The sequence below is a fragment of the Nakamurella deserti genome, from assembly GCF_003260015.1.
Taxonomy (GTDB): Bacteria; Actinomycetota; Actinomycetes; order Mycobacteriales; family Nakamurellaceae; genus Nakamurella; species Nakamurella deserti.
In genome coordinates, this window is record NZ_QCXS01000004.1 from 170227 (window position 1) to 227897 (window position 57671).

Below are 57671 nucleotides of genomic sequence, written 5' to 3' on the forward strand. Positions count from 1 at the left end.
TCACCCTCCTGGACGACGACGGCCCTGCGACCGGCGGCACGCGGACCACGGGCGGGAGCACCGGCACCCCCGGCACGTCGGTGGTGTCGTCGACCGACCCGGCTCCGGGGACGACCGGTGCCACACCCACCACCGGCGACACCGCCACCAGCACGTCGTCGTCCCGGACGTCGAACGACCCGGTCGGCCCGGTCGGCCCGGTCACCAGCTCGCCCGGCGGCCCGGCGGGAAGCGGATCGAGCACCGCGGCGCCGACCGCGCCCACCACTCCGACCGCGCCGACCGCGCCGACATCCGACGACCACGGCGGCGACCGCACCACCGAGCCGGCCGACGACCACGGCGGCGACCGCACCACCGAGCCGGCCGACGACCACGGCGGCGACCGCACCACCGAGCCGGCCGACGACCACGGCGGCGACCGCACCACCGCACCGGCCGACGACCACGGCGGCGACCGCGACCGCGGTGGGGACGACGGCGGCGATGACGGCACGGGCTCCCACGGCGGCGACGGCGGCACGGGATCCGGGCACGGCGGAGGGGAGGACGGCTCCGGCCGTCGATGAACGTCACCGACCGCGACGGCCCGGCCTGGGTCGTTCTCGCCTCCGGCGCACCGGTCGCTCCCGAGCGGCCGGTGCGCCGCCGGCGTGTCTTCCTCCAGGTCATCCTGGGTGCCCTGGTGGTGATCGTCGCGGTCGCGATCGCCGGTGTGGTCGCGGCCCGGCGGCTCGCCGAGGCCGAGGCGGTGTCCGACGCGGCCGGGACCGCGGACCTGCTGGCCGAACTGCTGGTGCAACCCGCCCTGCGGGACGGGATCCTCGACGGTGACGCGGCCGCGGTGGACGCGGTGGACGCCGTCGTCCGTGCGCACGTCCTGGCCGGGCCGCCGGTGGTGCGGGTCAAGCTGTGGGATCCGGCGGGCCGGATCCTGTACTCGGACGAACCGCGGCTGATCGGCGCCACCTTCGCCCTGGGCGAGGACGAGCGGGAGGTCTTCGCCGACCCCCGGACCCGGGCCGAGGTGTCCGACCTCGACGCCCCCGAGAACGTCTACGAACGCGGCCGCGGACAACTGCTCGAGACCTACCGCCCGGTGTGGGCGCCGTCCGGGCAGCCGTTGCTGTTCGAGGCGTACTTCCGCTACGACGAGGTCACCGCCCGCAGCGGACAGCTGTTCCGCGGCTTCGCCGGCATCACCCTGAGCAGCCTGCTGCTGTTGGTGGTGCTGTTGCTCCCGGTGCTCTGGCGCCTGCTGGACCGCCTGAGACTGGCGCAGGCCCAACGCGAGTCGTTGCTGCAGCGCGCCGTGGACGCCTCCGCGGACGAACGCCGCCGGATCGCCGGGACCCTGCACGACGGTGTCGTGCAGGACCTGGTGGCCACGTCGTTCGCCGTCGCCGGCGCGGCCGAGCAGGCGGCCACCGACGGCCGCACGGGACCGGCCGCCGAGCTGCGCCGGGCCGCCGCCACGGTCCGGACCAGCATCGGCGGGCTGCGCTCGCTGCTCGTCGACATCTACCCGCCGGGGCTCGCCGACGGAGGGCTGGCCGCGGCGCTGGACGACCTGGCGGCCGGCCTGCGGAGCCGGGACATCCGCGTCGACGTCGAGGTCGACGCCGTCGATCTCGACCCCGACCGGCAGCGGCTCGCCTACCGGGTGGCCCGGGAATGCCTGGGCAATGTCTCCCGGCACTCCGGCGCCACCACGGCCGTCGTCCGACTGACCCGGCAGGACGGCGCCGATGTCCTCGAGATCGCCGACGACGGGGTCGGTTTCGATGTGGAGGCGGCGCTGGCCCGGCCCGCCGAGGGTCATTTCGGGCTGCGGGTGCTCGGCGACGTCGCCGGCGACGCGGGCGCCGGACTGCGGGTGGCGAGCGCCCCGGGGGCCGGTACCCGTTGGCAGCTACGGTTCCCGGTATGACGACGCGCCCGACACCGACCCGGGTGCTGCTGGTGGACGACCACCCGCTGGTCCGGGCCGGGCTGGCCGCGTTGATCTCCGGCGCGCCCGACCTCGAGGTCGTCGCCGAGGCGCCCGGCGGTGAGTCGGCCGCGGACGTCGCCGCCGAGCACCGGCCCGACGTCGTGCTGATGGACCTGTCGATGCCCGGCGTCGACGGCGTCGAGGCCACCCGGCGGGTCCTGGCGGTCCGCCCGGCGACCCGGGTCGTCGTGCTCACCTCGTTCTCCGACACCGCCCGCGTCACCGAGGCCCTGCGGGCGGGCGCGATCGGCTACCTGCTCAAGGACAGCGATCCGGCGCAGCTGCTGTCGGCCATCCGGTCGGCCGCCCGCGGTCACGCGCCCCTGGATCCGCGCATCGCCACGGCGCTGCTGCCGACCGCGGCGGTGCCGCTGAGCGAACAGCTGAGCGCCCGGGAGCGGCAGGTACTGGTCCTGCTCACCCGGGGCCTGTCCAACCGGCAGATCGGGCGCGACCTCGGGATCGCCGAGCGGACGGTGAAGGTCCATGTGGGGAGCCTGTTCCGGCGGCTCGGGGTGGCCGACCGGACGAGCGCGGCGATGTGGGCCCGGGACCACCTGCCGGACGCCCGGCGCTGACGTCGGCGCCGGACCCCGCGGCCGCGTGACCGGAACCGGTACCGGCACCGAGGTTTCATGGCGGGACCGGTACTAGTACCGAGGTCTCATGGCGGGACCGACCTGCGTCGCCCCACAGTCGACGTACCGCCAGATGCGGTCCCCTGCGGCCGCGGCCGCCCGACTCCTCCAGGAGACCCCATGTCCCGATCCCGTTCGTTGCTCCGGGCCGCCCGGGTGACGCTGCTCGTCGGCGCCGTCGCCGCCACCACGCTGGTCACCGGCGGCACCGCCCAGGCCTCCGGAAAGACCTCGGCGGGCGGTGATTTCGCGGTCACGCTGAACGGCACCGTGTACAACCCGGCGGCCGGCCAGTCGGTGTCGGTGAAGTCCGTGACGCCGCGGGGCACCATCGCCGTCCGCGGCCGCAACGTGGGCTTCGACCTCGATCCGGCGACGCTGGGCGCCTACGCCTACACCCTCACCGGTGCACCCGACAGCCAGCGCATGGTCACGGCACCGACCGTGGTCTTCGCGTCCAAGGTGCCGACGCTGACCGCCGCACAGCGGTCGGGAGTGTCGATCAGGGAACTGCAGGTCAGGGACGACACCCTGGTCCTGATCTTCCAGACGGCCGGCGGCAAGCTCAAGATCCAGGCCAAGGACGGTGCGCAGGGCGGCATCTTCCAGATGGAGCCCGAGTTCGCCGCGCCGGTCGAGATCGTGCACACCCTCGGCGCCGGGCTCTTCTACTTCGTCAACCCGTTCACCGGCAAGGTCAACTTCGGCGACGGTGTGGACGCCGTCGCCGGATCCCACCAGATGCTGCTGGGCAAGGACAGCCCGCAGGTGGCGACGAAGACGTTCCAGGACGCCACGGTCACCCGCTGGTCGGTCGCCTCCGGCGGCCGGATGGGCGGGGTGCTCGGCGAGGACGCCGTGGAACTCTCGGCCGGCGCGACGAACTGCACCAGCCAGTGCCAGGCCCGCAACCAGATCCGCGGCTCGCTGCCGGTGCCGCCGAACCCGACCGCGCCGACGCCGATCGGCGGCTGATCGGCGGCCGATCGGCGGCTGATCGGCGGCTGATCGGCATCGCGCCGGACCGGTGGTCCCCACCCGCCGCCGGTGTGCTTGCATCGTCGGGGCTCCGCGACCTCGCGGAGTCCCGTGGTGAGGAGCGCACATGTCGCAGCGGCAGGCAGCGCCGAGGGCGGGCACCGGCGACGGACCGCGCCTGCGGCTGGGCAGCTGGCCCACCCCGCTGGAGGCCGCTCCGCGACTCGCCGCAGCCCTCGGCCTGGGCGCGGACGACCTGTGGATCAAGCGCGACGACCTGATCGGGCTCGGCGGCGGTGGCAACAAGGTCCGCAAACTCGAGTACACCCTCGGGGGCGCGGTGGCCGACGGCGCCCGCACCGTGGTCACCAGCGGCGCACCCCAGAGCAACCACGCCCGGCTGACCGCGGCGGCCGCGGCCCGGCAGGGCCTGACCGCGGTGCTGGTCCTCGAGGGTGACGCCCCGACCGACGTCCGCGGGAACCTGCTGCTCGACGGCCTTCTCGGGGCGGAACTGGTCTGGGCGGGGCACGTCGGGCCCGCTGCCCTCGCCGCCCGCGTCGAGCAGGAGGCGACCGTGCGCACCGCCGCCGGCCGGCCCGCCGCGGTGATCCCCTTCGGCGGCTCGAGCGTCCTGGGCGCCCACGGCTACGTCCGGGCGGGTGAGGAACTCCTGGACCAGGCGCCGGAGCTCACCACGGTGGTGACCGCGGTCGGGTCGGGCGCCACCATGGCCGGTCTGGTGCACGCCCTCGGCGCGGGGCGCGTTCTCGGGGTCGACACCGGCGCGGTGTCCGACGGCCCGGACCGGGTCGCCGGCCTGGTCGCCGGGCTCTCGGGCACCCCGGCCGACCCCGAGGCCCTCCGCTGGGACGGTGACCAGGTGGGGGCCGGCTACGGAACCCTCACCGCGGCCGTGCGTTCCGCCCTCCGCCTGCTGGCCCGCACCGAGGGCGTGGTGCTGGACCCGGTGTACACCGGGCGGGCCGCCGCCGGTCTGGTCGACGCCGTCCGGACCGGCGCCGTCAGCCCCGGCGAGCGCACGGTCCTGCTGCACAGCGGTGGTCTGCCCGGGCTCTTCGGGCATCCGGACGCGGCGACGCTGACCGGCTGACCGCCCTACCGTCCCTACCGTCCCTACCGCGCCTCCTGCGCCTCCTGCGCCTCCTGCGCCTCCTGCGCCCTACTGCGCGGTGTAGCCGCCGTCGACCAGGTGGTAGCTGCCGGTGATGAACGACGCCGCGTCGCTGGCCAGGAAGGCCACCAGGGCGGCCACCTCGTCCGGGCGGCCCATCCGGCCGAGCGCGTGCTTGCCGTCCAGATGGGTGCGGGTCGGTTCGTCGAGGCTGCGCTCGACGAGGGGCGTGGCGATGAAGCCGGGGCCCACGCTGACCACCCGGACGCCGTGCGCCGCGTACTCCAGGGCGGCGTTCCTGGTCAGTCCGATCAGTCCGTGCTTGCTGGTGACGTAGGCCGACGAGTTCGCGAACCCGACGCTGCCCAGGATCGACGCCATGTTCACGATAGCCCCACCTCCGGCGGCGATCATCGCCGGGATCTGCGCCCGCATGCCCAGGAACACGGCGTCGAGGTTGACGTCGAGGACCTTGCGCCAGTCCGCGACCGACAGGTCGGCGACCGGGGCGGCGGCCCCACCGATGCCGGCGTTGTTCACCGCGATCCGCAGTGGGCCCAGACGACCGGCTGCGGCGACCATCGCGGTCACGTCGGCCTCGTCGGTGACGTCGCCGCCGAGGGTCTCGGCGGTCCCGCCGGCTGCGGTGATCCGCTCGGTGACCTGCCGGGCGCCCGCTTCGTCACGGTCCACCACCAGTACCGCCGCGCCGGACGCGGCCAGTACCTCCGCCACCGCGGCGCCGATCCCGGAGCCACCGCCGGTCACGATCGCCGATCGTCCCGCCACGTCGTAGGTCGCCATCTCGTCTCCCGGTGCTCGTCGGGGTCCGCCACCGTCCGGTGGGCCCGTCGCTCCATCCTCACCCCCGGCCCGGCGGGGTGCCCGTCGGCGCCCCCGGTGGCGCCCGGCGACGGCGTCCCTAGACTCCGGGTCGATGACCGATCGTCGCTACCGGGCCGCGTTGGCGCTGCTCGCGCTGGGTTCCGCCGCGGCGGCGGTCGCGGTCCACCACTGGTTGTTCCCGCTGTACTCGCTCAACCGCGACGACTCGGTCTACGTCGCGATGTCGCGCCTGCTGCAGCAGGGGCACGCCACCTATCCGTTGGACTTCGCGCCGTTCCGGCCGTGGGCGTCGGCTCCGGTGGGTGACCGCATCGTGCTGAAGTACAGCCCGCCGTGGCCGGCGGTCCTCGCCGTCGCGGAGACGCTCAGCGGTGCGTCCTGGGTGGCGCTCGGCGTGGTCGCCGCCGCGGTGGTGGTGCTCACCGCGACGGTGACCGCGGAGGTGTTCACCGACCGGGCCGCCGCCCTGGTGGCCGGGGTGCTGGCCGCGTGCTCGCCGGCGATCCTGCTGCAGAGCGGCACCTACCTGCCGTACCTGTTCCAGCTGGCGCTCGGTCTCGCCGCTGTCGTCCTGCTCCTGCGGGGCGTGCGTCGGCCGTCCGCCGCCACCACGGTCGCCGCCGGCACGGTGATGGGTGTCGCGGCCTGGGCCCGGCCCTACGACGCCGTCCTGGACCTGGTCCCGTTCCTGGTGTACGTGGTGATCCACCGGTGGCGGCCGTCGTCGACCGGCCCGCGCTGGTGGGTGGTGCTGCTCCGGGTCGCCGTCGGTGCCGCACCGGTGCTGCTGGTGATGCTCGCCTGGAACGCCGCGGTGCTCGGCGACCCGCTGCGCCTGCCGTACACCGTCACGGGTCCGCAGGACGGCTTCGGGTTCGGGATGCGTGGGGTCTTCCCGCAGTACACCTCCCTGTTCACCGCCGGGGACGGCGTCGCCGGCACGGTGGGCAATCTCGGGGCCCTGCCGGCCTGGACCGCGGGCGGCCTCGTGGTGATCGCACTGGCCGGTGTCGGCGTCGTCCGCCGCGCCCGGGGTCCGGCGATCCCGCTGGCCGCGCTGGCGGTGGTGGTGCCGCTCGGGTACCTGCCGTTCTGGGGGCCGTGGGCGATCAGTGAGGTGTGGGACGGCATCGCGCATTTCGGGCCGTACTACCACCTGGCCGTGCTCGTTCCGCTGGTGGCGTTCGCGGCGGTCACGCTGGTCGAGGCGGCCCGCCGGGTCCGGTCACCGGCGCCCCGGTGGGCGCGGGCCGCGCTGACCGCGGTGGTCGCCGCGATGGTGGCCGTGACGGTGGTGGCGGTGCCCGGCAAGGTCGCGGTCAACCTCGCCGTCCGCGACGACTTCCGTTCCCTGCAGCGGTTCGTCGCCGACGCACCGCTCGGGCGGGCGGTGCTCCTGCTGCCCGGCCGCGGGGATCTCGGCTTCGACAGCACCACCCCGTTCCTGGAGAACCGGCCCGACCTCGACCAGCCGGTGCTCTACGCGGAGACCCGGGGCGGGCCCGACCTCGAGCTGATCGACCGCTTCCCCGACCGCGCCCTGTACCGGCTGAGTCAGCAGCTGCCGCCCGGCCGGCCCACCGGCGGCACTGTCGTGCTGGACCGGCTGTCGGTCGACACCGGCGACGACGTGGACGTGCGCGTGGCCCTGTCGGTCCCGCGCGGGGGCACCGCGACCGCGTACCTCTTCGACGGCACCACCGAGCACCGGATCCCGCTCGACGGGAGCATCGATCTCGACTGGACACTCACCACCCTGTCCCACCCCGGCCCAATGCCGACCGGAACCGTCCGGATCGCCGGCGGCACCGGGGTGGTCGCCGTCGGACTCGAGGTCGCCGGCGGCGGCGGCGTCTCGCGCTGGGAGCGCCGGTTCGCCTACCGGGTCACCGCTGACGGCTCCCGACTGCAACTGCTCCGGCCCGGGCAGGGCTGGTCGCTGAACGGGACGCCCGGCGCCGGTTGGCAGCTCGACGTCGCCGACAGCCCGGTGACCGAACGGGAGTGAGGTTCCGGCGGTCCGCGTCCGGAACCACGGCACCGGCCCGGCGGCCGTCCCCGGCCCGTGTCGATCCGTGGCCCGCGCCCGCCCGGCGTGCCGGAACGGCAACAGGACTCGCCGGGCCGGCACCCCACGGACCACGATGGAGCCATGACCGAACACGCGCCGACCACCGTTCCCGCCGCCGCCGACGCCTACGTCGGCGATCCCGACGTCCGCACCTACTGGGACGGCGTGTACGCCGACCGGGAGCGGCTGTGGAGCGGCAACCCCAACGGCGCCCTGGTGGCCGAGGTCGCCGATCTCACCCCGGGCCGGGTGCTGGACGTGGGTTGCGGTGAGGGCGCCGACGCGGTGTGGCTGGCCCGGCAGGGGTGGGACGTCACCGCCCTCGAGGTGTCGGGCGTGGCCCTGGACCGGGCGCGCGGACACGCCCGCGACGCCGGCGTCGACATCCGCTGGGTGCACGCCGGTCTGGCCGAGGCGGAGCTGGCCGCCGGGTCCTTCGACCTGGTGTCCGCCCAGTACCCCGCGCTCCCCCGCACACCGGACGCCGCCGCGGAACGTGCACTGCTCCGGGCGGTCGCCCCGGGAGGTGTGCTGCTGCTGGTGCACCACGCGGGCATGGAGTCGGCCGAGCCGCGGGAGGGTTTCGACCCGCTGGCCTACGTCTGGCCGTCGATGGTCACCGCCGCACTGGACGACGGCTGGGCGATTGAGGTCGACGAGGTGCGCCCGCGGGTCATCCCCGACGGCGGTGCGGGAGCGCACCACACGGACGATCTCGTGGTGCGGGCCCGCCGGTTGCGGTGACCGTGGGCGGGTGCGGGTGCTCAGAGCGCGGGGAACTCCCGCCGCTCCACGTTCCCGTTCTCGAACAGGCCGGCCGCCGAGCCGACGATCAGCGGGTCGACCTCACCGATCGCCGCCGGGTCCTTGCCGGCGTAGTCGAACCGGCTCAGCACGTGCCGCATGGCGTTGAGCCGTGCCCGCTTCTTGTCGTTGCTCTTCACGACGGTCCACGGCGCGTGCTCGGTGTCGGTGTCGGTGTAGAAGAACATCGCCTCCTTCGCCTCCGTGTAGGCGTCCCACCGGTCCAGCGAGGCGAGGTCGGTCGGACTCAGCTTCCACTGCCGTACCGGGTCGATGTGGCGCACCATGAACCGGGTGCGCTGCTCGGCCTGGGTCACGGAGAACCACAGCTTGATCACGTGGATGCCGCTGCCGGCCAGCATCCGTTCCAGCGCGGGGACCTCGCGCATGAACTCCTCGTACTCGCGTTGCGAGCAGTAGCCCATGACCCGTTCGACGCCGGCCCGGTTGTACCAGGAGCGGTCGAACAGCACGATCTCGCCCGCACCGGGCAGGTGGGCGACGTACCGCTGGAAGTACCACTGGGTGCGTTCCCGCTCCGACGGCTTCTCCAGTGCGACGACTGTCGCGCCACGCGGGTTGAGATGCTCGGTGAAACGCTTGATGGTGCCGCCCTTGCCGGCGGCGTCGCGGCCCTCGAACAGGATCACGATCCGCTGGCCGGTGTCCTTCACCCACCGCTGCAACCGCAGCAGCTCGATCTGCAGCGTGCGTTTGGTCCGCTCGTACTCGCGTCGTGACATCCGCTGGTCGTACGGGTAGTCCTCCCGCCAGGTCTCGACCGGCCGGCCGTCCGGGCCGAGCAGGACGGGATCGTCGTCGTGGTCGTCCACGTCCACGTCGAACTCGTCGGTGAACAACCGTTCGGCGAGCTCGGCGTCGTCGTCGGTGGCGGTCATGGCTGGTGCCCTTCGCGGAACCGGCGGGCCACGTGCTGTCCACGTCCACGCCTGCTCGCCCGGTTACCCGGCGGCCCACCTCGGCAACCGCCCACCGGCGCGGCCCACGGTCAGAACGTCACCGGCAGCCGGCGCGGACCGCGCAGCACCGTCCCGGGGCGCATCACGACCGGGCCGGCCGGCCGCAGCCCGGGGAACCGTACGGCCAGCGCCCGGAACGCCGCGGCCAGCTCCATCCGGGCCAGCGCCGCGCCCAGGCAGTAGTGGATGCCGCCGGAGAACGCCAGGTGCTCCCCCATGTCGGGACGGGTCACGTCGAACCGGTGCGGGTCGGTGAAGACGTCGGGATCCCGGTTGGCCGCGGCCAGCAGCAGCATCACCCACTGGCCACGCCGCGCCTCGACCCCGGCGAGCCGGACCGGTTCGGGGGTGAGCAGCACGCGCGCGGTCTGCTGCACCGGAGGGTCGTACCGCAGGACCTCCTCGACGACGGCGCCCGCCCGGGAGGGATCGTCGACCAGCAGCTGCCACTGTTCCCGGTCGGCCAGCAGGGCGCGGACACCGTTGCCGATCGCGTTGACCGTCGTCTCGAAACCGGCCAACAGCAGCAGGCCAACCAGGGCCGACAGCTCCTCCAGGGTGATCTGGTCGCCCTCCTGGGCCAGCAACGCCGACGTCAGGTCGTCGCCCGGGTCCGCGGCGGCGCGCACCAGCAGGGCGTCGAAGGTCTGCTTGAGGTCGCGGTCGGCCAGATACAGCGTGAGGGCGTGCCCGATGGAACGCACCCCGTCCAGCGCCGAGGCCACGGTGGCGCCGATGTGCCGCAGCCGGCCGGGCTCGTCGGGCAGCCCGAGCATCCGGGTGATCACCGCGATCGGCAGTGGCGAGGCGAACGCCGCCATCAGGTCGAACGACCGCCCCTGCCGGGCGACGGGGTCGAGGAGCCGGTCGATGGCCGTCTCGACCAGCGCCTCGTAGCCGGCCATCCGCCGCGGGGTGAACGCGGGCGCGGCGAGCCGCCGCAGCCGGGTGTGGTCGGGTGGGTTCAGCGCCAGCAACGACAGGTCCAGCATGTCCGAACCGGGACGCGGCGCCGCCGGGTCGTCCACCCCGAAGGCACGGCTGCGCAGCACCTGCTGGCAGACGGCGTGACTGGTGGTGCTGAGGTTGCCCAGCCGGGTGGGCAGGACGGGCCCCAGGGCGCGCATCCGCTCGTGGACGGCGTGCGGGTCGGCACGGCCGGCGGCGAGCTGCAGCTGGCTGAGCGGGTCGCCCCGGACCAGCCCGTGGTAGGCGTTCTGCGCCCGCATCGCGTAGATCTCCCGGGCGAACCGCCCGATCCCGAGCGCCTGTCTGCTGAGCTGCTGCACGTTGACGGCCACAACCCATGATGCGACAGCGTGGCCGGGTCGGGAGCGAACCGCCCGCGGTGGATGCCCGGTGCCGCCGGTCGCCGCCTGCTGCACCGGCGCGTCGTCGGCGCCCTCGGTGCTGTCGATCCCGCACCGGTGCGGTGCGGCACCGCTGCCGTGCGTCGGGTGCGCAGCCCGTCACCGGAGGCCGATCGGCGGGGGCGGGACGCGCGAACGGCCGGGCCGACGACACCGTGGTGCTGTCGGCCCGGCCGTTCCCCACCGTTACCGGACGGTCACCTTCACCGTCGCGGACGGGTCGCCGTCACTGCCCCGGGCGGTGACCGTGGCCGCCCCGACCGGCATCGCGGCGGGCACCTTCACGGTGACCCTGGCGGCACCGTTGTGGTCGGTGAACACCGAGCCGAGGGTGAGCCCCGCGGCGGACAGCGCGACCGTGTCGAAGCGGTCGAAGCCGGCCAGCGAGAACGTCACGAACCCCCCGCGGGCGACGGTCGTGACGCTGGCCTTGACCGTGGTCGCGACGTCCGCGGTGATGCGCACCGTCACGGTCCGCAGCACCGAGGCGTTGCCGGCGACGTCGTAGGAGCGGTAGCTGACCAGGTGGTCGCCGACGGTACCGAAGGTCAGGGTGCGACCGGCGTCGATGGGCGTCCACGACGACCGGTTGACCATGTACTCGATGCGGTCGACCCCGGACAGCGTGTCGGCGGCCCCGAACGACAGCGTCACCGGGTTGCGTGGCGTGCCGTTGCCGGTGGTGGGCACCCGGACGACGGTGGCGGTCGGCACGGCCTTGTCGACCTTGACCGGCACGGAGCCGGCCGAGTTCGCCACCACGAGGTTGCTGCGGACCAGCCGGTGATCGAGGACGTGGGAACCGTTGGCGGACACCGTGACGCCCCGGGTGTAGGTGCGCCAGGTCCCGCCGTCGAGCCGGTACTGCGCGATCGTGCCGGCCGGAGCCGTCATGGTCACCAGGACGTCGGAGGTGTACCAGCCGTCGTCCGTCGGCTCGTCCCCGGAGGTCAGCGTGACGGTGGCGGTGCCGGTGCCCCCGCCGGTGGCCGGCACGGACGCCGACCCGGTGCTGCCGACGTTGCCGGCCACGTCGACCGGTCGGTACTCGACCGTCGCGGCGGCGGCGCCCACGGTCACCACGGCGCGGGCGCCGTCCGCCGTCGTCCAGGCGCCGCCGTCGACGCGGTACTCCAGCCGTTGCACGCCCGAACCCGACGCGGCGTCCGCCGCGTCGACGGTGACCGTGCGGGCCGCGGTGTCGACCGCGGCTGTCGCGGTCGGTGCGACACCGTCGACCTTGACGGTCTTCTCGACGACGGTGCTGATGATGCCGGCGGCGTCCACCGCACGGAACCACAGGGTGCGGGTCCCGTCGGTGATGCGCCGCGCGGTGGCGGTGTCCCACGTGGTGCCGCCGTCCTCGGACAGCTGCACGACCGGGGCGGCGCCGCTGTCGTCGGTCGCGGTGGCGGTGACGTCCACCGCGGACCTCCACCAGCCGCCGGCACCGTCGGGTGCCGCCGGGGCGACCGTGACGGTCAGCACCGGTGCGGTGCCGTCGAGCACGGTGACCGTGGCGGTCGCGGTGACCGTGGCGGAACCTGCGACGACTCCGGACACCGGAAAGGTTCCCGGCTTCGCGTAGGACGCCGGGTCCACGGCCGCCCAGGTCACGCCGACCTGGCGGGTGGCGCCGTCGGTGTAGGTCGCCGCGACCGTCGCCGGCAGCACCGGGGCGACGCCGGACGCGGTGGACACGGCCACCGGTGCCGTCGAGGTGGGCACCGGGGCGTCGGCTGCGACCGGGAGCCGCAGGAACGTCACGGAACTCGCCGGGAAGTCGTAGGCGAAGGTGCCGCCCAGGCCGCTCAGCGTCCTGGTCGTGGGCGTCACCGTGTTCTTGGCCGCCTTGGTGTTCTGCGCCGCCGGGTCATCGGTGAGCTCGGTGACGGTGGCGGTGCCCTGCAGCGCGACGTCGGCCACCTGGACCGAGGTGCGCTGGGTGGCGGTGGTGGTGTTGACCACCTTGACCAGCAGGTCACCGGTGGTGGTGTCGCGGGTGGCGACCTGGAAGAACTTCTCCGCGGCCGGCTCGGTGTAGGTCATCTGCAGCACACCGTCGAGGTACAGGTCGATGGTGCGGTCCTTGACCTCGATCTTCACCTTGTAGGTCTGACCGGTGGTCAGGGTGCGGTTCTCCAGGGCCTTGACCTCGGTGGCGCCACCGCCGTCGGCCTTCTGCAACACGGAGCGGGTGTTGTTCCAGCCGCCCAGGTTCCACCAGTAGTAGTCGTCGGCACCGCCGGCGGCGAAGCCGACGAGGAAGCCCTCGGCTCCGGCGGTCTTGGTGGCGTCCACCTCCACGGTGTAGTCGTTCCAGTCCTTGGTGTAGGCGCCGGTGATGATGCTGCGGGCGTCGGTGACGTCGGTGGCGCTCTGCACGTACCGGCCGCCGGTCGCGGCCCAGGTCCCGCGCTGCGGGAGCCATTGCGCGGCGGTGGCGAAGTCGTCGGCGAACAGCGTCGCGCCGTCGGCGCCGGAGGTGACCTTCACGTTGTCGTAGGTGGCGGCGGTGTTCCAGGTGGAGAGGAAGATGCCGCCGTCCAGCGGCGCGGCGGTGTTGGCCCCGCCGCCGTAGGTGCTCGGGACGACCTCGTCCCCGACGTTGTTCATGAACATGTGCTGGACGTGGTAGTTCGGCGTCAGCCAGCGCTCGTCGTTGTCGAACCAGATCATGTCCGGGTTCCACTGGATGTAGTCCTCGTTGGCGTAGACCGGCGCGTAGGACGCCATCTTCACCACGTCGGAGTTGCGCTCCAGGGCGGTCATGTAGGCGGCCTCGGACAACGCGTTGTACAGCGTGTTGCCACGGGAGGCGTACTCACCGAGGAAGACCTTCGGCCCGTTGCGGTCGTAGGAGTCGTAGCGGTGGGTGTTGGACAGGAACCATGACGGGTCGCGGTAGTAGTGCTCGTCGACCAGGTCGACCTTCTGCGCCCGGTTGAACTCCCACAGCTGGTCGAAGCGCGCACCGGAGGAATCCGGACCGGAGTTCGAGACGATCAGGATGTCGGGGTACTTCGCCTTGACCGCGTCCCGGAACGCCGCGAAGTTGGCCTGGAAGGTGTCGGTGTTCTCCTCGTTGCCCAGCCCGATGTAGCGCATGCCGAACGGTTCCGGGTGGCCCAGCGCGATCCGCTTGGCGCCCCACTCGGTGCCGGCGTCACCGTTGGCGAACTCGATGAGGTCGACGGTGTCGTCGACCCAGCGCTGGAAGCGGGGGTCGTCGTTCTTCATCTCGGCCAGACCCGCGCCACCGCAACCGTTCGCGCCGACCGACAGCACCGGCAGCGGGGTGGCACCCATGTCCTCGGCCAGCTCGAAGTACTCCAGGTACCCGATGCCGTAGGACTGGTTGTAGCCCCAGAAGTTCCAGTTGGTCGGCCGTTCCTCGACCGGGCCGAGGGTCTCCTTCCACTGGTAGGTGCGCTTGCGCTCGGTGAACCCGCTCTCCTCGTAGCCGGAGAAGGTGCCCACGTTGGTGACGCAGCCACCCGGGAACCGCAGGAAGGAGGGGTTGAGGTCGTCGACGGCCTGGGCGAGATCCTTGCGCAGCGCGGTCTTCCCGTTCACCGGACCGACCCAGGTGTCCTGCGGCATCAGCGACACCATGTCCAGCTTGATCCGGCCCGGCGCACCGGCGAGGACGGCGTACCGGCCGGCGGCGGTGGTGCCGGTCGCGGTCACCGTGACCCCGTACTTCTTCCAGGTGTCGCTGCCGTCGACGGCGACGGTGCCCGTGGCGTACACGGTGCCGGCGGCGTCGGCCACCCGGACGGTGAGGGTCTGCGCGACCGCGGAACGGGCCCAGAGCGACGCGTCGTAGGACTTGCCGGACTCGACGGCGATCCCGCTGTTGTACGACAGGTTGCGGACGCCGTCACCGGCCGCCGTGGCGTCGAGGTCGAGGTAGAAGCGGTTGTTCTTGTTCATCATCGCCGCGTCGCTGACCACGGTGGTGGTCGGCGTCCCGGCGGCCGGGGCGTCCACGGTCTGCCAGCCGGTCAGGCCGTTGAACGAGCCGTTGTCGGCGGAGTTGAACTCGAACGAGCGGTTGCGGACGAGCTCGGCGTAGAGACCGCCGTCGGCGGCGTAGTTGATGTCCTCGTAGAACAGGCCGTAGAGGTCCTTGCTGATGTCGACCGTCTTCCCGTCGCCGTCGACAGCGAGAGTGCCGGCTCCGGCGATGGTCTCGGTGTTGACGGTGACCGCCGCGGCCTTGCCGCCGACGACGAGCGCACCGCCGGTACCGACGCCCACGTACCCGGCGTCACCCGTCGAATCGGCCGTCCGCAGGTACAGTCTGCCGCCCCCGGCGTCGGTCAGCCGCAGCGCCGCCGGCGCCTCGCCCGCAGCGCCGACCCGGACGGAGCCGCCTACGAGCACGATCGGCAGGTCGTTCCCGGACGTCCGCAGCGAGAACGCCGAATCCGCCAGCGGGGTGACGGTGACGGCCAGGACACCGGCGGGCCGGTCCGGTACCAACGCGAGGGCGGAGCCGGCGGCGCCGCCCGTCAGGTAGGTGCCCGCGGCGGTCCCGCGCAGGGTGAAGGTGCCCTGCGGGACGACGCTGCGACCCTCGGCGGCGGTCAGCGAGAAGTGGTCGAAGACGACCTCGTGGGACGCGCCGGCGCCGGCCGCGAGGGCGTACAGGCCCACCTTGGTCGTGTCGAACGAGACCGTGACCTGAGCCGCCTGGACCCAGATCCCGTCGGCGAGATAGCTGGTGGTGACGACGTTCCCGACACGCTGCAGCTTGAGCGTCTCACCGGTGGAGCCGGCCCGGGGGGTGAAGGTGGAGCTGTACGCCGCGTCGGTCTCCAGACCGTTCTCGATGACCGTCGGGCCGCCGGGGGCGAAGCTCACGTGGGACAGTCCGGCCCGCACGTAGCTGTCGAGGTCCTTCATCGCGATCAACCCAGCGCCCTGGAAGTCCTGCGTCACCAGGCCCCGGAACGTCGTGACGGCGGTGAAGTCACCGGCCGGCACGTCGACCAGGAAGACGTTCTTCGCGGAGTTGTCGCCCTGGTAGGTGTCGCCCGGCTGTGACTTCACGGTGAGGTTGCCGGGATTGCTGGTCAGCGACCAGTTCGCACCCGATTCGTTGAGGATCGACCACTGCGGACCCAGGGTCGCCGCTTCGAACTCGTCCGTGGTCGCGCCGGCGGGAACCGCGCCCACGGGGGCGGCGGCGGCGAAGGTCGGTGGCGCGGCGACGGCGGGAAGGCCGCCGAGGCCGGACAGGGCGAGGCCGATCACCGTCGCGGTGGCGAGGCAGACCGGCACGGGCCGGCGCCGAGGGGGCATTCTCATCGTGCTCCTGAACATGGGGCGGGAGGTGTGACGGTTGCGCGTCGCCGGGGCCGCCGTGGTGGCAGCACCGGTACAGCGGCGCACGCGTCACCAGCGGAGCCGCGGGAGCGGCACCGCTGTGCAAGCGACGGGGGGGGTGGTGCGACGGGGCAGGGGTCGACCGAAGTCGACTCGGGGAACGCCGGACGGGCCGGCGCAGGGTCGGTGACGCTCAGGACGGATCTGACCGGCGCTCCTTTGCGGCGGTGACACGGACGGGCGGACACGGACGGGCGGAGTCGGACAGACACGACGGACGGGCGGGTACGGACGAGCGGTCGGACGGTTCCGGGACGGACACCGCCGGCGCTGCGGCTCCCTCGTCGGAGCAAAGCTGCGGATGTTGCGCACGACACATCCGGGAACAGTGTGAACGCTAACACCACGGTCGTCAAGAGGGCGTCGCGGCCGAAGTCGTCGATCCGAGGACGGCGGGGCGTCGATGACCCGCACGATGTGCAGTCGCCGTCGTCCGGGGCGGCTGCCGCGTGGCGGGATGACGGCCCGGCGATGCAGGGGCACGCGGCGGTGCGGACCGGAGACCCGTCCGCCGGTGGCGCTCAGGTGGACATTGGTCGGCACGGTCACGCAGCGACGACTGACACCCGTAGGAACCCGTCGGTCCGCGCGGTCACCCAGCGGCAGCGGGCCCCGGCGGGCGCACCGGCCGATACCGGCACGCAGCGACGACAAGTTCCTGGTGGGCGCACCGATCGGGACCGGCACACGGCGACGGCAGGCCCCGGGTGGGCGCATCGGTCGACGCTTGGAGCGACAGCAGGACCGTGATGCGCACCGGTCGACCCGGCGCCCAGCGACGACAGGCCCCGGGTGGGCGCACCGGCCGATACCGGCACACAGCGACGACAAGTTCCTGGTGGGCGCACCGATCGGGACCGGCACACAGCGACGACAGGCCCCGGGTGGGCGCATCGGTCGATGCTTGCAGCGACAGCAGGCCCACGCGGCGCACCGTCGACCCGGGCGCCCAGTGAGAGCGGGCCCCGGCGGGCACACCGGCCGATACCGGCACGCAGCGACGACAGGCCCGGGTGAGCGCACAGGTCCGGGTGCGCCAAGGGCACGAACGGGCCGCGACGAGTGACCGGCGTGTGACGCACCCGCGGCGCCGGGGGGGCCTGCCGTACCCGGCGCCGCCGTATGTGGGCGGCGGCGCCGGGCCGGAGGATCAGTCGAGCAGCTTGCCCGCGGCGTCCTTGGCCTTCTCGCCGGCCTGCTTGACGTTCGCGCCGGCCTGGTCGCCGTGACCTTCGGCCTCCAGGCTCTTGTCGTCGGTGGCCTTGCCGACGCCTTCCTTGATCTTGCCGGCGGCCTGCTGGCCGGCGTTCTCGATCTTGTCCCCGAGAGCCATCGTGGGCTCCTTCCCTTGACGGGCCGCCGCCGTGGCGGCGGTGCGACCGAACGTCTCGGTCCCTTCCGCCCGGTACCCGTTGCCGGAGCACGGGTCACGGCACGGCGGCGGCGGGGACCGCCCGCTGCACCGTCGATCCGTCCGTCGGCGCGGGGAACCGTCAGCAGCCGGGTGACGGTCACCCGGCCACCACAGGCCCACCCCGGCCGAGCTGTGGACGGCGGACGGCACGTCGGCGTGCCGCCACCGACGCGCCGGACGCGAGCCGGCTCCTTCACCCGTCGGAGTGGTCATGGTCGGCGACAGGGGGGTGCCGCCGATGATCCCGGCGAACACGGTGCACCTGCCCCGTTCCGGTCCGCGGACCCGGTGCTGGTGCGGGACGATCGGGCGATGATCGTCTCCGTCCGCCGGGCCGGCCGGCATGCGCTGCTCGTCGAGGTGGCGGACCCGGCCGAGGTGCCCGACCTCGCCGCCCGGATCGCCGCCGCCGCCCCGCCCAGCAGGATCGAGGTGGTGCCCGCCGCCACCACGGTCCTCGTCGGCACCGACGGCGATCTCGAGCCCGTGCGGGCGCTGATCGAGCGCGTGGTCACGGCTCCGCCCGGGACGACGGCGGACCCGGCCGAGGCCGACGTCGACGACGAGGTGGTCATCCCGGTGCGCTACGACGGCCCCGATCTCGACGAGCTGACCGCGCTGACCGGCTTGACCCGGGCGGAGATCGTGGCCGCGCACACGTCACGGCCCTGGCGGGCGGCGTTCACCGGCTTCGTCCCGGGGTTCTGCTACCTGATCGGCGGCGACCCCCGGCTCAGCGTCCCGCGTCGCGCCCGGTCGCGGCCGCGGGTCCCGGCCGGTGCGGTCGCCGTCGCCGGGGGGTACGGCGGCGTCTACCCGGTGGCGTCCCCCGGCGGCTGGCAGATCCTCGGGACCACCGACCGCGTCCTGTGGGACCTCGCCGCCGACCCGCCGGCCCTGATCCGCCCGGGCACCCGGGTCCGCTTCGTCGACATCGCGACCTCCGGGGACGCCGCCGGGGGCGTCGGCGGCGGTCCGGTGATCCGCCAGCCGGCCGACCCCGTACCGGCGGACGGCGCGGACGGCACGGACGGCACGGACGGCACGGACGGCACGGACGGCTCTGACAGCGCTGGCAGCGGCGCCGGCGCAGGTGGCGCGGACGGGCGGAGCGGTGAGGGGGTGACCCGGGGTCTGATCGTGGTCTCCCCCGGGCCGCTGAGTCTGCTGCAGGACGACGGACGGCCCGGCTGGTCACACCTGGGCGTGGGCCGGTCGGGTGCGGCGGATCGGGCGTCGTTCCGGCACGCCAACACACTCGTCGGCAACCCGCCGTCCGGCGTCGCCGTCGAGGTGACCTTCGGAGGTCTGAGCGTGCAGGCCCGCGGCGACCTGGTCGTCGCGGTGACCGGCGCCCCGGCACCGGTCACCGTGGACGGGGAGCCGGCCGCGTCGGGGCGGGCCCTCCCGCTGCGCGACGGTGCCCGGCTGACGTTGCGCACCCCCGCCAGCGGCCTGCGCACCTACCTCGCGGTGGCCGGTGGATTCGACGTCCCCCGCGTCCTCGGATCGGCCAGCACCGACCTGCTGTCGGGGCTCGGCACGTCGCCCCTCCGCCGCGGCGACGTGATCCCGGTCGGCACGGCCGAGAACCGGTACGGTCACAGCGGAGTCGATGCCACTCCGCCGGAATCCGCTGCCGCGGAACGGGTCCCGACCGGCGGCACCCTCGTCCTCACGGTCACCGCGGGCCCGCGGGACGACCGCTTCGTCGATCCCGGCGCGCTGGCGACCGGCGAGTGGGTGGTGTCGCCGCAGAGCAACCGGGTCGGGTTGCGACTCGACCGCGCCGACGGCGCCCCCGGCCTCGTCGGAGTCGACGACGCAGAACTCCCCAGCGAAGGTCTGGTGTCCGGGGCTGTCCAGGTGCCCCCGGGCGGCCAGCCGGTGCTGTTCCTCGCCGACCACCCGGTGACCGGGGGTTACCCGGTCGTCGCGGTCGTCGATCCGGCCGACGTCGACCGGGCCGCGCAGGCGCGACCTGGTCAACGGATCCGGTTCCGGTACGCCACTGTCTGACCGACCGCAGCCAGCCGACCGGGGTCAGCTCGGCCGCCGCAGCTCCGGATCGGCCGTGTCGTCGTCGCGCAGCGCGTGGAGGGCGCCGGCCAGATCGCGGGCCTCCAGGGCCGCCAGCAGCTCGACCTGCCCCTGGTGTCGTGACTGCAGCCGGCCGGCGGTGTCCTTGCGCAGCCGCAGCATGGCCGAACCGTCGTGCAGCACCGCGTCCAGCACCAGGCGGTACATCCCGCGCAGCGCGGCGTGCGGACTCAGGTCGGCCATCGCGGCGTGCAGGTCCCGGTCCCACTGCACGAACATTCTGACGTCGTGACCGGCGGCCGCCTCACCCGCCCGGTGCACCACGGTCCGCAGGGACGCGATGTCGGCCGGCGAGGCGTGCCAGATGGCGTCCTCGACGACGAGCGGCTCGAGTGCGTCCCGGATCCGGACCGCCTCGGCGACCGGCACCGCGGCGCCGTCCCACGACACCCGTGCCCGGCCCGACGGTGTAGGGCGGTCCGCCACGAACACGCCGCCGCCGGGCCCCGGACGCGCCACGATCAGCCCCCGCGACTGCGCGAGTCGCAGCGCCTCGTTGAACGTCCCGACCGAGCCGCCGCAGAGATGCCGGAGCTCGTGCTTGTAACCCAACCGGGAACCGGGCAGCGCCCCGCGGACCAGTTCGGCGATGCGTTCGGCGATCTGCTCGGCGCGGTTGCCGACGCCGCGTTCGGCGTAGCCCCCCCGGGCCGGGTGTTCGATCACGGTCACGTCCGCACCCCACCGTGGCGGTGCGCCGTCACAGCGCCAGCACCTTCCGCTCGTGCATGTCCACCAGGTCCGACAGCATCTTCCGCAGATCGGTGTAGTCGGAGAACGGCAGCAGATGGCTGTGGTAGCGCCGCAGGCTGTCCAGGGAGACGTGCACCGCCGGCCGGTTGTCCACCTTGGCCATCACCATGTCTCCGCTCACCGTGATGGTGATGGTGTGGTTGCGGTAGGTGAAGGTGATCGTGGTCGGTGGCGGCGCGGCGGCTCCCGCGCCGGCCGCGGCCATCGCGACCGGTTCCTGCCGGAAGCCGGCCGCCATCAGTGCCGCGACGATGCCGGCACCGCCGACCCCGGTCAACGCCTGTCGTCTGTTCACCATGGTCGTCCCCTCAGATGTACGAGTAGCCGGGAGTGCCGGCGGTCTGCGCGTCGTGCAGCGTGGAGATGTCCTGGACGCCGTTGGGTGTCCAGCCGGACCAGAGCAGGGACGTCATGACGTCGTCGGCGCGCTGACCGGCGTAGCTGGTACCGGCGCTGGCGTTGGTCGGTGCGTACGGGCGCCGCGGGGTGGCGGCGCTCTGCCAGGTCCACCACAGCCGGTCCACGTTGGCGTGGTGCAGCCAGAACACCGGGTCGTTCGGTGACGTGCCGACGAGCATGTCCCCGGCCACCCACCGGTGGACCTGGTTGTGCAGCCGGGGACCCCCGAGCCAGCCCTCGAGCCGGTTGCGGAAGCTGGACGTGGACGACTTGTTGTACGGCGGCCGGTCGTAGGTGGTGTATGTCATCAGATCCGCGATCTGGTTCTCGTCGGGCAGCGTGGACGATCCGGCGCTGTCCCGTCCCAGCAGCCGGATCAGACCGGCTGAGGTCCGGCGGTTGAACGACCGTGTCGAGTTGTTCCAGATCAACGCCTGCCAGTCGGCGAAGGGCCCGTTCAGCACGCGGTTGCCGGCAGCCATGTCGCCGTCGCCGCCGAGATACGCCGGCGTCCACAGTTTCGAGCGCCGGGGATTTCCGGCGTTCAGCCGCGCCTCGACCTCCCACGCCCAGTACGGAATGCCCGCGATGGGGGTGGTGCCGGCCGGCGCGGCCGCGATCAGCATCGTCTCGAGTTCCCACAGGCACGCCCGGTGCCACGGCAGGAATATCGGGCCGGAATGGCCCGCATTGCTCTCCGCACCCGCGGGCGTCGGCGTGTTCATGGCCGTCATGTGCCGACGGATGAAATCGTCGTAGGCGCCACTGGTCTTCAACGCCCTGAATGCATTCGTCAGTTTCGTGACCTCAGCCTGGGGCAGACTGAGAATGTTCGCTCTTTGACGCAACGGAATCCTCTTCTCCTGCAGCGGGGCCCGGGCCGGGAGGGGGATCCACTCTCGACCGGACAGGCGCTCGGGGAGCACGCGGTGAGCGGCACCCGGGTGGCGACGGGGGGTCCATCGGAGCCGCCGTCAGCAGACCAAATCGGAGAACTGTGCGCAACCCGGACAACCCGGTCGCCGGATGGTTCATTCAGAAGGGGGCGCTGGTCACCACGGGCGGCGCACCTGGGCTACCGCCGGCTCTCGCATTACGAGGATTACCGCCTGAATTGTAGACGCCGAGTATTCGCACTGTGACGCGAAGTGACCGTGCGTCGACGGAAATTCACGATACGACATCTTCTCGTCATGATCGACGACCGCTGCGGCCATGTACCGGTCGTCGTCGGGCACTTCGGACCGGTAAACGAACATGATGAATACGACGGATCTCCCCTTCCGGGAACGGCGGCTGACCGACGGTGTCGACCGGGAACACCCGGCGCGGCGTCGCGTTCACCCGTTCACCGCGTCCGCCGGACCGGCCGACCGACCGCGTTGACGGCGCATCGGACAATTGGTATGAAGTACCTCGGCTCGATCGGAAAGCGTTGTCGAAGCCCAGTCGTCGGTCGACATTCACACCTCCCAACGATTTCCGTCTGCTTTTCCGTGCCTGCACGCATGTTCATCGGAGCGTGAAATGAATTCAACAACGGTGATTCCGGGCGGCGTCGACGCCACCCCGGTGGCCGGTGTTCCGGTCGGCGGGCTGCCGATCCCCACGGACCAGGACGAGATTGACCGGTACCGGGTCGAGATCGACCGGATCGACGAGTGGCTGGTCACCGCGGTGCGGCGACGCACCGAGCTGTCCCGCGCGATCGGAGCGGCCCGCCGGGATCTCGGCGGCCCGCGCGTGGTCTACAGCCGCGAGCTCTCGATCCTGCGCCGGTTCCGCGGGCTGGGGCCGCGGGGCACCGATCTGGGTCTGCTGCTCCTCGAACTGGGCCGCGGCTCGCTGGGCCACGCCCTCGTCCCCCTGCCGGACGAGTCGACCCCGGCCGCGTCGGCGGTGCACGCATGACGGCCGTCCCACTCCGTCCGGATGATCGCGAGATCGACTCCGCACTCGCCGATCTCGCGGCCTCCGTCGCTCCCGGTCCGACGGCACCCGGGGACGGCCACCACCCGGTCGGCGACCACCAGCTCGAGATCGTCATCCCCGCACTGAACGAGGAGACGCGGATCGGGCCCACGCTGGCCGCCGTCTGCCGCTACCTCGCCACCCTGCCCTTCCGGTCGTCCGTCATCGTGGTCGACAACGGGAGTGCCGACGGCACTCCGGATGTCGTGCGGCGCTGGAACTCCGCGGCCGTCCCGGTCCGGCTGATGGGCTGTCGGCACGCCGGCAAGGGCGCCGCGGTCAAGGCCGGCGTGCTGGCCTCGCGGGCCCGCTGGGTGGGCTACTGCGACGCCGATCTGTCCACGCCGATCACCACCCTGGCGCAGGTCCTGCGCGAGCTGGAGGCGGGTTCCCGCGTGGTCATCGGATCCCGCCGGTGCGCCGGTGCGAGCTACCGGCAGCAGCAACCCCTCGTGCGCCGCACGGCGGGCTGGGCGTTCCGCCGGTTGACCCGTTCCGTGGCCCTCGGGGTCGCCGACACCCAGTGCGGCTTCAAGTTCTTCGACCGACCGACCGCGCAGCGGCTGTTCGCCCAGGTGTGGACCACCGGGTTCGCCTTCGACGTGGAGCTGCTGTCCGCCGCGCACCGGTTGGGTGTCCCGGTGGTCGAGGTGCCCGTCGAGTGGTCGGACCAGGAGGGCTCGACCCTGCGCGTGCTGGACCAGGCGTTACGCGTGCTGCGCGAGGTCCACTACCTGCGGACCCTGGACGCGACCGGCAGCGCCGATGGCGACGTCGCGATCGTCGCGCCGCCCACCGTGGTGGTCCCGCCCACCCTCACCGCGGAGAGCAGCGCGTCCGCCGAGATCTCCGTGATCGACACCGCCCCCACCGGCCCGGACGGCCCGCTCGACCGGACACTCGACGCGTCGCTCGAGGAACGGCGGGTCGGATGAGGATCGCCATTCTCAACTGGCGCGACTTCCGCCATCCCGAGGCCGGCGGCGCCGAGCTCTACTGCCACGAGGTGGCACGCGAGTTGGCGGCGGACGGCCACAGGGTGGTGCTCGTGACCTCCCGGCCCGAGCGCACCCGTGGACGCGAGAACCGGGACGGCTACACGATCGTGCGCCGCGGGGGCCGTTTCACCGTGTACCCGGCGGTCCTGTGGTGGCTGCTGATCCACCGCAACCGCGTCGACGCGGTGCTCGACAGTCAGAACGGCATCCCGTTCTTCGCACCCCTGGCGGTCCGTCGTCGCACGGCGGTGGTGCTCCTGATGCACCACGTCCACCAGGACCAGTTCGGTCTCTACTTCGGCCGGCTCGGCGCCGCGGTCGGGCGGTGGCTGGAGGCCACGGTCGCCCGTCGGGTGTACGGACACCGCCCGGTGGCGGCGGTCTCGCCCTCGACCCGCGCGGCCGTGCGGCGCCGGCTGCGCTTCCGCGGGCCCATCCGGCTCGCCCCGTGCGGACTGCCCACCGAGCTGCCGGCCGACCGTGCCCGGTCGGCGACGCCTCGCATCGTCACCGTGGGCCGGTTGGTGCCGCACAAGCAGCTCCGGCTGCTCGTCGACGCGATGCCGGTGGTGTCCGCCACCGTCCCCGACGTCGAGCTGCACCTCGTCGGGGACGGCCCGGACCGACCGTTCCTGGAGGCCCTCGCGGCCGTCCGGGGCGTGTCGGACCGGGTCGTGTTCCATGGTCGCGTCCCCGACCACGTGCGCGACGACCTGCTGGGGTCGGCATGGCTCACCGTCAACCCGACCCGCGGCGAGGGATGGGGACTGTCGGTCATGGAGGCGAACCGGCACGGCGTGCCGACCGTCGCCCTGCGCGTCGACGGCATCCGGGATTCGGTGGTCGACGGGGTCACCGGCTGGCTCGTCGACGCCCCCGGCGAACTCGGCCCCACGATCGCCCGGGCGCTCACCACACTCGCCGACCCGGTCGAGAGCCACCGCTGGGAGGCGGCGACCCGCGGCTGGTCGGCACGCTTCACCTGGCGGCGGACCGCGGAGCACCTCGGTGCGATGCTGCGCCAGGAGCTGGCCCGCCGCGAGCAGGCGATCGACCGCCGCAGCGTCAGCACCGACCTGGCCACCGTCATCGAAGTCCCCGCTGCCGCGGTGGGTGACTGGTCACCCCGGCTCCGCGACGGTGACCTGCTGCGGCCCACGCCGACCGGGTTCCAGTTGCTGCTGCACGGCATCGACCACGAGGAGGTCCCCGCGCTGCTGGAGCGTCTGGGCGTCGTCGGCAGCGACGAGGACCAGCCGGTGATCGTCTCCGTCGCGGGACCACAGGAGGTGCTGATGATGTCGGCCGGCGCCGACTGGGAGACCGGGGCCGAGCCCGTCCGCTACCCCATGGCCGTCGGCGCCGAGAACGACGTGATCGCCATGCCGGTGCACCTCACCCCCGACGAAGGAACCAGCGACCGTGACGCCTGGCAACACCGCCACCATCGCCCCTGACCCGGGGCGTCGTCCGGCCGTCACCGGCCCGCGCCACGCGAAGCCGGTCACCCGCCCGCCGTGGTGGCCGACCGGTCGCCGCGGCGTCGCGATCGTGGCCGGTGCCGTCCTGCTGGCCGCCTTCGCCGTGCGCGCCGTCGGGCTGAGCCGGTCCTTCGAGCTGTGGGTCGACGAGATGCGGTACGCCGAGCTCGGCCGGTCGGTCAGTCTCGGGCAGCTGCCCAATCTGTCCGACGGACCGTTCTTCCTGCACCCACCGGGGTTCTTCCTCGCCGAAGCGGTCACCATCAGGCTCTTCGCGCTGGGCGGCGACAGCATGAGCCTGGTCTACGAGCTGCGGTGGCTCAACGCCTTCGTCGGGGCGGTCGGCATCATGGTGCTGTTCCTCATCGTCCGCGCCGTCACCACGGCCGGGATGGCCGCCGTGGTGGCCGTCGTGGCCATGTTCGAGCCGTTCGTGCTGCGCAACAACAGCCACCTGATGCTGGAGACCCTGGGCACCACGGCGACTCTCGTGGGCATCCTGCTGCTGGTCACGGAATTGCGCCGGACGACGCCCCGGTTCGCCCGGCTGGCCGTCGGCGGGCTGGCCATGGGCTACGGCGTCCTCACCAAGGACGTCTTCGTGGTGGCGTCGCTGGTGCCGGTGCTCGCCGCGGTGGGGTGGCGGTCGACCCTGTCCCGACGTCAGGCTGCGGCCGCCGCCGCGGGCGTGGTGCTGCCGTACGCGACGTACCTCCTGGTATTGCTGCTCAACGGCGCGATCGACGACTGGGCCCAGGCCAAGTGGTCCGGTCTGCTGCGAATGATCGGGGTGGAGCAGGACACCGGCTTCAACGCCGAGGGCGCACCCAGCCTCCTCGGTCGGCTGATCAGCCAGCTCACCCAGTTCGGCACCAGCTACGTGCTGCTGCTGGCGTGTCCCGTCGCGGGCGCCCTGGCCTGCCTCAGCCGACGTCGCGAGCGGCGCCTGATCGGTCTCGCGGCCCTGTTCATGGGGCTGCTGGGGGTGTACAGCGCGGCTTTCGGCACCTTCGAGGAGAACTACGGCTACCCGGTCCTGATCCTCAGCCTCCCGGCGGCGGCTGTGGTGGCCGCCGAACTCCTCGAGCGGCGCCCGGTCTGGTACCCGCGGGTCGCTGCCGTGACCGCCGCCTTCCTGGTCGCGGTGGTGGCCCTCGGGGTCCGCGCCGAGACCACCACGGACAACGGTTATCTGCAGGTACGGGACTGGATGGCGGCGCACCTGCCCCAGGACGTGAGGGTCGCGGTCACCAACGACACCGGTTACGTGGCCTTCGGACGCGACCCCCGCTTCGGCCTCTGGCCGTCGGCCGCCTCGATGGTCGAACACAAGGTCACCTACATCCTCACCCAGGCACTGCCCACACAGCAGGGCTACGGACGGGCCACCCACGAGATGCTGACCTGGCTGGAATCCCACGGGCAGCCGCTGATCAGGGTCGACGGCCCCACCAACGGGAGCACCGTCCTCTGGTCGGTCCCGTGGGAGAACCTCCAGGCCGGCGCCTCGCTGCACATCGGCGAATCCGACTGACGCCCGCCCGGCCGCGTCCTCCGCTTCCCCCTCCCGAGCACCGAAAGGTCGTGCAGATGAACGAGTCCGCCCACCCGGCCCGCCGCCCGGGGACGATCCGATGACGACGCGGCGGCCGTCCCGCGGCCGACGTGCGCTGACCGCCGTGCAGGATCCACCGGCATCGTCCGGCGGCACCGCGCCACCCCGGACCCCGCCGCTGCACCACCGCGCCGCCCGACGGACCGGTGCCGGGCTGGACGCCGCCGCGCGATCACTGGTCCGGTGGCAGCAGGACCGGCTGCCGGTCCTGGCCCGGGCCTACGACACCGCGGTCCTGCTGCGCCGGATGCACCACACCCTCGGCTACCGCCCCGACCTGCGAAACCCCCGCACCTACAACGAGAAACTCGCCTGGCGCATCCTCCACGATCCCAACCCGCTGATCCCACTGACCACCGACAAGGTGGCCGTCCGCGACTACGTCGCGGCCAAGGTCGGTCCGGACGTGCTGATCCCGCTGATCGGTGTGTACGAACGCGCGGTCGACATCCCGTGGGACGAGTTGCCCCGGTCGTTCGTGCTCAAGGGGGCACACGGCTGCATGATGAACCTCATCGTGCACGACAAGGACTCCCTGGACCGGTGGGAGGTGCTGCGCACGGCCGAGAAGTGGCTGCACACCAACTACTACGAGGAGTCCCGGGAACGGGCGTACCGGGAGATCCCACGGCGGTTGCTGATCGAGGAGCTGCTGACCGACGGGGACGGCGCCGTGCCGGCCGATTACAAGTTCATGGTCTTCCACGGCCGTACCGCCCTCATCCGCCTGCACACCGGCAGGTTCGGCGACCACCGGGTGAACTTCTTCGACGCCGATCTCCGTCCGGTGCCCGTCCGGCAGGTCTTCCCGACCGCGCCGGGCCTTCAGCTGCCGCCCGAGGTGCGCGAGATGGTGCCGCTGGCCGAGGCTCTCGCCGCGGACTTCGACTACGCGCGGATCGATCTGTACCACGCCCGTGGCCGCGCCTGGTTCGGCGAGATCACCCACCACGACGGCAACGCCCACGTGTGGTTCCGGCCGCCGGAGTTCGACGCGGCGCTCGGCAGCCTGTGGACCTCGCCGGCCGCCGCGACCGGCGGGCCGTCACCGGCCTGAGCCACTGCCCGCGACGTCGGCGAGCAGTCCGTACAACCGGTCCGCGCCGCGCGACCATCCCGCGTCCGCCGCGACCGCCGTCCCGCGGGCGATCATCGTCGCGCGGACCGCGGGATCGCCGACGGCCGCGTCCAGCGCCCTGGCCCACGCCGCGACGTCGTGCGGCGCCACCAGGGTGGCGGCGTCGCCGGTCACCTCGGCGACCACCGGAATGGCACTGGCGACCACCGGGGTACCGGCCGACATCGCCTCCAGCAGCGGGAGTCCGAACCCCTCGGCGACCGACGGGAAGGCGAAGGCGCCGGCCGCCCGGTACGTCGCGGCGAGCAGGTGGTCCGGGACGGCCTCGAGCTCCCGGACCCGACCGGCCAGGCCGAGAGCGGCGACCACGGACGCCACCTCGTCGTGTACCCGCGGGTCCGGCCGGCCGACCAGCACCAACGACACCGCGGGATCCATCCGGGCCAGTGCCCGGACCAGGACCGCCTGGTTCTTGTGCGGGCGCCGCGATCCCACGTTGAGGACGAAGCGGTCCGGGAGGTCCAACTCCGCCCGCGCGCGCCGGACCGCGGCGTCGTCGGTGTCGAACGCGGAGCTCTGCACACCGTTGGGGCACACCGTCACCTCCGGGACGCTGCGGTAGAAACCGCCGATGGCCGCCGCCGTCGCGGTCGACGGCACCGTCACCGCGGCGGCGCTGCGCAGGACCCTGCTGGTGTTGGCCCGGTAGGCCCACTGCCGGGCCCGGCCGCCGGTCAACCGGAGGTCACCCTCGAAGATGCAGTCGTGCACGGTCACCACCGTCGGGCACGGCGCCCACAGCGGGGCGAGGGCGTGATAGGGCTCGTACAGGACGCCCGCGTCGAGTCGCCGCAGCAGGCGGGCCAGTCCGGCGACCCGGTACGGGGCGGTGACCGGCACGTCGGTGGTGATCACGTCCACGGCCGGGTCGAGGCGCTCGAACGACATCCAGCCGGGCAGCACCGGCGGCCGGAGCAGCCGGACCGGCACGTCGGTGGCCGGGAAGTGCGAGACCATCTCGAGAATGACGCGGGCGATTCCGAAGCACTGGGGCTGACCCAGCATCCGACCGTCGATCACGATACTGCGCACGTGGTCACGTCCATTTCTCCAGGCACCACCGCCGAATCAGTCGGCGACCACCGGGAGCCTTTTCCGGTGACCGTCGACGGTCATTCCATTCTCCCTCATGTGCGCGCTCGTGCCCATCGGGCACAACGGCGGACGGGAATGGCGCCCCGACGGATCCGGACGCCATTCCCGTCGCTGTCGTGGGTGACTCTCAGCAGCCCGTCGTCCCGCTCACGACGTTGCCCGTGCCGGCCACCACGGTGAGCGATCCGGTGGCGCAGGCCCGGTTGTTCGTCACCTTCACGTTGGCGGGGCGGCCGGTGATGCGGACGCCGTTGCGCGCGTTGTCGTGGAAATCGTTACCGGTGATGGACACGTCGCGGACGAGTCCATCGGAGTTGTAGTAGCCGGTGATGATGCCGGCCGGAGAACCCCAGATCTCGTTCCCCGCGACCGTGACGTTGTAGACCACGTCCGACGACGTCGACAGGGCGAACTGCATGCCGTGGCCGTGCCGGCCCCCGCGGACCTTGTTGCCGACGTAGCGGACGTCGTGGACGCTGCCGCCGTCCATCGTGTGGGCGACCAGGCCGTCGTCGCCGTCGCCGGTGGCCCCGCCCGCGCCCTGGTCCACGGTGTTGCGCACGACGTCGCCGAAGCTCGAGTTGAGGATGTGGATACCGTCGAGCTGGTCGTAGCGGCCCTGGGTGCGGGTGCTGGTGGCGCTGCCGACGATGCAGAAGCGCTTGCTGGACGCGGCCACGATCGAGTAGGTGAACGGGTTCTTCGTGGTCACCCCGGAGATCACCGCGTTCGTCGACCACCTGACGTCGACCAGATACTCGTTGAGTCTGCCACTCACGTTGCCGTTCAGCGTGTCTCCGCTCTGGTCGGCGGTCAGGTCGGCGACGGTCACGTTGACCGCCCGGTTGGTGGTGATCAGCGGACGCCCCCGGTACGGGCCGACCGACGACAGGAAGTTCGGGCCCGCCTTGACCACGGTCGCGGGTCCCTGGCCCTTCAGCGCGACGTTGCTCTTCAACGTCAGGGCTCCGCTGACCAGGAACGTCCCCGCGGGGAGGCTCACGACACCGCCGCCCGCCGCCGAGGCCCGGTTGATGGCCGCCTGGATGGCGGTGCGGTCATCGGTGCCGTCGTCGGGGGACGCGCCGGTGGCCCGGTGGACGGTGGTCGCGGTGGCGCCGGTCGCCTGACTGATGTCGCAGCCGGGAACCACTGCGGCGACGGCGGTCCCGGCGCCGAGAAGTCCGGACACCGCGGTGGCCACCGCGAGGGTGAGAGCGCTGAGACGACGTGACGAAGACATGTTTTCTCCTCGGATGCGGGCAGCCCGCGGGAAACGCCGGACAGCTCGGAAGGGGTGACGCGCCGGACGGCGCACTTCGAGCCGCAGTTGTGTGCAACCGAGCCTCTGCGCGCCCCGGTGGGGCGGCGGGTGGGATCACCCGCTCCTGCGGAGGAGCGGGGAGTGTTCTCGACGCACGCCGGAAAGCGGCTCCGCGGGCCACGTCCCGTTGCGGTTCTTCACCCAGCGTAAGTGCTTCATCACGCACTGCACGCATGCCGCGCTGTGAACTGCTTCACAGAAAGTGATTTCCGGTTGCGGAGGGTGGCGACTACGGATAGTGCCTTGACAGCGGGCCCGCGCATCCCGCGCCCCGCCCGGGTGATCTCAGCGGCGGGCGGCCGGGTACGGGGGGCGGCGAACCGACCCCTACCGTGCGACAGACCGCGCAGCGGATTGAATTCCGGCGCCGGAAGATCTCTCGTGGCGTCCCGGCGACGGCCCGGGGGGGGCGGTGGCGGGACCGGTGGCGGGACCGGTGGCCGGGCCGGCGGAGCCCATGCGGTGACCGGGCCGGCGGAGCCCACGCGGTGACCGGGCCGGCGGAGCACACGCGGTGGCCGGGCCGGCGGAGCCCACGCGGTGACCGGGCCGGCGGAGCCCATGCGGTGCCCGGGCCGGCCGAGCCGTGCGCCGGCCCGATCGGACAGCCGCGACGGGGTACGGCGGGTCGGACCGGTCAGGCGGTGGCGGGTCCGCCCGGGCGGCTCAGTCGGCCGTCAGGCAACCGGCGGCGTTACCGGCCACGGTGTTGCCCTCACCGAGCAGCAGTCTCGGGGTCACGCTGTTGCACAGCAGGTTGGACGTCACCTGGACGCCCGTCGCCGCTCCGGAGAAGTCGACGGTGAACGCGGTGGCGTCGACGAAGACGTTGTCGGACACGACGATCTCGCTGATCGGGGTGACCCCGGCGTAGTAACCGGTGTAGACGCCCTTGGGTGCGCCCCAGAACCGGTTGCGCAGGACGAGGACGTCGGTGATCGGGAAGTCGCCCACGGCCAGTTGCAGGCCGTTGCCGTGCACGCCACCGCGGACCACGTTGTCGGCGAAGACGACCCCCCGCACCGGAGCGCCGATGGTGTGGGCGGCGAGTCCGTCGTCGCCGTCGGACCCCAGGCGCTGGTCCACGGTGTTGGCGACCACGAGACCGTCGGTGGAGTCGAGGACGTGAATGCCGTCGAGTTGGTCGTAGCGGTCCCGCGAGGTGCTCGACGTGGAGCTGCGCATCACACAGAAGTCGGTGCTGCCCGCCACGCCGATGGAGTACGAGAACGGGTCGACCGTGACCACCCGGTCGACCAGTGCGTTGGACGAGCGCCGCACGTCGACCATCGACTCGTGCAGCCGACGGTCGATGGGCCCGCGGACGTCCTGGCCGCGCTGATCGACGGTGAGGTCGGCGATGGTGACGTCCGGGGCGTTGTCGGTGGTGATCATGGGGTGCCCGAGGTAGGGCCCCGGCGTGTCCAGGAAACGGGATCCGCGCTGCAGAACCGTGTCCGGGCCCTGTCCGACCAGTTTCACGCCGGGGCCCAGACGCAGCGGCGCGTCGAGGACGAACCGGCCGGCCGGGAGCCGGACCACCCCGCCACCGGCCCGGACGGCCGCCCGGACGGCACTCTGCAGGGACGGTGCCGCGTCCGACCGGCCGTCGGTGGGCAACCCGACGACGGGCACCTCCAGCTCGGCGGTGGCGCCCTTCGCCGCGCACCGGGCGATCAGGTCTGCCGGACCGGTGCCGACGTCGGTGGAGGCGCCGGTGACGAAGACGCCGATCGCGGCGATGACCAGCGCCACGACGACGGCGTCGAGGGTGCGGCGGCGCCGGTGACGTCGGTTCATCGCGAGAACGACAGCCGCATCCGGGCACCGACGAGCACGGCGCCCGCCAGCGTGCGGGCCCGGTCCGCCAGCAGCAGCAGGTCCGAGCGCCGGATCCCGAGGAAGCTCGTGACGGGGACGCCACCGCACCGGGACATCCACCACACGCTGAGTGCACTCGCGGTCAGGTTCCCGGCGAGGGTGGCCACCGCCGCGCCGAGCGCGCCGTGCGCGGGCACGAGCAGGACCAGCAGCACGACGTTCACCACCACCGCCACGGCCAGGGACAGGCTCCGCAGGCCGGGCCGGCCCCGGGCGCTCAGACCGGCGCCCGCGATCGAACCGGGTGCGGCCGCGACGACCGCGGCGAGCAGGACGAGACCGGCGGGCAGGGCGGCGGCGAAACCCGCACCGAACAGCAGCGGCAGCCCGAGCGGAAGCGCAGCAGCGATGGCGCACGCCAGCAGCAGCGAACACAGCGAGGTGATGCGCGCCGCGGCGCACAGCCGGCGGTCGTCCGCCGCGGCCGAATCGGCGGCGAAAGTCACGTCCCGCACGGCCATGTGGATGATGAGGGTCACGTCGGCGATGCCCACCACCACCGCGTACAGCCCCAGCTGGCGGGCGTCGGACAACGGCGTCATCAGCACCTGGTCGAGGCGGGCCAGCAGCACCCCGGAAAGCGAACCGATCCAGACCCGCGAGCCGAAGCCGGCCAGCGACCGCGCGACCGCGGGCCCGGGAGGTCCGGCCGCCGGGGCGCGGCGGGCGTGCCCGAGCAGCGGGAGGTAGGCCAGCCCGGCGACCACCGGCGCCAGCGCGATGACCATCGTCGCAGTGAACGGTGTGAGCGCACCCGTGACCGCCAGCACCGTGACGCCGGCCAGCCGCAGCAGGGCGGCACCCGCCTGCTCCAGCGCCACCAACCGCCAGCGCTGCAGGCCGGCGGCGCATCCCCGCAGCACGAGCACCATCAGGGTGGGCACCAACGCGAGGATGGCGGCCACGATCATCGGCCGGACGCCGGTGTGGGAGCCCGCCAGGACACCCGCCATCGCGATGCACGTCGCGGTGACGACGAGCCCGCACGACGCGATCAGGAGGGTGCCCAGCCGGGTCACCCGCGACATCGTCGAGGGAGCGCGGGCGATGAGGTGGGTGACGGCCTCGGGTACCCCGAACGTCGACGCGGTGGCGGCCAGGATGAGCGGTGCGGTGGCGGCGGCGAGCTGTCCGCGCCCCTCCACCCCGAGCACGTACGCCAGGATCGGCATCGTCACCAGCGCGACGGCCGGAGCCACCGCGTTGCCCGCCACCGTCGTGGCGATGCCGGAGGCCACGCCCGTGGCCCTCTCGGGCGCGGGCCTGCGCCCGGCGGCGGTCGGCCGGGGCGCGGGGGTTCCGGTCACCGGGCGGTACCACCGTCGCGGCGCCGGTCGCCGGTGGCGGCCCCGCCGGGGGCCGGCCACGGACGGCACCGGCATCCGCGCCGCGCGAGCTCGTGGGGGGACCGTCGGCGTGGTGACGACGGCCGGCGGCCGCTCCGCGATCCTGATCCCGAACATCGGACCGAATGTACACAATTCGGATGCCGCTGTCTGCATTGTCCGGGGTATCACGAACACGTTCACCGGTGCGGTCGACGCATTCCCGGAACAACCGTTCGTAGTTCATTCCAAATCATTGTGAAATGAATTCGAACCATACCGGGACGGCCGTACCCGCGGCACTTGCGGATGGTATTCCCCGTTCACCTCGCGGGTCATACAGTGGGCTCGCCCGCCGCGGACCTCTGCGCGTCCCGACCCGTTCCGCCGCGGTGACCGAGGAGCTTCCGTGCGCATTCTCTTCCTGAGTCACACCAGCCGCCGGAGTGTGTTCCGGGTCGGCAGCCACCATCTCGCCCGTGAATTCGCCGGCCGCGGCCACCGGGTGGTGCACCTGAGCAATCCGTTGTCGGTGGCGCACCTCGCGCGGCTCTCCGACGACGAGGTCCGACGGCGGGCCCGGATGGCGGTGCCGCTGCGGTTGCACCCCATCGACGGCGCGCTGTTCGGCGTGCCGTGGAGTGTGTTCCCGCTGACACCCGACCCCCTGGGGCGGCCGCTGACGCTCGGATCGACCCGGTTGCTGCGGAACGCGCTGCGGCGGGCGGACTGCCTGGATCCCGACCTCGTCCTGGTCGACCAACCGCTGCTGAGCCACCTGATCGAGCCGCTGGGCGCGCGTGCCGTCGTCTACCGGCCGACCGACCTGCACACCGGCGGACAGGCCCTCGAGGCGCAGCGACGGCTCCTGCAGCGCGCCGACGGGGTGATCGCCACCTCGCAGACCGTGCTGGACCCGTTGCTGGCGCAGGGGTTCGGCGGTCCGACCGCCGTGGTACCCAACGGCGTGGACCTCGAACTCTTCGGATCGGCCGACGCCGCCGCCGCCGGCACGGCGCGCCGCGGGGCGGTCTACGTCGGGGCGCTGGACGGCCGGTTCGACTGGGACGCCGTGGCGGCCGTGGCCCGGGCCGCACCGAACGAACCGGTCGACGTCCACGGACCCGGCCCGGGGTCGCGTCCCGCACTGCCGCCGAACGTGGTGGTGCACGGACCGGTCGACTACGCCCGGGTGCCGGGCATCCTCGCGGCGCACCGGGTGGGGTTGCTGCCCCTCAACGACGACCCGACCAACGAGGGACGCAGCCCGATGAAGTTGTTCGAGTACCTGGCGGCCGGGTTGGCGGTCGTCGCGCGGGCCACACCGGCACTGACGGCCCACCGGCTGACCGACGTGCACACCTACCGCAGCGCCGGTGACGCCGGGGACGCCTTCCGCGCCGCGGTGGCGGCACCGCCGTCGCCCGCCGGACGGGCCGCCGCCGCCACGATGAGCTGGGGCTCACGCGCCGAGCTGGTCCTCGACGCGGCCACCGCCATGGCGGCCGGCCGGCCGGTGGCGGTGCCGGGCTGACCGTCCCGGCACCGACACCCCACCCGGACCCGCCGACCCGGACGGACCCGTGCGATCCGGATCGGCCGATCCTGCGGTCGCCCGACCGGCGCCGGCGCCCCACCCGGCTCAGCCGGGGACGTCCGCGACACTCCCCCGCGCCACCAGGGCCGGCGCGATCGTGATGGCGGGGACGGCGACGGTACGGCCGTCGATCATGGTCCGTAGCGCGTCCACGGCCTGCACACCGACGGCCCGGAAATCCTGGTGCACCGTGGTCAACGGGGGTGCGTAGAACGCCGACTCCGGCAGGTCGTCGAAGCCCACCACCGACACGTCCCCGGGGACGGCGAGTCCCGCCTCCGCCAGGGCGCGGATCACACCCAGCGCCGACACGTCGTTGGCCGCGAACACCGCGCCCGGGGGTCCGTCGCGGACGAGTGCGCGACCGGCGGCGTATCCGCCCGCAGCGGTCCAGTCACCCTCGTACAGCGCGTCGGCGGGAAGTCCGGCCGCAGCCAGGACGTCCTCCCAGGCGCGCCGCCGGGCCTGGGCGTCGAAGCGGTCCAGTGGTCCCGACAGGTGCGCGATACGCCGGTGGCCCGCCGCCACCAGGTGTTCGACGGCCAGGGTCGCTCCCGCGTACTGGTCGACGTTCACCGCCGCCATGCCGGGGATCGCCGGGGTTTCCGCCGCGATCAGCACGACGGGGACGGACGCGGCGAGTTCGGCGGCACGGCCGACGGTGAAGTCGTCGGGGGTGACGACGATGACGCCCTCGACGGGTTGGGTGCGGAAGTGGTCCAGGATCGAGACGACCTCGGTCGGATCGGGCTGTTCCATGCTCGCCACGTTGACGTAGTAGCCGGCCCGGCGGGCCGCCGCCTGCACGGCGAGCACCATGCTGGCCTGCCCGTGGAACAGCGACGAGGCGGTCAGCACCCCGATGACCCCGGACCGGTGCGAGGCCAGCGCCCGGGCGGCCAGATTGGGCCGGTAGCCGAGCGTCCGGATCGCGTCCAGCACGCGTTGCCGGGTCTCCACGCGCACCCGGGGTCGATCGTTGAGCACCCGCGAGACCGTCTGGTGGGAGACGCCGGCGAGGGCGGCGACGTCCTTGAGCCCGGCGGGTCGCGACGGCGGCGCGGTGTCGGGCGTGGACGTCATCGGGGCGTTCTCCGGTCGGACTGCGGGTGGGCACCGTCGCGGACACCCGGTCCGGCGCGTGGTGGGTCCGTCAGAGGTACCACACCCGAATGTGCCGACACCGTGTCCGGGCGCCGCCGGAACGTGGCGGCCGGCGACTGCCGGCCTCCTCGGGGGTCGCTTTCTTCGACGCCGGCTCGGTGATCACCACCCACGGCGTCGACGGTGTCCATCTCACCGCGGACACCGACCGCGACCTCGGTGCCGCGCCGGCACCGGCGGTGGGGGCGTCGCTCTGACGGCGGCGCGCTCCGGGGCGGTGCGGGTGGGCCACGCGTGATCGCGGGTCGCCGTAACCCGGGAGGCCTCCGATCGCCGCCGATGACCGTCGGGCGCCTTCGGGACAGTGTCGGACGCATCACAATTGGATCAAGCCCGCAGCCGCTCGGCGCGCGCCCACCTGCGACGACAACGCGAAAGGTGACAACTTCACGCCGATTGTGGCAACCGTCTCACTTTCGTTTGGTTGTCCGCAGCTTTCGTTTGCTTGTCACCCGTTGACGTCTGGCTGTCGTTGTCCGTAACTTCAGCGGGCATCGAGCCACCGGGCGGTCCTGCACCACCCGAGGTCACCGATGCGACACCGAGTTCCACCGGAAGTGCACCGCACCGCCATCGACGACGAAACGGGACCCCATGGACGAGTTCGCCCGCGCAGAGGCCATCCTGGCTCTGCTCGAGCGCGTCGGCCGGGTGTCCGTGAGCGAGCTGACCCGCCAGCTCAACGTCTCGGCCGTCACCGTCCGCAAGGACCTCGAGTCGCTGGAGCAACGCGCCATGCTCCGGCGGGTCCGCGGCGGCGCGGTCGGCATCACCAGCGCGGACGAGGGCTCGTTCGACATGCGTCTCCGCCAGGGACGTGCGATCAAGCGGAGCATCGCCGCCGTCGTCGCCGACACCGTCGGCAACGGCGAGATCCTCGCCCTGGACGCGTCCACGACCTGTTACTACCTGGCCGAGATGCTGCTGGAGCGCAGGGATCTCATCGTCATCACCAACGGGCTCAAGACGGCGACGCTGTTCCTGGAGAAGTCCAGCGCGATGGTCGTGATGCCGGGCGGTGTGCTGCGCCGCTCGGCGGGATCCATGGTCGGACAGTTCGGTGACGTGCTGGCCGCCCGCGGGACCATCGACAAGGGGTTCTTCGGCGTGAAGGGCCTGTCGGTCACGCACGGGCTGATGGAGATGGCCATCGAGGAGGCCGAGGCCAAGAAGCACCTGGTCGCCTCGTGCGCCTCGGTGTACGGCCTGTTCGACTCGTCGAAGGTGGGCCGGTTCGGCCTGCACTCGTTCGCGCCGGTCGCGTCGATCACCGGGCTGTACACCGACGACCGTATGCCGGCCGCCGACATCGCCGACTGGCGACGGGCGGGAGTCGGTGTCACCACCGTGCCGCACGCCGCCGGCGAACACACCGCGGAGCACACCCGCTCCGCGTGAACCCTGCCCCCGACCTGGGATGTGCGCTGTCCCAGCCGGTGTCGTACCGCCGCCGATCCGGCAGCGGGTCGACATCCCCCCCGCGAACCACCGCGAGGGTCCACGGCGTCCGTCCGGACCGCCGCCGCCATGGCTCGATCGAGCCGGAAATCAGGAGATCCTCACCGATGAGACTCAACCGGAAACTGACCGGCATCATCGCCGGCAGCGTCGCCATCGCCCTGGTCACCACGGGCTGCACCAAGAAGAACGAGGCGGCCACCACCCCGACGACCGCCGCGCCGGCAGCGACGTCGGCCCCGGCCGAGGCCGGATCGACCGCCGCCACCACCGAGGGTGGCGCGGGCTCGGAGTCCTCGGCCCCTGCGGCCGGCGGCAGCGGCGAGAAGTACAAGGTCGCCTTCGTGCCCAAGCTACAGGGCGTCCCGTACTTCGAGGCGATGAACACCGGCGGGCAGAAGGCCGCCGAGGAGCTCGGCAACGTCGAGTGGCTGTACCAGGGCCCGGTGGCCGCCGACGCCGCTCAGCAGGCCGACATCGTCCGTGGCTTCATCCAGCAGGGAGTCGACACCCTGATCGTCGCCCCGAACGACCCCGACTCGATGGCGCCGATCCTGCAGGAGGCCAAGGACAAGGGCATCCACGTCGCGACCGCCGACACCGACGCCCCGAACTCGGTGCGCGAGGCGTTCGTCAACCAGGCGTCCGTCGAGGGCATCGGCCAGGGCCTGACCGACGCGCTGCTCACCGCCATGGGCGGCAAGGGCAAGTACGCGATCGTCTCCTGCGGTGAGACCGCCGCCAACCTCAACGCCTGGATCGAGGTCCAGAAGGCCTACACCGCCGAGAAGTACCCCGAGGCCGAGATCGTCGACATCGTCTACGCCGGTGAGGACCAGGGCAAGGCCACCGAGCTCGCCACCAACCTGATGGCCGCCAACCCCGACCTGACCGGTCTCGTCGGCGAGTGCACGTCGTCGGCCCCCGGTGTCGCCGAGGCCGTCCGCAACGCCGACAAGATCGGCACCGTCTTCACCGTCGGGCTGGGCACCCCCCAGTCGATGAAGGACTACCTGGCCGACGGCTCGTCGTCCGCGTCGATCCTGTGGAACGTCGAGAACCTCGGGTACCTGACCGCCTGGGCCGGCCTGCAGCTCGCCGAGGGCACCGCCTTCGCCGCCACCAACGAGGTCAGCACCGACCTGCCGGCCGTCGAGTACGACGAGTCGACCAAGACGCTGCTGCTCGGACCGGCGCTGGCCATCACCGCCGAGAACGTGGATCAGTTCGACTACTGATCCCGCCCGGCCGGGTGGATGCGCGTCCCGACAGCGCATCCACCCGGCCCGCTGTGCCACCCGCCCGCCGGCCAGGAATCCGAGAGCGCATGACTGACAACACGACCGACGCCGCCGACGCGGTGATCATCCCCGACACCGGGGAAGCCCGGCTGCACCTGACCGGGATCTCCAAGCGCTTCGGCGCGGTGCGGGCCATCCGGCACGCCGACATGACCGTCAAGGCCGGCTCGGTGCACGCCCTGGTGGGCGAGAACGGCGCCGGGAAGTCCACGCTCATCAAGATCATCGCCGGCGCGGAATCCGCCGACACCGGCGACATCCTCTTCGAGGGTGCCCCGGTCAGGATCGGCACCACGCTCGAGGCCATCGACCTCGGTATCGCCACGGTGTACCAGGAGCCGCAGTTGTTCAGCGAGCTCACCGTGAGCGAGAACATCTTCACCGGCCGCGAGATCAAGACCGGCGGCCGCATCGACTGGCGGGCGCAGAACGAGCGCGTCGTCGAGCTCCTCGAGCTCATCGGGCTGCCCGGCCGCTACGCCACCGCGGTCGTCGGCTCGCTGTCGATCGCCGAGCAGCAGCAGGTCTCGATCGCCAAGGCCCTGGCCGGCAAGGCCAAGGTGCTCATCCTCGACGAGCCCAGCGCCATCCTCACCGACGCCGAGATCGAGGTGCTGTTCGGTGTGGTGCGCCGACTCACCTCCACCGGGGTGTCGGTCATCTACATCTCGCACCGCCTCGACGAGTTGTTCCGCATCGCCGACGAGGTCACGGTCATGCGGGACGGCACCACCCTGGGCACCTTCGGCATCGGCGAGCTGTCGGTGCGCCGCATCGTCGAGCTGATGGTGGGCGGCATCATCGCCGACGACAAGCCGGCCCGTGAGATCCCCGACGTGCCCGCCAAGCTGCAGCTGGAGAAGCTGGGCCTCACCGGCCAGTTCCACGACGTCGACGTGAGCGTCCGCCCGGGTGAGATCGTCGGCCTCTACGGGCTCGTCGGCTCCGGCGTCTCCGAGATCGCCGCCACCATCTACGGCATCGAGACCGCCGACAGCGGGGAGATCCGTCTCAACGGCAGGGCCATCCGGCCGAAGTCCCCGCGGCACGCCCAGAAGCTCGGCATCGCCCTGCTGCCCGCGAACCGCAAGCTCGAGGGGATGTTCTCCTTCCAGCCCATCGCCTTCAACATCTCCGCCGGCCACCTGTCGCTGCTGTCCAGGGCCGGCTGGGTCGACCGCAAGCGCGAGACCACGGTCGCCAGGGACATGATCAAGCGGCTCGCCGTGAAGACCCCCAGCGAGAAGCAGAACATCGGCGCGATGTCGGGCGGCAACGCCCAGAAGGTGGTGCTCGCCCGGCAGCTCGTCGAGCGCCCCGAGGTGCTGGTCCTCGCCGAACCCACCCAGGGCGTGGACGTCGGCGCCAAGGAGGAGATCCACCGCATCATCACCCAACTGGCCGACGAAGGCACCGCAGTCCTCGTGGTCACCTCGGATCTGCCCGAGGCGCTGCGCATCTCGGACCGGTTGATCGTCGTCCGGGCCGGCACCACCACCGTCGAATTCGGTCCCGACGCCACCCAGGTCGACGTCCTCGCCGCCGCCGCCGGTGACCTCGCGACCGCGGACGCGGCACCCGGCGCCGACGCGGCGTCCTCCACCACCATCACGAACGGAGCCGCCTCGTGAGCACCACGACGCTGCCGCCCGCCCCGGCCGCGGACGCGCCCCCGGCGAAGATCCGCCGCCGGGTCCTGCCCTCCCCCGTCACCGGCCAGGAGCTGGTGCTGATCGGGGTCATCGCCGCGCTCTGGCTGCTGCTGGGGCTGTTCACCAACGGTTTCTTCACCGAGCTGACGCTGATCTCGCTGCTGGGCTACATGGCGCCCGTCGCGGCCATCGGTATCGGCATGACGATCATCATCATCACCGGCGGCATCGACGTGTCCGTCGCTGCCGGCACCATGGTCTGCGCGGTCATCGTGGCGAAGACGATGGTCAACTACGAGACCTCGGTCCCCGTGCTCGTGCTCATCGCCGTCGCGGTCGGGGCGGTCCTCGGCCTGATCAACGGTGTGCTCATCGCCTACGGGCGGGTGCAGGCCATCATCATCACCTTCGGCACCGCGAACCTGTTCCAGTTCGTCGGGCTGCAGATCTTCGGCTCCAACACCGTCAACGGGATCCCGCGGGACCTGAAGGTGTTCGGCATCGGTGCTGAGGGGCGGGTCCTGGGCCTGCCGCTGGCCTTCGTCATCACCATCGTGCTGGCCGCGCTGGCCTGGGTGTACCTGCGGCACACCGCGGGTGGCCGGCATTTCTACGCCGTCGGTGGCGACGCCCACGCCGCGCGCCTGGCGGGCGTGCGCGTCCAGCGCCGCCAGATGCTGGCCTACGTCATCACCGGCGCCCTGGTCGGGCTGGCCGCCTGCTTCACCATCGGCCTGGGCACCTCGACGGTGCAGCAGAACATCGGCAGCGGCACCGAACTCGCCGCCATCGCCGCCGTGGTCATCGGTGGCACCTCGATCATGGGCGGCCGCGGTTCGGTGCTGGGCACCATCCTCGGCGCCCTGCTGGTCCAGACGGTCAGCACCGGCGTCACCCAGTTGAAGTGGCCGTCACAGCTGTCGGACCTCTTCGTCGGGATCGCCATCGTCATCGCCGTCGGCGCGGATCTGCTGCGCGAGCGGGCACGGAAGAACAAGAGCCGGAGGGCGCGATGAGCACCACCACCCCCACACCCCCCGCACCGCAGGCCTCGTCGCCGGCCGCCACGGGAGAGTCCGTGGGCAGCAGGGTGCTGCGCGCCCTGCTGACCCAGCGCACCGTCCTGATCGTGGTGCTGCTGGTCGCCGTGCTGGTCACCTTCGTGGTGATGGACGCCGGCGGCTACCTGACCGGCCCCTACGACGGCGACACCCTGGCGGCCGCGCTGATCAACCTGGTGCCGCTGGCCATGCTGGCGCTGGCCGAGATGCTCGTCATCGTCTCCGGACGCGGCGGCATCGACCTGTCCATCGGGTCCACCGTGTCGCTGACCGGGATGATCTTCGGGTTCGCCTACCAGAGCTGGGGTCTCCCGCTGCTGCCGGCGATCCTGGTCGCCATGGTCGCCGGTGGGCTGTGCGGGGCGATCAACGGCTTCCTGATCGCCTACCTCGGGTTCCCGGCGTTGATCGCCACGCTGGCGACCTACTACGGCTACGCGTCGATCGCGCTGGTCATCAACGACCAGAAGCCCGTCACCGGGGACGACATCGCGGGCCTCTACTCCAGCGCCGCCCAGTCGGTCGAACTGCCGCTCATCGGCGCGAACCTGCCCGACATCCCGGTCGGTGTCTTCTACTTCCTGCTGCCGACGGTCGTCGTGGTGTACCTGGTGATGGCGCGCACCGCCTACGGCCGGCGCCTGTTCGCCACCGGGACCAACGACGTCGCCGGACACTTCGCCGGCATCGACGTCCGCGACACCCGGTTCAAGGCCTACGTCCTCGCAGGCGTCATCGCCGGCCTGGTCGCCGTGGTCACCACCGCGCAGTTCGCCTCGGCCCGTCCCGACGCGGGAACCAGCGGCAACGGCATGGCCCTGCCCGCGATCACCATCGCGGTCCTCGGCGGCGTCGCCATCACCGGCGGGATCGCCCGGGTCGCCGGTGTCGTGCTGGCCGGCCTGCTGGTGGTCTGGCTCAACGCCGGTATCCCGCTCGCCATCGAGGGCAACGACGGCCCCCAGTTCCAGCTCCTCGCGCTGGGCGCCGTGCTGATCTTCGCGGCCCTGCTCAACGGCCTCACCACCCGGCGGTACGGCGGAACGAGATGACCGACCGGGTCTGCTTCCTCATGCACGTGCGCACCGACCGGCTGGCCGAGTACACCGCGGCGCACGAGGCGGTGTGGCCGGAGATGCAGCAGGCGCTGCGCGAGACCGGCTGGCACAACTACTCGCTGTTCGTGCGGCCCGACGACGGTCTCGTCGTCGGCTATCTCGAGACCGACGACTTCGACGCCGCGCTCGCCGGGATGGACGCCCACGAGGTCAACGACCGCTGGCAGGCCGCGATGGCGCCGTTCTTCCCGGAGGCGGACGCCTCCCGGCCGGACCAGCGCATGCAACGACTGACCGAGTACTTCCACCTGGCCTGACGGCCACACCCGCTCCCCGATCCGACCGTCACGACGAAGGATTTCCCTGATGACGCAGACCATTTCTGACGCCCTGGCCCCGCTCGACACCTTCGGTATCGAGGTGCCGTCGTGGGCGTACGGCAACTCGGGCACCCGCTTCAAGGTGTTCTCCACCCGTGGCGTGCCCCGGGATCCGTTCGAGAAGCTCGCCGACGCCGCGCAGGTGAACGCGCTGACCGGGGCGGCGCCGCGGGTGTCGATCCACATCCCGTGGGACACGGTCGAGGACTGGTCGGCACTGGCCGATCACGCGGCGTCGCTGGGGGTCTCGATCGGCGCGGTGAACTCCAACCTGTTCCAGGACGACGACTACAAGCTGGGGTCGTTGACCAACGCCGACGAGCGGATCCGGGCGAAGGCGATCGCGCACCACCTGGAGTGCCTCGACGTCATGCGCGCGACCAACTCCAGGGACCTCAAGATCTGGCTGCCCGACGGCACCAACTACGCCGGCCAGGACTCGCTGCGCCGCCGGCAGGACCGGCTGGCCGACTCGCTGCAGCAGATCTACGCCGCGATGGACTCGGATCAGCGACTCCTGCTGGAGTACAAGATCTACGAGCCGTACTTCTACACGATGGACCTGCCCGACTGGGGCAGTTCGCTGCTGCAGTGCCTGGCCCTGGGTGAGCGCGCGAAGGTCATCCTGGACACCGGCCACCACGCGCCGAGCACCAACATCGAGTTCATCGTGATGCAGCTGCTGCGCCAGGACCGGCTCGGGGCGTTCGACTTCAACTCCCGTTACTACGGAGACGACGACCTCATCGTCGGGTCGGCGGATCCGTTCCAGCTGTTCCGGATCATGGTCGAGATCGTGTCCCAGGGTGCGCATCTGCCGTCGGCCGGGGTGAACTTCATGCTCGACCAGTGCCACAACATCGAGGACAAGATCCCCGGTCAGATCCGCTCGGTGATGAACGTGCAGCACGCCACCGCCAAGGCGCTGCTCGTCGACACCGACGCGCTGACCGCCGCGCAGGACTCCGGTGACGTCCTCGGCGCCCACGGCGTGCTGATGGACGCCTACGAGACCGACGTCCGCAGCCTGCTCGCCGACCGCCGGGAGGCCAAGGGCCTGCCGCGTGATCCGCTGGCCGCGTTCGCCGCGTCGGGCTACCTCGACCGCATCGCCACCGAGCGCGTCGGCGGCACCCAGGCCTCCTGGGGCGCCTGAGCTCGCGCTCGGCGACCCCACCCACCCCGCTGCCCCACCGACCTCCAGGGACTTCGAAGATGAGTGACACCAACACCGCGGTCAGCGACCTGATCGGCCGGTCGAACCGGCTGGGCGCGGATCCGCGCAACACCAATTACGCCGGCGGGAACACCTCGGCGAAGGGCGTCGAGACGGACCCGGTGACCGGCGAGCCGGTCGAACTGCTGTGGGTCAAGGGTTCCGGCGGTGACCTGGGCACCCTGAAGCCGCAGAACCTGGCGGTGGTGCGGCTGGACCGGCTCCGCGCGCTGGTCGACGTGTACCCGGGGGTGGACCGCGAGGACGAGATGGTCGCCGCGTTCGACTACTGCCTGCACGGAAAGGGCGGCGCCGCACCCAGCATCGACACCGCGATGCACGGATTGGTCGACGCCGCGCACGTGGACCACCTGCACCCCGACTCCGGCATCGCGCTGGCCACCGCGGCCGACGGCCGGGAGCTGACCCGCAAGGCGTTCGGGGACCGGGTCGCGTGGGTGGACTGGCGCCGCCCCGGGTTCCAGCTCGGCCTGGACATCGCGGCCATCAAGGCCGCCCACCCGGAGGCCATCGGGGTCATCCTCGGCGGTCACGGCATCACCGCCTGGGGCGACACCTCCGCCGAGGCCGAGGCGAACTCCCTGGAGATCATCCGCACCGCCGAGCAGTTCCTCGCCGACCACGGCTCGGCCGAGCCGTTCGGTCCGGCCGTCGCCGGGTACGAGCCGCTGCCCGAGTCCGAGCGGCGGGCGAAGGCCGCGGCGCTGTTCCCGACCCTGCGCGGGCTGGCGTCCACCGACAAGCCGCAGCTCGGACACTTCACCGACAGCCCGGAGGTGCTGGACTTCCTGGCGCACGAGAAGCTCGGCGCGCTGGCCGCACTCGGCACCTCCTGCCCCGACCACTTCCTGCGCACCAAGGTCAAGCCGATGGTGGTGAACCTGCCCTCGACCGCCTCGGTCGAGGACATCCTGGCCGCGCTGCCCGCCCTGCACGAGGCCTACCGGGCCGACTACGCCGGCTACTACGAGCGCAACGCGACCCCGGACTCGCCCGCGATGCGCGGTGCGGACCCGGCGATCGTGCTGGTCCCCGGCGTCGGCATGTTCTCCTTCGGCAAGGACAAGCAGACCGCGCGTGTCGCCGGTGAGTTCTACGTCAACGCCATCAACGTGATGCGCGGCGCGGAGTCGGTGTCCACCTACGCCCCGATCAGCGAGGCCGAGAAGTTCGCCATCGAGTACTGGGCGCTGGAGGAGGCCAAGCTGTCCCGGATGCCCAAGGCCAAGGCGCTGGCCACGCGCGTCGCCCTGGTCACCGGGGCCGGCTCCGGCATCGGCAAGGCCATCGCCACCCGCATCGCGGCCGAAGGCGGATGCGTCGTCATCGCCGACCTCAACCTCGACGCCGCACAGGAGGTGGCCACGCAACTGGGCGGTCCCGACGTGGCGGTCGCGCTGCGCGCCGACGTCTCCGACGAGGACGCCGTCGCCGCGCTCGTCGCCGACGCCTCGCTCGCGTTCGGCGGCGTGGACCTCGTCGTCAACAACGCCGGCCTGTCGCTGTCCAAGCCGCTGCTGGAGACCACCGCCCGCGACTGGGACCTCCAGCACGACGTGATGGCCAAGGGGTCGTTCCTGGTGTCCCGGGAGGCGGCGCGGGCGATGATCGCCCAGGGCATGGGCGGCGACATCATCTACATCAGCTCCAAGAACGCCGTCTTCGCCGGACCCAACAACATCGCCTACTCCGCCACCAAGGCCGACCAGGCCCACCAGGTCCGGCTGCTGGCCGCCGAACTCGGCCAGTACGGCATCCGCGTCAACGGCATCAACCCCGACGGCGTCGTCCGCGGCTCCGGCATCTTCGCCTCCGGCTGGGGCGCCTCCCGCGCCGCCGTGTACGGGGTCAAGGAAGAGGACCTCGGCGCCTACTACGCCAAGCGCACCCTGCTGGGCAAGGAGGTCCTCCCCGACCACATCGGCGACGCCGTCTACGCCCTCACCGCCGGCGACCTGTCCCAGACCACCGGACTCCACATCCCCGTCGACTCCGGGGTCGCCGCCGCGTTCCTCCGATGAGCGCCCGCGCGAACAGGAACGAACACCGATGAGCGCCCGCGCGAAGAGGGAACGAGCACCGATGAGCGCCCGCGCGAAGAGGAACGAGCACCGATGACCCAGGCTCCTGCGGCGTTCGCCGCGGTCGATCTGGGGGCGTCCAGCGGGCGGGTCATCCTCGGCCACGTCGGACCCGGGACGCTCGCGATGACCGAGACCCGGCGGTTCCGCAACGGACCCGTCCACCTGCCGGACGGGCTCTACTGGGACGTCCTCGGCCTCTACACCGACGTCCTGCACGGGCTGCGCGACGCGGCCCGGCAGGATCCGGCGGTGCGTGGTGTGGGGATCGACTCCTGGGCGGTGGACTACGGTCTCGTGTCCGGCGACCGGCTGCTCGGCAACCCGCGGCACTACCGGGACGGCCGCACCGACGCCACGGTCATCGACGGTGTGCACCGGCGGGTGTCACCGGAGCGGCTGTACGGGGTGACCGGTCTGCAGCACCTGCCGTTCAACACGCTGTACCAGCTCGCCGCCGAGGGGGCACTGCCGTCCGGCACGCAGGCCCTGATGATCCCCGATCTGCTCGGCTACTGGCTGACCGGCCGGCGGGTCATCGAGGAGACGAACGCCTCGACCACCGGCCTGCTCGACGCCCGTACCGGTGACTGGTCGGCGGAGCTGTTCACCGCGCTCGGCTGGACGGCCGAGCTGTTCCCGGAGCTCGCGGCTCCGGGCAGCGTGGTCGGCGGCCTGACGTCGGCGGTACGGACCGAGACCGGACTCGGCGACGACGTGCGGGTGACCACCGTCGGCTCCCACGACACCGCTTCGGCGGTGCTCGGGGTGCCTGCCGAGACCCCGCACTTCGGCTACATCTCGTGCGGCACCTGGGGTCTCGTCGGCGTCGAGCTCGAGACACCGGTGCTCACCCAGGAGAGCCGGGCGGCGAACTTCACCAACGAACGCGGCATCGACGGCACCATCCGCTACCTGCGCAACGTGATGGGGCTGTGGCTGCTGTCGGAGAGCGTGCGGACCTGGGAGCGCGACGGCGACAGCACCCCGCTCACCGAGCTGATCGCCGCGGCCGCAGCGCTGCCGGCCGGCGGCCCGACGTTCGATCCCGACGACCCGGTGTTCCTGCCGCCGGGTGACATGCCGTCGCGGATCGCCGCGTCGTGCGCCGCGACGGGCGGGCCGGTGCCCGCCGGCCCCGCGCAGGTCGTCCGGTCGATCCTGGACAGCCTCGCGGCCACCTTCGCCGAGCGGATCGCCGACGCGGAACGACTGTCGGGCAACCGGATCGAGGTGATCCACATCGTCGGCGGCGGATCGCAGAACACCCTGCTCTGCCAGCTGGTCGCCGACGCGACCGAACGTCCCGTGGTGGCCGGCCCGGTCGAGGCCACCGCCCTGGGCAACCTGCTCGTGCAGGCCCGCACCGCCGGTGTGCTGGCCGGCGACCGCTGGGATCTGCGCGCCGAACTCCGCCGGGCCGTGCACACCCGCACCTACCGACCGGGGGCGGCACCCGACGGACGGTGACCCGGGCCGGCACCTGCGTTCAGCCGCCCCCGGGCAGCCCGGCGGCCTGGTAGAAGCCGGCGATGTGGGCACACACCGCCGCCTCGGCGTCGGCCCCGCGGCCGGCCCCGACCGCGGCGAGCACGTCGCGGTGTTCCGCCGTCAACCGGCGGGCCATGGCGGGCCAGTCGTCGATGCGGCCGACGGCGGCGGTCACGTAGGCCTCGATGGCCGTGCGCATCGCACTCATCACCGCGGCGATGACGACGTTGCCGGCCGCCTCGGCGAGGCTGACGTGGAAGCGGGTGTCCAGCGCCAGATAGGCGGCGGGGCTCAGGCTCTCGTCGTCCATCGCGTCCACCAGCGCGGCCGCCGCGGCCAGCGCCGCCCCGTTCGCGCCGTCGGCCGCCTCCCGTACCGCCCACCGCTCGATGAGCAGCCGGGCGCCGACGATGTCGGCGACCGGCACGTGCCGGCTCGCCAGGTGCCAGGTCAGGGCGGCGGCGATCGGTGACGCGGGCTCGGCGGTGATGACGGCACCGGCGTCGGGTCCGGATCCCACGCCGGTCCGGACCACGCCGAGGGCCTCGAGGATCCGCACGGCCTCCCGCACGCTGGACCGGCTCACCGCGAACCGTTCGGCGAGCGCCCGCTCACCGGCCAGCTTCTGCCCGACCGACAGCGTCCCCGACCGGAGGTCGGCCTCGATACCGGCCAGGACCACCTGGTAGCTCTTGTCGGCCACGGCTCCCCTTGTGTGGTCTGACCACAGCCGATACTGTGGTCGGACCACAGGGTAACGCTCGCCGCGGCACCTTGGCCTCGTCATTCCCCCTGGAGTTCCCTCATGCGCATCGCGGTGGTGGCCACCTGCCTGGCCGACTCGCTGTTCCCCGACGTCCTGAAGGCGACCGTCGGCCTGCTCGAGCGGCTCGGGCACACGGTGGTGTTCCCCCGGGCCCAGGTGTGCTGCGGTCAGATGCACGTCAACACCGGCTATCTCAAGGAAGCCCTGCCGGTGGTGCGCCATCACGTGGAGACCTTCGAGGCCGCGGAGTTCGACGTGGCCGTGGCCCCGTCGGGTTCCTGCGTCGGGTCCATCCGGCACCAGCAGGCGATGGTCGCGCGCCGCGGCGGCGACACCGCCCTCGCCGAGCGCGCCACCGCGCTCGCCGGCCGCACCTACGAACTGTCCGAGCTGCTGGTCGACGTCCTCGGCGTCACCGACGTCGGCGCCTACTTCCCGCACCGGGTGACCTACCACCCGACCTGCCACTCGCTGCGGATGCTGCGGGTCGGCGACAAACCGCTGCAACTGCTGCGTGCGGTCGGCGGCATGGATCTGGTGGAGCTGCCCGCGGCCGACCAGTGCTGCGGCTTCGGCGGCACCTTCTCGCTGAAGAACCCGGACGTGTCCACCGCGATGCTGGCCGACAAGATGGGCAACGTGCTGGCCACCAAGGCGGAGATGTGCTCCGCCGGGGACGCGTCGTGCCTGATGCACATCGGCGGTGGGCTGTCCCGCCTCAAGACCGGGGTGCGCACCGTGCACCTCGCCCAGATCCTGGCCTCGACGACGGAGAAGGTCTACGCATGAACACCATCGGCGCTGCCGGTCGTCCCTCGGTGAGCACCTGCCCGGTGCCGGCATGACCACGTTCCTGGGTGTGCCGATCCGCCGCTCCCGCGACGCCGAGTCACCGATCCGAGGGTCCGAGACGTTCCCGCAGGCGGCGAAACGGGCGGTCGACGACACCCGGTTGCGTCGCAACCTGGGCCGCGCCACCGCGACCATCCGCGGCAAGCGGCAGGCCGTGGTCGACGAGTTGCCCGACTGGGAGGCGTTGCGCGACAGCGGCTCCGCGATCAAGGCGCGGGTGATGGCCGAGCTGCCCGCACTGCTGGAGCAGCTCGAGGCGAACGTGACGGCCCGGGGCGGCGTCGTCCACTGGGCGGCCGACGCCGAGGAGGCCAACCGGATCATCACCGGGATCGTGAAATCCAAGGAAGTCGACGAGGTCGTCAAGGTCAAGTCGATGGCCACCCAGGAGATCGGCCTGAACGAGTACCTCGAGGAGCACGGCATCGCCGCCGTGGAGACCGATCTGGCCGAGCTCATCGTGCAGCTGGGGCACGACAAGCCGTCGCACATCCTGGTGCCGGCCATCCACCGCGGCCGCGCCGAGGTGCGGGAGATCTTCCTCAACGAGATGACCGGGGTGGCGGTCGGTCTCACCGACGATCCGCGCGAACTGGCGATGGCCGCCCGGACCCACCTGCGCCGGAAGTTCCTCTCCGCCAAGGTCGCGATCTCGGGCACCAACTTCGCCATCGCCGACACCGGCACCCTGTCGGTCGTGGAGTCCGAGGGCAACGGCCGGATGTGCCTGACACTGCCCGAGACCCTCATCACCGTCATGGGCATCGAGAAGATCCTGCCGACCTTCAGCGATCTGGAGGTGTTCATGCAGCTGCTGCCGCGCTCCTCCACCGGCGAGCGGATGAACCCGTACACGTCGCTGTGGACCGGCGTCACCCCCGGCGACGGTCCGCAGGAGTTCCACCTCGTGCTGCTGGACAACGGCCGGACCAACGCGCTGGCCGACGAGGTCGGCCGGGCCGCGCTGCACTGCATCCGGTGCTCCGCCTGCCTCAACGTCTGTCCGGTCTACGAACGCGCCGGCGGCCACGCCTACGGCTCGGTCTACCCCGGTCCGATCGGCGCGGTGCTCACCCCGCAGCTCACCGGCATCCACGGGCACGACGACGTCAACTCCACGTTGCCGTACGCCTCGTCGCTGTGCGGGGCGTGCTTCGACGCCTGTCCGGTCAAGATCGACATCCCGTCACTGCTGGTGGAACTCCGCGGCCGGGCGGTGGACTCCGACCGCGGCCACGGGCTGCCCACCGGCTGGGACGGTGCGATGAAGGCGGCCGCCTGGGTGATGAGCGACGAGAAGCGGTTCGCCGCCGCCCAGAAGGGTCTCGCCGCGGGTCGGCTGATCGCCCGCAAGGGCCAGATCACCAACCTGCCGTTTCCGATGTCGGCGTGGACCGGCAGCCGCAACATCGCCGCCCCTCCGAGACAGACGTCCCGGCAGTGGTTCGCCGAGACCCACGGCGACAGCGAGGGTTCGGCATGAGCACCCGCGAGACGATGCTGGCGGCCATCCGGGAAGCGGTCGCCCTCGGCGCCGGCCCCGCCGACGTCGCGCCCGTTCCCCGGGACTACGCCCGGGTCGGGGTGCTGACCGACCACGACGAGGTCCTCGAGCTGCTCGTCGACCGGCTGCTGGACTACAAGGCTCTCGTCACCCGTACCGACCGGGCGGGCCTGCCCGCCGCGCTGGACGAGGCGCTGGCACCCGTGCGCTCGCTGGTCGCCCCGGCGGGACTGCCGGTCGAGTTGTACGAGACCCTGCGCCGCCGCGATCGTCTCGTCGTCGTCGACGGTGCACCGGACGTCCTGACCGCCGACCAGCTGGACCGGCTGGACGCCGTGGTCACCGGCGCCAGGGTGGCCATCGCCCTGACCGGCACCATCGTGCTCGACGCCGGCCCCGACCAGGGCCGCCGCGCCTTGTCCCTGGTGCCGGACCGGCACGTCATCGTGCTGCACGCCGACCAGGTCGTCGAGACGGTGCCCGAGGGTTTCGCCCGCCTGACGCCGACCGCACCGTTGACGATGATCAGCGGCCCGTCGGCCACCAGCGACATCGAGCTGTCCCGGGTCGAGGGCGTCCACGGCCCGCGCACCCTGCACGTCGTCCTCGTCAGCGGCTGAGGCGCCGTCCGGCCCGCGCGCTCCGCGCTCCGGGCCGGACGGGTCCGCTCAGTGCAGGTCGATGGTGCGCACCGCGGCGATGTGGTCGCGGATGAAGCGGTTGGCGTGGGCGGCGAGATCCTCGGAGTCGGTCCACAGGTTGCGCCAGATGCCCAGCGTGTTGCTCAGGGTCGGCGACACCACCGCCGAGGAGAAGGACTCGAAGACGATGGGGCCGTCGTAACCGGTCCGCGCGAGAGCCCGGAAGGTGCTCTCGAAGTCGACGGAGCCGGTACCCAGGTAGCCGCGATGGCTCTCGCCGATGTGCACGTAACCGAGCCGCTCGCTCGTGTCCAGGAACGGCTGGAACAGATCCGATTCCTCGATGTTCATGTGGTAGGTGTCCAGGTGGACCGAGACGTTGGTGTCGGCCACCGCGTCGAGGTAGGCCAGAGCGCCGCGGCCGGTGTTGAAGACGTTGGTCTCGTAACGGTTGACCACCTCCAGCGACAGGTGCACACCCACCGCGGCGGCGCGGCCGGCCAGGTCGCGGATCGCCGCCACGCTGTTGGCCCGTCCCCGCTCGGACAACGGGGCCATGTGCTTGCGCATCGAGCCGTAGAGCACCCCGCACAGCCGCGTGCCGCCCATCTCGGCGACCCGGTCCAGCGCGGTGCGCAGCAGGTCGACACCGGCTGCCACGACGGCCGGGTCCTCGGAGCTGATGTCGGCGTGCTCGGGCAGTCCGAGGCTGGCGCTGCCGGTGAGATCGGCGTCGCCGAGCGCCTTCCGGGCCGTCGCGGCGTCGAAGGTGTACGGGTCCATCAACGGGAACTCGACGAGGTCGAAACCCGCGGCCTTGGTGCGCTCGACCGAGGAGGTGATGCCGGCGGCGTCGAACTCCCCCGTCCAGACCAGCGCGTGGCAGCCGATGAGTGAGGGCATGGATGTCTCCTGTCGTCGATACGGTGCGGGCTCCCCGCGGGAGCCCGGCCGGACGGCGGCGCCCCGCGACGGACATCGAAACTCTGCGGGCTTCGAGACCCGCCGTGCCGTCGCAGCTTTCAGTCAATCACGGGCAGCGCGGCGCCGCGCCGGCGGCGTCCGGCGAGTCGTGACCGGAGGGGTCCGTGGGCCGGGCGGCGGCCGCCGACCCCGACGACGTCCGCGGTCAGGACGCCGTGGCGCCCAGCGGGTCGAGCAGTCCGAGTGCGGTGAAGGCCACGCGCAGGCCGTCGTCCCGCGGTCGCGGCGCGACCGTGTCGGCCGCCGCGAGGACCCGCGGATCGCTGCCCTCGATGGCGATCCCGACGCCGGCGAAGGCCAGCATCTCCAGATCGTTGAGCCCGTCGCCGGCCGCCACGGTGCGGGTGACGTCGACGCCGAGGTGATCGGCGACCACCTGCAGGCCGACGGCCTTGTGCACCGAGCGCAGGTGGATCTCGCCTGCGGTGTCGCCCATGTCGGGGATGGAACTCGGCACCACACCGAGCCCGTCACCGATGCGGGCGATCAGCGCGCCGCCGGGGAGCGGGGAGGCGAAATAGGTGATCTTGCCGAACGACGTGGTGGACAGATCGTCCGACATCACCAGCGTGGCGAGGATGTCGGCCGGGCCCTCCCGCTCGGGCGTGCGGGGGGCCGAGAGGTGCCCGAGCAGATCGGCCAGCCGACGATCGACCCCGGGCGGGCCGTAGACCGCCTCCGGGGCCTCCAGCAGGTAGGCGATGCGGTGCTCGTCGAGCACCCGGACCGCCGCGGTCGCGAGCGCCGCCGGGAACCGCCGGTCCAGCAGTACCTCGCCGTCGATCTCGACGTATCCCCCGGCGGCGGCCACGAAACCGTCCAGCTCCTCGAGGACGCCGTCGGGGATCATCGACTTCGGACGTCCGGTGCACAGGAACACCCGGTGACCGGCGGCCCGGGCGTCCCGCACCGCCGCGAGCTGGCCGGCCGGCACCAGTCCGTGCTGGGCGTAGGTGCCGTCGAAGTCGAGGAAGATCAGCCGGGCGGCGGGATGCGGGGCGACGGTCACGTGCACCCACGCTACCGGGACGGCGGTGCACCCCACGGGCGTCAGGACCACCCGGGTCGGCGGGCGCCGGACCGACGACGCGCGGCGGGAACGCCTGGACCGCACACCGCGGCCGCCGGGTGCGGGCCGGTCGGGAGTGGATCAGCGGCGCAGCACCCGCCGGGTCTGGCGTGTCCGGGCCACCAGTCGTCCCTGCGCGTCGTGCAGCAGGGCGTCGTCGATGCAGACGTGGGCGTCCTGCCAGGACGTCCACTGGTCGACCCGCAACCACGCCCCGACCGGCGGAACCGCGCGCACCAGGTGCAGTGTCAGCTCCACGGTCGGCAGGACGATCGGCGTCGTCCGGGTGGCGTACAGACTCGGCGGCAGCGCATCGGCGACGACGCCCAGCTGCACCAGCGGGCCGGCCAGCGCGGCCCTGTCCCGCGGCCGGATCCAGGCGGTCAGCCTGGGTTCGGGACCTCCGGCGAGCGGCCGCCCCGCTCCCACGGCGCGGACGTCCAGGTGCCGGGTGAAGGGCACGAAGTCCGGCGGCACCGCGAGGGGCTCGGCGTCGTCCGGCGTCCGGAAACCCGTCGGGAGGTCGGCGTCGGCCACCACGGGCGTCGGATCGTCCTGATCCCGGGCGGTCGTCACAAGCACCTGGGCGAGCGCCCGCAACGCGTCCCCCTGCCAGGCCTCGGCGTGGACGCTGGACGTCGAGCCCAGCCGGTTCAACCGGACCGACGGGACGACCGGCTCGTCGGGCAGCACCGCCTCGAGGAAATGGGCGGTGGCCGTCCGCACCACGGCGGGGCGTCCGCTGCGGTCCATCACCGCACCCCGGGCGGCGCGCAGCAGGCTGCCCACGATCACGCCGCCCTGCACCGCACTGAAGGACCGCCACGTCGGGTCGAAGGTCCAGGCCGGGGCGGAGCTCACGCGGGGCCGCGGACGAAGGACGCGTCGGTCACCTCGACCGCGTGCCCGGCGTCGCAGTGCAGACCGGTCCGGACCCCCGCACCGCAGTCGACGTGCTCGAGCCGGCCGACCGGCTCGCCGGGCTCGAGCGCGTACCGCTCGCCCCACTCCCGCAGCGCGATGAGCACCGGCACGATCGCCCGGCCTTTCGCGGTGAGGGTGTACTCGTCGCGGGCCCGCTGCCCGGGTTCGCGGTAGGTGTGGCGTTCCAGCAGCCCCTCCGCCACCAGCTGCCGGAGCCGGCCGGCGGTGATCGGCTCGCTCAGGCCGGACCGGGCCACGAAGTCGGCGAACCGGCGCGTGCCGAACGACGCCTCGCGCAGCACCAGGAACGCCGACCGGGGTCCGACCACGTCGAAGGTGGCCGCGATCGGACAGGACCCGGCCGGGGCCGGCGGGGATGCGGTGGACGTGCTCATCGCCCCATGCTAGCTGGCTTGTGAAGTGTTAAGCCAGCTGCTTCACTGGCCTGACTGAGCAGAAGTTCAGCCAGCGTCCGCCGTCGACAGGAGCCACCGTGACCACCGCCCGCGATCTCGCCCACACCACCGCCCTCGTCATCGGGGCCAACCGCGGACTGGGTGCCGCCGTCGTCCGGGAGCTGCTGGCCCGCGGGGCCACGGTCTACGCCGCCGCCCGCCGGCCCGGGCGGATCACCGTTCCCGGGGTGACCCCGGTGCAGCTCGACATCACCGACCCGGCGTCGGTCGCCGCCGCGGCCGCGGCCGCCCCGGACGTCGACCTGCTGATCAACAACGCGGGCACCTCCGGCGGCGCCGACCTGCTGACCGGCTCGCTGGACGACATCCGCCGCGAGATGGAGACGCACTTCTTCGGCACCCTGCAGGTCACCCGCGCGTTCCGGCCCTCGCTGGTCGCCCGCCGCGGGGCGGTCGTCAACGTGCTGTCCGCGCTGAGCTGGTTCTCGATGCCCGGCAGCGGTGCGTACTCCGCGGCCAAGGCCGCCGAATGGTCGATGACCAACAGCCTCCGGCTCGCGCTGGCACCCGACGGTGTGCCGGTGACCGCCCTGCACGTGGGCTACATGGACACCGACATGACCGCCGGCGTGGACGGACCGAAGTCCGACCCGGCCGATGTCGCCCGGGCACTGCTCGACGCCGTCGCCGACGGCCGCTCGGAGGTGCTGTTCGACGACGTCAGCCGACGCGTGCAGCAGGGCCTCGCCGGTGGCGTCGACGCGCTCTACGGGCACCTGACGGGTGTCTGACCCGGTCACGGCCGTTGCAGCACCTGCAGGTCGGTCACGTAGCCGGCCAGACCGCCGGAGACCGCGCGCCGCCAGCCCGCCACGGTGGCGACGGACCACCCGGACCCGGCCGGCCCGTCGGCGAGTACGGGCGTTCCCGCACCGGCGGACAACGTCCGGACGGTCAGGGCCAGCAGGGCGATGCAGGCGATGAACAGCGCGACGGCGGTCAGCGCGACCGGCAGACCGAGGTGTTCGGCGACCACTCCGACGAGCGGCGGTCCGCCGAGCAGGCCGGTGTAGCCGACCGTGGCCGCCAGTGCGACACCCTGCGGACCGCCCAGCGACCCAGCGGCGGCCAGCGCCACCGGGAAGACGTTGGCGAGGCCGAAGCCGACCAGCAGGAACCCCAGCAGCGCCACCGGCACCGACGGGGTCAGCGCGGCGACGAGCATCGCGCCCGCCGCCAGCGCCGCGCCCCGGACGACCAGGCGACGGGCACCGAACCGACGCAGCGCCCACCCCCCGCCGAGCCGGCCGATGCCCATCGCCAGCGAGAAGCCGGCGAACCCGGCGGCGGCGACGACGGGACCGGCGCCCAGGCCGGTGCGCAGGTGCAGCGCCGCCCAGTCGGTCAGCGTGCCTTCGGCGAACGCCGTGCACCCGGCGACGGCTCCGAGCAGCACCACGATCAACCGGTGCGGCACCGCAGGTCCCGCCCCGGCGTCCCGGCGGCCGCGGCGTGCCGTCGGACGCCGGGCGGACTCGGGCGGCAGCGGGTCGACGGCGGCCAGCGGCCGGGCGACAGCGCAGGTCACGGCGATCCCGGCGGCACCGACGAGGACCAGGTGCGGCAGCACGCCGACGACAATGGCCAGCCCGCCGCCGACCACCGCGCCGGCCAGCGCCCCGAAGCTCACCCCGGCGTGCAACATGGGCATCAACGGCCTGCGGCGCGCCTGCTCGAGCCGGACACCGAGGCTGTTGGCGGCGACGTTGACCGCGCCGGTGGCACCCCCGAACACGAGCAGCGCCGCACCGAGCTCGACGGGCGACCCGGCGAGCCCCGGCAGCACCAGCGACAGCCCGAGCAGGATGCCGCCCGCGACACCCACCGCACCCGCCCCGTAGCGCGTGCACCAGCGACCCGCGAGCTGCATGGTCGCCAGCGCGCCGAACGACACGCACAGCAGCACGGCACCCAGCGCCGCGGCGGACAGGTGCAGGGAGGCACTGAGGTCGGGCACGCGGGCCGCCCAGGTGCCGAACACGAAGCCGTCGAAGGCGAACAGGGCCAACACGGCCGCACCGCCGGTGACACGACCGGGCCGGGCCGGGCCGGCAGGTGCGACGGCGGGTGGCGCAGCGGGTCCCGACGCCGTCGCAGCGGCCGGCGGTGGCGTGGCACCCGGCGGCGTCGCGGCACCCGGCGGTGTCACGGCTGCCGGCGTCACGGCCGCCGGCGTCACAGCCGCGGGTGTCACGGCCGACGGTGTGAGGTCGGCCGGGGCGGGGACGGCACGATTGGTGTGCGGCGGACGGCGTCCGGGGCGCACGGTGGA

47 protein-coding genes (1 of these 47 running past the window's edge) are annotated in these 57671 nt (G+C 72.6%); 28 read left to right on the forward strand and 19 right to left on the reverse strand.

Annotated features, from left to right (window positions below; all coding sequences use genetic code 11):
* The 5 genes from DB033_RS19250 to DB033_RS19270 all read left to right on the forward strand — a co-directional run.
* Nucleotides 1–569 carry the 3' portion of a hypothetical protein gene (locus DB033_RS19250; protein WP_111768581.1) on the forward strand. The gene continues 157 nt to the left of window position 1, outside the view, so only the last 569 of its 726 coding nucleotides appear in the window; the start codon falls outside the window, past its left edge; its stop codon occupies nucleotides 567–569.
* Nucleotides 566–1930 (forward strand): sensor histidine kinase, encoded by a 1365-nt coding sequence (locus DB033_RS19255; RefSeq protein ID WP_111768582.1) that lies wholly within the window; start codon nucleotides 566–568, stop codon nucleotides 1928–1930. Before DB033_RS19250 ends, DB033_RS19255 begins: the two co-directional genes overlap by 4 nt.
* Nucleotides 1927–2571 (forward strand): response regulator, encoded by a 645-nt coding sequence (locus DB033_RS19260; RefSeq protein ID WP_111768583.1) that lies wholly within the window; start codon nucleotides 1927–1929, stop codon nucleotides 2569–2571. The genes DB033_RS19255 and DB033_RS19260 overlap by 4 nt, the downstream gene beginning before the upstream one ends.
* Nucleotides 2572–2751: 180 nt before the next feature.
* On the forward strand, nucleotides 2752–3606 hold the full coding sequence (locus DB033_RS19265) for a hypothetical protein (protein WP_205844046.1): 855 nt from the start codon (nucleotides 2752–2754) through the stop codon (nucleotides 3604–3606).
* Between the two features lie 130 nt (nucleotides 3607–3736).
* A complete protein-coding gene (locus tag DB033_RS19270) occupies nucleotides 3737–4723 on the forward strand; it encodes a pyridoxal-phosphate dependent enzyme (RefSeq protein ID WP_111768584.1) in 987 nt (328 codons plus the stop codon).
* Nucleotides 4724–4792: 69 nt separating this feature from the next.
* On the opposite strand, the gene DB033_RS19275 is transcribed toward DB033_RS19270, so the two are convergent.
* The gene (locus tag DB033_RS19275; protein WP_111768585.1) at nucleotides 4793–5548 is read right to left on the reverse strand and encodes an SDR family NAD(P)-dependent oxidoreductase; all 756 of its coding nucleotides are present in this window, start codon (nucleotides 5546–5548) and stop codon (nucleotides 4793–4795) included.
* 133 nt (nucleotides 5549–5681) lie between these two features.
* On the opposite strand from DB033_RS19275, the gene DB033_RS19280 reads away from it, so the two are divergent.
* Both DB033_RS19280 and DB033_RS19285 read left to right on the forward strand, forming a co-directional pair.
* Entirely contained in the window at nucleotides 5682–7598 is a 1917-nt protein-coding gene (locus tag DB033_RS19280; RefSeq protein ID WP_111768586.1) for a glycosyltransferase family 39 protein, read from the forward strand.
* Between the two features lie 144 nt (nucleotides 7599–7742).
* The gene (locus DB033_RS19285) at nucleotides 7743–8405 is read left to right on the forward strand and encodes a class I SAM-dependent methyltransferase (RefSeq protein ID WP_111768587.1); all 663 of its coding nucleotides are present in this window, start codon (nucleotides 7743–7745) and stop codon (nucleotides 8403–8405) included.
* A 20-nt stretch (nucleotides 8406–8425) separates the two neighbouring features.
* On the opposite strand, the gene ppk2 is transcribed toward DB033_RS19285, so the two are convergent.
* From ppk2 to DB033_RS19305, 4 genes are all read right to left on the reverse strand, one after another.
* Nucleotides 8426–9364: a polyphosphate kinase 2 gene (gene ppk2 / locus DB033_RS19290; RefSeq protein ID WP_111768588.1), complete on the reverse strand. Its 939-nt coding sequence runs from the start codon at nucleotides 9362–9364 to the stop codon at nucleotides 8426–8428.
* Between the two features lie 110 nt (nucleotides 9365–9474).
* Nucleotides 9475–10746, reverse strand: coding sequence for a cytochrome P450 (locus tag DB033_RS19295; RefSeq protein WP_205844047.1), 1272 nt, complete (start codon nucleotides 10744–10746; stop codon nucleotides 9475–9477).
* A 255-nt stretch (nucleotides 10747–11001) separates the two neighbouring features.
* Entirely contained in the window at nucleotides 11002–16131 is a 5130-nt protein-coding gene (locus DB033_RS19300; RefSeq protein WP_170315603.1) for an OmpL47-type beta-barrel domain-containing protein, read from the reverse strand.
* A 1228-nt stretch (nucleotides 16132–17359) separates the two neighbouring features.
* Nucleotides 17360–17542 carry a CsbD family protein gene (locus DB033_RS19305; RefSeq protein ID WP_111768802.1) on the reverse strand — a complete coding sequence of 61 codons (183 nt, stop codon included), beginning with the start codon at nucleotides 17540–17542 and terminating at the stop codon, nucleotides 17360–17362.
* 393 nt (nucleotides 17543–17935) lie between these two features.
* On the opposite strand from DB033_RS19305, the gene DB033_RS21540 reads away from it, so the two are divergent.
* Nucleotides 17936–19642 (forward strand): 5-oxoprolinase subunit B/C family protein, encoded by a 1707-nt coding sequence (locus tag DB033_RS21540; protein ID WP_111768590.1) that lies wholly within the window; start codon nucleotides 17936–17938, stop codon nucleotides 19640–19642.
* Between the two features lie 24 nt (nucleotides 19643–19666).
* On the opposite strand, the gene DB033_RS19315 is transcribed toward DB033_RS21540, so the two are convergent.
* From DB033_RS19315 to DB033_RS19325, 3 genes are read right to left on the reverse strand one after another with little or no spacing between them, the layout of a single operon-like run.
* The gene (locus DB033_RS19315; protein ID WP_157970809.1) at nucleotides 19667–20395 is read right to left on the reverse strand and encodes a FadR/GntR family transcriptional regulator; all 729 of its coding nucleotides are present in this window, start codon (nucleotides 20393–20395) and stop codon (nucleotides 19667–19669) included.
* Between the two features lie 28 nt (nucleotides 20396–20423).
* The gene (locus DB033_RS19320) at nucleotides 20424–20774 is read right to left on the reverse strand and encodes a hypothetical protein (protein ID WP_157970810.1); all 351 of its coding nucleotides are present in this window, start codon (nucleotides 20772–20774) and stop codon (nucleotides 20424–20426) included.
* A gap of 10 nt (nucleotides 20775–20784) precedes the next feature.
* The gene (locus DB033_RS19325; protein WP_111768593.1) at nucleotides 20785–21651 is read right to left on the reverse strand and encodes a tyrosinase family protein; all 867 of its coding nucleotides are present in this window, start codon (nucleotides 21649–21651) and stop codon (nucleotides 20785–20787) included.
* A 751-nt stretch (nucleotides 21652–22402) separates the two neighbouring features.
* On the opposite strand from DB033_RS19325, the gene DB033_RS19335 reads away from it, so the two are divergent.
* The 5 genes from DB033_RS19335 to DB033_RS19355 all read left to right on the forward strand — a co-directional run bounded on the left by DB033_RS19335 (nucleotide 22403) and on the right by DB033_RS19355 (nucleotide 27997).
* Nucleotides 22403–22786 (forward strand): chorismate mutase, encoded by a 384-nt coding sequence (locus tag DB033_RS19335; protein ID WP_111768595.1) that lies wholly within the window; start codon nucleotides 22403–22405, stop codon nucleotides 22784–22786.
* Nucleotides 22783–23781, forward strand: coding sequence for a glycosyltransferase (locus tag DB033_RS19340; RefSeq protein WP_111768596.1), 999 nt, complete (start codon nucleotides 22783–22785; stop codon nucleotides 23779–23781). The genes DB033_RS19335 and DB033_RS19340 overlap by 4 nt, the downstream gene beginning before the upstream one ends.
* On the forward strand, nucleotides 23778–25301 hold the full coding sequence (locus tag DB033_RS19345; protein WP_205844048.1) for a glycosyltransferase family 4 protein: 1524 nt from the start codon (nucleotides 23778–23780) through the stop codon (nucleotides 25299–25301). Before DB033_RS19340 ends, DB033_RS19345 begins: the two co-directional genes overlap by 4 nt.
* Complete coding sequence (locus DB033_RS19350) at nucleotides 25267–26859, forward strand: ArnT family glycosyltransferase (protein ID WP_111768597.1); 1593 nt, start codon at nucleotides 25267–25269, stop codon at nucleotides 26857–26859. Before DB033_RS19345 ends, DB033_RS19350 begins: the two co-directional genes overlap by 35 nt.
* 100 nt (nucleotides 26860–26959) lie before the next feature.
* A complete protein-coding gene (locus tag DB033_RS19355; RefSeq protein ID WP_111768598.1) occupies nucleotides 26960–27997 on the forward strand; it encodes an ATP-grasp fold amidoligase family protein in 1038 nt (345 codons plus the stop codon).
* On the opposite strand, the gene DB033_RS19360 is transcribed toward DB033_RS19355, so the two are convergent.
* The 4 genes from DB033_RS19360 to DB033_RS19375 all read right to left on the reverse strand — a co-directional run bounded on the left by DB033_RS19360 (nucleotide 27986) and on the right by DB033_RS19375 (nucleotide 33616).
* Entirely contained in the window at nucleotides 27986–29110 is a 1125-nt protein-coding gene (locus DB033_RS19360) for a glycosyltransferase family 4 protein (RefSeq protein WP_111768599.1), read from the reverse strand. The genes DB033_RS19355 and DB033_RS19360 overlap by 12 nt on opposite strands.
* Before the next feature lie 190 nt (nucleotides 29111–29300).
* Nucleotides 29301–30416 carry a glycosyl hydrolase family 28-related protein gene (locus DB033_RS19365; protein ID WP_111768600.1) on the reverse strand — a complete coding sequence of 372 codons (1116 nt, stop codon included), beginning with the start codon at nucleotides 30414–30416 and terminating at the stop codon, nucleotides 29301–29303.
* Nucleotides 30417–31163: 747 nt separating this feature from the next.
* Nucleotides 31164–32297 (reverse strand): right-handed parallel beta-helix repeat-containing protein, encoded by a 1134-nt coding sequence (locus DB033_RS19370; RefSeq protein ID WP_111768601.1) that lies wholly within the window; start codon nucleotides 32295–32297, stop codon nucleotides 31164–31166.
* A complete protein-coding gene (locus DB033_RS19375; RefSeq protein ID WP_170315604.1) occupies nucleotides 32294–33616 on the reverse strand; it encodes an oligosaccharide flippase family protein in 1323 nt (440 codons plus the stop codon). The genes DB033_RS19370 and DB033_RS19375 overlap by 4 nt, the downstream gene beginning before the upstream one ends.
* A gap of 496 nt (nucleotides 33617–34112) precedes the next feature.
* Between DB033_RS19375 and DB033_RS19380 the strand changes: the two genes are divergently transcribed.
* Nucleotides 34113–35237 carry a glycosyltransferase gene (locus DB033_RS19380; RefSeq protein WP_111768603.1) on the forward strand — a complete coding sequence of 375 codons (1125 nt, stop codon included), beginning with the start codon at nucleotides 34113–34115 and terminating at the stop codon, nucleotides 35235–35237.
* A gap of 108 nt (nucleotides 35238–35345) precedes the next feature.
* Here DB033_RS19380 and DB033_RS19385 read toward each other — a convergent pair whose 3' ends face one another.
* Nucleotides 35346–36383 (reverse strand): LacI family DNA-binding transcriptional regulator, encoded by a 1038-nt coding sequence (locus DB033_RS19385; protein ID WP_111768604.1) that lies wholly within the window; start codon nucleotides 36381–36383, stop codon nucleotides 35346–35348.
* An 89-nt stretch (nucleotides 36384–36472) separates the two neighbouring features.
* Between DB033_RS19385 and DB033_RS19390 the strand changes: the two genes are divergently transcribed.
* The 10 genes from DB033_RS19390 to DB033_RS19435 all read left to right on the forward strand — a co-directional run bounded on the left by DB033_RS19390 (nucleotide 36473) and on the right by DB033_RS19435 (nucleotide 48162).
* On the forward strand, nucleotides 36473–36661 hold the full coding sequence (locus tag DB033_RS19390; protein ID WP_157970811.1) for a hypothetical protein: 189 nt from the start codon (nucleotides 36473–36475) through the stop codon (nucleotides 36659–36661).
* A 397-nt stretch (nucleotides 36662–37058) separates the two neighbouring features.
* Complete coding sequence (locus DB033_RS19395; RefSeq protein ID WP_111768606.1) at nucleotides 37059–37862, forward strand: DeoR/GlpR family DNA-binding transcription regulator; 804 nt, start codon at nucleotides 37059–37061, stop codon at nucleotides 37860–37862.
* A 167-nt stretch (nucleotides 37863–38029) separates the two neighbouring features.
* On the forward strand, nucleotides 38030–39160 hold the full coding sequence (locus DB033_RS19400) for an autoinducer 2 ABC transporter substrate-binding protein (protein ID WP_205844049.1): 1131 nt from the start codon (nucleotides 38030–38032) through the stop codon (nucleotides 39158–39160).
* Between the two features lie 89 nt (nucleotides 39161–39249).
* Nucleotides 39250–40854: a sugar ABC transporter ATP-binding protein gene (locus DB033_RS19405; RefSeq protein WP_111768607.1), complete on the forward strand. Its 1605-nt coding sequence runs from the start codon at nucleotides 39250–39252 to the stop codon at nucleotides 40852–40854.
* Nucleotides 40851–41891 (forward strand): ABC transporter permease, encoded by a 1041-nt coding sequence (locus tag DB033_RS19410; protein WP_111768608.1) that lies wholly within the window; start codon nucleotides 40851–40853, stop codon nucleotides 41889–41891. The genes DB033_RS19405 and DB033_RS19410 overlap by 4 nt, the downstream gene beginning before the upstream one ends.
* The gene (locus DB033_RS19415; protein WP_111768609.1) at nucleotides 41888–42988 is read left to right on the forward strand and encodes an ABC transporter permease; all 1101 of its coding nucleotides are present in this window, start codon (nucleotides 41888–41890) and stop codon (nucleotides 42986–42988) included. The genes DB033_RS19410 and DB033_RS19415 overlap by 4 nt, the downstream gene beginning before the upstream one ends.
* Nucleotides 42985–43311 (forward strand): L-rhamnose mutarotase, encoded by a 327-nt coding sequence (locus DB033_RS19420; RefSeq protein ID WP_111768610.1) that lies wholly within the window; start codon nucleotides 42985–42987, stop codon nucleotides 43309–43311. Before DB033_RS19415 ends, DB033_RS19420 begins: the two co-directional genes overlap by 4 nt.
* 49 nt (nucleotides 43312–43360) lie before the next feature.
* Entirely contained in the window at nucleotides 43361–44530 is a 1170-nt protein-coding gene (gene rhaI / locus DB033_RS19425; protein WP_111768611.1) for an L-rhamnose isomerase, read from the forward strand.
* A 59-nt stretch (nucleotides 44531–44589) separates the two neighbouring features.
* On the forward strand, nucleotides 44590–46632 hold the full coding sequence (locus DB033_RS19430; RefSeq protein WP_111768612.1) for a bifunctional aldolase/short-chain dehydrogenase: 2043 nt from the start codon (nucleotides 44590–44592) through the stop codon (nucleotides 46630–46632).
* A gap of 93 nt (nucleotides 46633–46725) precedes the next feature.
* Entirely contained in the window at nucleotides 46726–48162 is a 1437-nt protein-coding gene (locus DB033_RS19435) for a rhamnulokinase (protein WP_111768613.1), read from the forward strand.
* Nucleotides 48163–48181: 19 nt separating this feature from the next.
* On the opposite strand, the gene DB033_RS19440 is transcribed toward DB033_RS19435, so the two are convergent.
* The gene (locus DB033_RS19440; protein WP_205844050.1) at nucleotides 48182–48886 is read right to left on the reverse strand and encodes a FadR/GntR family transcriptional regulator; all 705 of its coding nucleotides are present in this window, start codon (nucleotides 48884–48886) and stop codon (nucleotides 48182–48184) included.
* Nucleotides 48887–48988: 102 nt separating this feature from the next.
* Between DB033_RS19440 and DB033_RS19445 the strand changes: the two genes are divergently transcribed.
* From DB033_RS19445 to DB033_RS19455, 3 genes are read left to right on the forward strand one after another with little or no spacing between them, the layout of a single operon-like run.
* The gene (locus DB033_RS19445; RefSeq protein WP_111768615.1) at nucleotides 48989–49738 is read left to right on the forward strand and encodes a (Fe-S)-binding protein; all 750 of its coding nucleotides are present in this window, start codon (nucleotides 48989–48991) and stop codon (nucleotides 49736–49738) included.
* Nucleotides 49739–49790: 52 nt separating this feature from the next.
* Nucleotides 49791–51284 carry a LutB/LldF family L-lactate oxidation iron-sulfur protein gene (locus tag DB033_RS19450; protein WP_111768616.1) on the forward strand — a complete coding sequence of 498 codons (1494 nt, stop codon included), beginning with the start codon at nucleotides 49791–49793 and terminating at the stop codon, nucleotides 51282–51284.
* The gene (locus DB033_RS19455) at nucleotides 51281–51925 is read left to right on the forward strand and encodes a LutC/YkgG family protein (RefSeq protein WP_111768617.1); all 645 of its coding nucleotides are present in this window, start codon (nucleotides 51281–51283) and stop codon (nucleotides 51923–51925) included. Before DB033_RS19450 ends, DB033_RS19455 begins: the two co-directional genes overlap by 4 nt.
* 48 nt (nucleotides 51926–51973) lie before the next feature.
* Here DB033_RS19455 and DB033_RS19460 read toward each other — a convergent pair whose 3' ends face one another.
* The 4 genes from DB033_RS19460 to DB033_RS19475 all read right to left on the reverse strand — a co-directional run bounded on the left by DB033_RS19460 (nucleotide 51974) and on the right by DB033_RS19475 (nucleotide 55318).
* Nucleotides 51974–52849, reverse strand: coding sequence for a sugar phosphate isomerase/epimerase family protein (locus DB033_RS19460; protein WP_111768618.1), 876 nt, complete (start codon nucleotides 52847–52849; stop codon nucleotides 51974–51976).
* Nucleotides 52850–53075: 226 nt separating this feature from the next.
* On the reverse strand, nucleotides 53076–53939 hold the full coding sequence (locus tag DB033_RS19465) for an HAD hydrolase family protein (protein ID WP_111768804.1): 864 nt from the start codon (nucleotides 53937–53939) through the stop codon (nucleotides 53076–53078).
* A gap of 141 nt (nucleotides 53940–54080) precedes the next feature.
* Nucleotides 54081–54860, reverse strand: a complete 780-nt coding sequence (locus DB033_RS19470; RefSeq protein WP_157970812.1) for a thioesterase family protein — start codon at nucleotides 54858–54860, stop codon at nucleotides 54081–54083.
* Nucleotides 54857–55318: a winged helix-turn-helix transcriptional regulator gene (locus tag DB033_RS19475; RefSeq protein WP_111768620.1), complete on the reverse strand. Its 462-nt coding sequence runs from the start codon at nucleotides 55316–55318 to the stop codon at nucleotides 54857–54859. Before DB033_RS19475 ends, DB033_RS19470 begins: the two co-directional genes overlap by 4 nt.
* Before the next feature lie 98 nt (nucleotides 55319–55416).
* On the opposite strand from DB033_RS19475, the gene DB033_RS19480 reads away from it, so the two are divergent.
* Nucleotides 55417–56130: an SDR family oxidoreductase gene (locus DB033_RS19480; RefSeq protein WP_111768621.1), complete on the forward strand. Its 714-nt coding sequence runs from the start codon at nucleotides 55417–55419 to the stop codon at nucleotides 56128–56130.
* A gap of 5 nt (nucleotides 56131–56135) precedes the next feature.
* Here the strand turns inward: DB033_RS19480 and DB033_RS19485 are convergent, their stop codons facing one another.
* On the reverse strand, nucleotides 56136–57410 hold the full coding sequence (locus DB033_RS19485) for an MFS transporter (RefSeq protein ID WP_205844051.1): 1275 nt from the start codon (nucleotides 57408–57410) through the stop codon (nucleotides 56136–56138).
* Between the last annotated feature and the right edge of the window lie 261 nt (nucleotides 57411–57671).

Excerpts from the sequence above, each read along its gene's own strand:
- DB033_RS19365 (WP_111768600.1), bottom strand. The coding sequence starts at position 30,416 with ATGTCTTCGTCACGTCGTCTCAGCGCTCTCACCCTCGCGGTGGCCACC.
- DB033_RS19420 (WP_111768610.1), top strand. The coding sequence starts at position 42,985 with ATGACCGACCGGGTCTGCTTCCTCATGCACGTGCGCACCGACCGGCTG.
- ppk2 (WP_111768588.1), bottom strand. The coding sequence starts at position 9,364 with ATGACCGCCACCGACGACGACGCCGAGCTCGCCGAACGGTTGTTCACC.
- DB033_RS19300 (WP_170315603.1), bottom strand. The coding sequence starts at position 16,131 with ATGAGAATGCCCCCTCGGCGCCGGCCCGTGCCGGTCTGCCTCGCCACC.
- DB033_RS19260 (WP_111768583.1), top strand. The coding sequence starts at position 1,927 with ATGACGACGCGCCCGACACCGACCCGGGTGCTGCTGGTGGACGACCAC.
- DB033_RS19460 (WP_111768618.1), bottom strand. The coding sequence starts at position 52,849 with ATGCCCTCACTCATCGGCTGCCACGCGCTGGTCTGGACGGGGGAGTTC.
- DB033_RS19255 (WP_111768582.1), top strand. The coding sequence starts at position 566 with ATGAACGTCACCGACCGCGACGGCCCGGCCTGGGTCGTTCTCGCCTCC.
- DB033_RS19320 (WP_157970810.1), bottom strand. The coding sequence starts at position 20,774 with ATGGTGAACAGACGACAGGCGTTGACCGGGGTCGGCGGTGCCGGCATC.
- DB033_RS19345 (WP_205844048.1), top strand. The coding sequence starts at position 23,778 with ATGAGGATCGCCATTCTCAACTGGCGCGACTTCCGCCATCCCGAGGCC.
- DB033_RS19275 (WP_111768585.1), bottom strand. The coding sequence starts at position 5,548 with ATGGCGACCTACGACGTGGCGGGACGATCGGCGATCGTGACCGGCGGT.
- DB033_RS19455 (WP_111768617.1), top strand. The coding sequence starts at position 51,281 with ATGAGCACCCGCGAGACGATGCTGGCGGCCATCCGGGAAGCGGTCGCC.
- DB033_RS19270 (WP_111768584.1), top strand. The coding sequence starts at position 3,737 with ATGTCGCAGCGGCAGGCAGCGCCGAGGGCGGGCACCGGCGACGGACCG.
- DB033_RS19475 (WP_111768620.1), bottom strand. The coding sequence starts at position 55,318 with ATGAGCACGTCCACCGCATCCCCGCCGGCCCCGGCCGGGTCCTGTCCG.
- rhaI (WP_111768611.1), top strand. The coding sequence starts at position 43,361 with ATGACGCAGACCATTTCTGACGCCCTGGCCCCGCTCGACACCTTCGGT.
- DB033_RS19445 (WP_111768615.1), top strand. The coding sequence starts at position 48,989 with ATGCGCATCGCGGTGGTGGCCACCTGCCTGGCCGACTCGCTGTTCCCC.
- DB033_RS19395 (WP_111768606.1), top strand. The coding sequence starts at position 37,059 with ATGGACGAGTTCGCCCGCGCAGAGGCCATCCTGGCTCTGCTCGAGCGC.
- DB033_RS19265 (WP_205844046.1), top strand. The coding sequence starts at position 2,752 with ATGTCCCGATCCCGTTCGTTGCTCCGGGCCGCCCGGGTGACGCTGCTC.
- DB033_RS19400 (WP_205844049.1), top strand. The coding sequence starts at position 38,030 with ATGAGACTCAACCGGAAACTGACCGGCATCATCGCCGGCAGCGTCGCC.
- DB033_RS19305 (WP_111768802.1), bottom strand. The coding sequence starts at position 17,542 with ATGGCTCTCGGGGACAAGATCGAGAACGCCGGCCAGCAGGCCGCCGGC.
- DB033_RS19390 (WP_157970811.1), top strand. The coding sequence starts at position 36,473 with ATGTGCCGACACCGTGTCCGGGCGCCGCCGGAACGTGGCGGCCGGCGA.
- DB033_RS21540 (WP_111768590.1), top strand. The coding sequence starts at position 17,936 with ATGATCGTCTCCGTCCGCCGGGCCGGCCGGCATGCGCTGCTCGTCGAG.
- DB033_RS19385 (WP_111768604.1), bottom strand. The coding sequence starts at position 36,383 with ATGACGTCCACGCCCGACACCGCGCCGCCGTCGCGACCCGCCGGGCTC.
- DB033_RS19340 (WP_111768596.1), top strand. The coding sequence starts at position 22,783 with ATGACGGCCGTCCCACTCCGTCCGGATGATCGCGAGATCGACTCCGCA.
- DB033_RS19285 (WP_111768587.1), top strand. The coding sequence starts at position 7,743 with ATGACCGAACACGCGCCGACCACCGTTCCCGCCGCCGCCGACGCCTAC.
- DB033_RS19370 (WP_111768601.1), bottom strand. The coding sequence starts at position 32,297 with ATGAACCGACGTCACCGGCGCCGCCGCACCCTCGACGCCGTCGTCGTG.
- DB033_RS19405 (WP_111768607.1), top strand. The coding sequence starts at position 39,250 with ATGACTGACAACACGACCGACGCCGCCGACGCGGTGATCATCCCCGAC.
- DB033_RS19450 (WP_111768616.1), top strand. The coding sequence starts at position 49,791 with ATGACCACGTTCCTGGGTGTGCCGATCCGCCGCTCCCGCGACGCCGAG.
- DB033_RS19335 (WP_111768595.1), top strand. The coding sequence starts at position 22,403 with ATGAATTCAACAACGGTGATTCCGGGCGGCGTCGACGCCACCCCGGTG.
- DB033_RS19435 (WP_111768613.1), top strand. The coding sequence starts at position 46,726 with ATGACCCAGGCTCCTGCGGCGTTCGCCGCGGTCGATCTGGGGGCGTCC.
- DB033_RS19415 (WP_111768609.1), top strand. The coding sequence starts at position 41,888 with ATGAGCACCACCACCCCCACACCCCCCGCACCGCAGGCCTCGTCGCCG.
- DB033_RS19355 (WP_111768598.1), top strand. The coding sequence starts at position 26,960 with ATGACGACGCGGCGGCCGTCCCGCGGCCGACGTGCGCTGACCGCCGTG.
- DB033_RS19280 (WP_111768586.1), top strand. The coding sequence starts at position 5,682 with ATGACCGATCGTCGCTACCGGGCCGCGTTGGCGCTGCTCGCGCTGGGT.
- DB033_RS19430 (WP_111768612.1), top strand. The coding sequence starts at position 44,590 with ATGAGTGACACCAACACCGCGGTCAGCGACCTGATCGGCCGGTCGAAC.